The sequence below is a fragment of the Kitasatospora sp. NPDC056273 genome (assembly GCF_042268845.1).
Taxonomy (GTDB): Bacteria; Actinomycetota; Actinomycetes; order Streptomycetales; family Streptomycetaceae; genus Kitasatospora.
Map to the genome: position 1 here is coordinate 55,140 of NZ_JBHJSJ010000006.1, position 40,502 is coordinate 95,641.

Below are 40,502 nucleotides of genomic sequence, written 5' to 3' on the forward strand. Positions count from 1 at the left end.
GTGGAACCGGCCGAGGGCACGGTCGTCCAGCCGGGCCTGCCGGCCCGTCCGGAGCGGCGCACCATCGACCTCACCCTGGAGGAGGACACCGTCACGCTGCCCCGGCTGGACGAGATGGAACGCAAACTGAAGGACCTGGAGCAGCAGTTCGGCTGACCGCTCCCCCGTCGGCGCCCCGGGAGCCCAGGCCCCGGGCCGGCGCTCAGGCCGCCGACGTCCCGCTGAGCTCGAACCACATCCGCTTGCCGGAGCCGCGCGGCTCCACGCCCCAGGAGTCCGCGAGTGCCTCGACCAGCATCAGACCCCGCCCGGAGGAGGCCTGCTCCCCCGGCGTCCGGCGGGTCGGCCAGAGGTCCGACTCGTCCTCCACCTCGACCCGCAGCCGGGCCCGGCCACCGTCCGCCTCCGGCTCCCGGTAGAGCCGGGCGGTGAACATGGCGTCCCGGTCGGTGTGCCGGATGGCGTTGGTGACCAGCTCGGAGGAGAGCAGCTCGGCGGTGTCGATGAACTCGGCCACGCCCCAGCGGCGCAGCGCGTCGCGCAGCTCGGCCCGGACCTCGGCGACCCGCGCCAGGTCGGCCTGGCCGATCCGGCGGCGCAGCTGCTGGGCGGCCAGCCCGCCGGCCGGGCCGTCCCAGCGCAGGAGCAGCAGCGCTATGTCGTCCTCGCGCTCGCTGGAGTCGGCGGCCTGGGAGGCGATCCGCTCGGCCAGCTCCTCCAGCGGGTCGCGGGCGGCCTGCCCGGCGTCCGGCAGCGGGCGGGCGAGCGCCCGGGCGAGCCGGGCGATGCCCTCGTCCAGGTCCATGCCGCGCGCCTCGACCAGGCCGTCGGTGCAGAGCAGCACGGTCTCGCCCGGGTCCAGGCTGAACCGGGTGACCCGGTACTCCTGGTCCGGGTCGATGCCCAGCGGCAGCCCGCCGGCCACCGGCACCACGGCGGCGGTGCCGTCCGCGCGGCGCACCAGCGGGTCGAGGTGACCGGCCCGGACGGCGTAGACCACGCCGTAGTCCACGTTGACCTCGGCGTAGGTGCAGGTCGCGAAGTGGTCGGTGTCCAGGTCGGCGAGGAAGCGGGAGGCGCGGGCCATCACGGCGGCGGGCGGGTGGCCCTCGGCCGCGTAGGCGCGCAGCGCGATCCGCAGCTGGCCCATGATCCCGGCGGCGTGCACGTCGTGGCCCTGGACGTCGCCGATCACCAGGCCGACGTGTCCGCCGGGCAGCGGCACCACGTCGTACCAGTCGCCGCCGATCTGGAGGCCGGAGCCGGCCGCGATGTAGCGCACGGCGGTGGTCACGCCCGGGACGGACGGGACGGTGCGCGGCAGCATCACCCGCTGGAGGCCGGCCGCGAGCTCGTGCTCGGCGTCGTGCAGCCGGGCCCGGGCCAGCGACTGGGCGACCAGCCCGCCCAGGGTGGTCAGCAGGGTGCGCTCGTCGGCGTCCAGCTCGCGCTCGTCGTCGAAGCTGACCACGCAGACGCCGATCGCCCGGCCGCTGGCCACCAGCGGCAGGTACGCCCAGGAGCCCCGGCCGGTGCGGCTGGTCTGCTCCCACACCTCGGGGTAGCCGTCGCGGAAGTCCTCGCGGGTCGAGACGAAGACCGGCGCGCGGTGGCGCAGCGCCTCGGCGGCCGGGTGGCCGGGCGGCAGCACGGTGCGGTCCCAGACCGCCAGCGAGTCGGAGCGGTAGCCGGAGGCGCCGAGGATCTGCGCCCGTCCGGCCTCGAAGGAGGCCAGTACCAGGCCGTCCGGCGGCAGTCCGGGCAGCGGCAGTTCGGTGAACACCCGGGCCACGTCACGCACGGTGACGGCTTCGGAGAGGGCGCGCGCCGCCTCCTTGATGAACCGGGAGCGCTCCTCGCGCAGCAGGGCCATCCGGTCGGCGTGGTCCCGCTTGTGCAGCTCGACGGTGGCGTCCCAGACGAAGCCGACCATCCGGGAGGCCCGGCCGAAGGCGTCGGCGAGCACCCGGCCGCGGAAGCGCACCGCGCGCATGCCGCCGTTCGCCCCGACCGTCCGGTAGTAGGCGCCGCACTGGCCCAGCTCGGACACCGCGCGCTCGACCCGGCGGCGCACCACGGGCGCGTCCTCGGGGTGCAGCATGGCCAGGAAGGAGGCGGCCGTACGGTCGAAGCGGCTCTGCCCCAGGGCGTCCAGGCCGACGATCGCACAGGCCCGCTGGTCGCCCTCCAGGACGTCGCGGCGGATGTCCCAGTCGAAGGAGCCGATGCCATTGGCCGCCATCGCGGGCTCCAGCCAGTCCGGCATGGTGTCCGCGGAGGACGGCGGCAGGCCGCCCGACAGCACGGGCGCCAGCCGGGCGGCGGCGAGGCTCGGGGACGGGCGCACCGCGGAGCCGCGGCGCGAGGACTGGGCGGGCGGCCGGGCCCGGCCCGTCCCGGTGGTGGTGGGGCCGGCGGCGGGCTGCCCGGAGGTGCGCGGCTCCGGGGCGCCCGGCTGCTCGGCGACACGCGGCTCGACGGCTCTCGGCCGGGCGGTGCGCGGCTCCACGGTCCTCGGCTCTACGGCTCGCGGCGCCACCGTCCGCGGCTCGACGACGGGCGCCGCGCCGGGAGGAAGCGCCGGCCCCGGCGACTCGGGCTCAGTGGGCATGCTGCTCCTGCCGCTGCCGTGGCGGACCGCGCCGACCGTCCGGACGGGCCGCGTGGCGTTGTGATGGGTCGTGCTGGATAGGACGGTGCGACGGACGGTCGCCAGTCGAGGTTCGGTCTCCCCGCTGCTTCCCGCACGTGGACACACATTCCCACCATCCTGGCCAATGTTCGGCCGAGCGGCAATGCCAACGGGCCGGAAATCTTCCGTTCCGCCTTCTGTTCTGGGCTTCCTTCGACAGCGAATCAATCGACGGCGAACAATCGTACGTCCTGCCGCCGCCCCGGAACACACAGCCCGGAACGCACGGCCCGGAGCACGCCGCCCGGAGGCGGACTCAGGGCATGGCGAGCTCGAACCAGGTGACCTTGCCGTCGCCGCGCAGCTGCACGCCCCAGGAGTCCGCGAGCGCCTCCACCAGCAGCAGGCCGCGCCCCGAGGTCGCGTACTCGCCCTCCGGATCGCGCCGCCGCCCGGGCAGTCTGCTGGTGCCGTCCTGCACCTCGATGCGCAGCCGGTGGTCCGAGCCGAGCTCCGCGTCGAACACCGCGCCCTTGCCCGTGTGCAGCAGCGCGTTGGTGACCAGCTCGGAGGAGAGCAGCTCGGCGGTGTCGGACAGCTCCGGCACCCCCCAGTGGCTCAGCGCCGAGCGCAACCGCCGCCGCACCGCGCCCACCCCGACGAGATCCGCCGGATCGAGCGTGAGGTGCAGTCTCCGGTGCACGGCACACCCCGGTGCCGGCGCACCCGGCAGGGTCGTCCCGGTGCCGGCGACCGGCGCCTGGACCGGCCCGGACCGGTAGGCGTCGCCGGAACTCGTCCGCTGCCGCGGGAATCGCGACTGACCGTCCATCAACACATGCCCCCGCCCTGAAATCCGGGCCCCCGCCTCCGGATCCCCCGCCGGCCGGGTGGCCCCCTCGTTCTGACCACTCATCCTCATGCCCAGTTGACGGCGTTTGCAACAGTGTGCGTCCGATCACGTGGGGTGAAAGGGGCACGGGGTGGTTCGCGTGATCCAACTGCCCGCGCCGGACAGGTTTGCGAAGCGCAGAGGCTGTTTTCGAAGAAGCCCCCACCCGATCCCGCGCACACCCGGCGCCCGTACCGACCGTGCGCCCGACCACGCGCCCCCCGCCCCGCTCCCGCCGCGCGCCGGGGTCCGGGCACCGGCCCACCCGGTCCTCTTCGCCCCCGTCCCCCGCTCCCGCCCGCTCACCCCCGTCCCCCGCCCGGCGGGCCGAACGCCCGCGGAGCGGCAACGCTGGACAGGGCGGCCCGCTGCGGGTTCAATGACCCCGAGATGTTTGAACGCCGTTCTAACATCGACCCCGACAGCCCCGAGGCCCCGAGCAGACCCCCGTCCCCGGCGACCGCGAGCGAGGAACCGTGCGACTGACCCCCACCGAGCGGGACCGGCTGCTGATCTTCACGGCAGCCGAACTGGCCCGCGCCCGCCGCGCCCGGGGCGTGCGCCTCAACATCCCCGAGGCCACCGCCCTGATCGCGGACACCGTCTGCGAGGCCGCCCGCGACGGCCGCCGCCTGGCCGAGGCCATCGAGGCCGGCCGCTCCGTGCTCACCGCCGACGAGGTGCTGCCCGGCGTACCGGACGTGGTCACCGTCGTCCAGGTCGAGGCGGTCTTCGAGGACGGCACCCGCCTCGCCGTCGTCACCGACCCGTTCAAGGGCGCCGGCTCGCTCGGCGACGACGCCCCCGGCGGCGCGCTGATCGGCGACGGCGCCGGCTACGACCCGGTCGAGGAGACGCTGCTGCTCCCCGTGCACAACACCTCCGGGGTGCCGATCTCGGTCACCTCGCACTTCCACTTCTTCGAGGCCAACCCCCGGCTGGCCTTCGACCGGGCCGCCGCCTACGGCACCCACCTGGCCGTGCCGGCCGGCTCCTCGGTGCGCTTCGACCCGGGCGCCACCGTCGAGGTCGGCCTGGTGCCGATCGGCGGCGAGCGGGTCGCGATCGGCTTCGCGGGGCTCGTGGACGGGCCGCTGGACGCGCCCGGCGCGAAGGAGGCCGCCCTGGCGAAGGCCCGCGCGACCGGCTACCTGACCGGCTTCGACGACGCGGAGGTGCCCTCGTGAGCGCGATCACCCCGCACGACTACATCGCCGTGCACGGCCCGCGCGCCGGGGACCGGGTCCGGCTCGGCGACAGCGGACTGATCGTCCGGGTCGAGTCCGACTCCCAGGCGCCCGGCGACGAGTTCCTGGCCGGCTTCGGCAAGACCGCCCGGGACGGCCTGCACCTCAAGCCCGCCGCCGTCCGCGACACCTGCGACGTGGTGATCAGCAACGTCCTGGTGATCGACGCGGTCCAGGGCGTCCGCAAAACCTCGATCGGCCTGATCGGCGGCCGGATCGCCTCGATCGGGCGGGCCGGCAACCCCGACACCCTCGACGGCGTCGACGTGGTCGTCGGCACCGGCACCACGATCGTCTCCGGCGAGGGCCTGATCGCCACCGCCGGCGCCGTCGACACCCACGTCCACCTGCTCTCGCCGCGGATCATGGAGGCCTCGCTGGCCTCCGGCGTCACCACCATCATCGGCCAGGAGTTCGGCCCGGTCTGGGGCGTCGGCGTCAACTCGCCCTGGGCGCTGCGGCACGCCTTCAACTCCTTCGACGCCTGGCCCGTCAACATCGGCTTCCTGGGCCGCGGTTCGTCCTCCGACGAGGCCCCGCTGATCGAGGCGCTGGCCGAGGGCGGCGCGTCCGGCTTCAAGGTGCACGAGGACATGGGCGCGCACACCCGCGCCCTGGACACCGCGCTGCGGGTCGCCGAGGAGTACGACGTCCAGGTCGCCCTGCACACCGACGGGTTGAACGAGTGCCTCTCCGTCGAGGACACCCTCAAGGTGCTCGACGGCCGGACCATCCACGCCTTCCACATCGAGGGCTGCGGCGGCGGACACGTCCCCAACGTCCTCAAGATGGCGGGCGTGCCGAACGTCATCGGCTCCTCCACCAACCCGACGCTGCCGTTCGGGCGGGACGCGCTCGGCGAGCACTACGACATGATCGTCTCCGCCCACGACCTCAAGCCCGACCTGCCCGGCGACGCCGCGATGGCCCGCGACCGCATCCGGGCCGGCACCATGGGCGCCGAGGACGTGCTGCACGACCTCGGAGTCATCGGCATCACCTCCTCCGACGCCCAGGGCATGGGCCGGGCCGGCGAGACCGTGCGCCGCACCTTCGCCATGGCCGGGAAGATGAAGGCCGAACTCGGCCCGCTCGACGGCGCCGGCTCGTACGGGACGACGGAGAGCGGCGACGACAACGAGCGCGTGCTGCGCTACATCGCCAAGCTCACCATCAACCCGGCCATCGCCCACGGCCTCTCCCACGAGGTCGGCTCCATCGAGATCGGCAAGCTCGCCGACATCGTGCTGTGGCGCCCCGACCACTTCGGCGCCAAGCCGCAACTGGTCCTCAAGGCCGGCTTCCCCGCCTACGGCGTGGTCGGCGACCCCAACGCCTCCACCGACCGCTGCGAACCGCTCGTCCTGGGACCGCAGTTCGGCGCCCACGGCGCGACCGCCGCCGACATCTCGGTGGCCTTCGTCGCCCAGGCCGCCGCCGACGGCGCCTACCTCGACCAGGCCGCCGACGGGCTGCCCACCCGCCGCCGCCGGGTCGGCGTGCGGAACACCCGCGGCATCGGACCGCGCGACATGGTGCGCAACGCCCGCATCGGCCACGTCGAGGTCACGGAGACCGGCCTGGTCTCCCTGGACGGCTCGCCGCTGCGCTCCGAGCCCGCCGACAGCGTCTCCCTCAGCCGCCTCTACTTCCTCTGACCGCTTAGGACTTCACGATGACCACAGCCACGCCCGCCTCCCTCGGCTACCGGATGCCCGCCGAGTGGCACCCGCACGACCGCACCTGGATGGCCTTCCCCACCACCAACCCCACCTTCGACGGCCCCGAGCAGCTGCACGCCGCCCGCCAGGCCTGGGCCGCCGTCGCCGACACCATCGTCCGGTACGAGCCGGTGACGCTGATCGTCAACACCGGCGAGACCGAGCAGGCGCGCACGTACGTCTCCGAGAAGGTCGAGATCGTCGAGCGCCCGCTGAACGACGCGTGGATGCGCGACATCGGCCCCTCCTTCCTGATCGACGGCAAGGGCTCGCTGGCCGCCACCGACTGGATCTTCAACGGCTGGGGCGCCCAGTCCTGGGCCCGCTGGGACAAGGACCAGCACATCGCCGAGCACATCAGCGAACTGACGGACGTCCGGCGCTTCGCCTCCCGGCTGATCAACGAGGGCGGCGGCATCCACGTCGACGGCGAGGGCACGGTGCTCGTCACCGAGACCGTCCAGCTCGGCGAGGGCCGCAACGCGACCTGGACCAAGGAGGAGGTCGAGGCCGAGCTGCACGCCTTCCTCGGCACCACCAAGGCGATCTGGCTGCCGCGCGGACTCACCCGCGACTACGACGAGTTCGGCACCCGCGGGCACATCGACATCGTCGCCTCCTTCGTGCGCCCCGGCGTCGTGGTCGCCCACGTCCAGCCCGACCCCTCGCACCCGGACCACGAGGTCTGCCGCGAACTGGTCGCCGTGCTGCGCGCCTCCACCGACGCCCAGGGCCGGCCGCTGGAGGTCCTCGAACTGCCCGCCCCCACCGTCCTGCTGGACGAGGACGGCGAGCCGGTCGACTACTCCTACATCAACCACTACGTGGCCAACGGCGCCGTCGTCCTGTGCGCCTTCGACGACCCGCGCGACCAGGAGGCCGCCGCGATCCTCGCCGAGGCCTACCCGGGCCGCACCGTCGAACTCGTCGACGCCCGCGAGATCTTCGCCAACGGCGGCGGCATCCACTGCATCACCCAGCAGCAGCCGAAGGCGCTCTGACGCCCCGCCCGGGCGGGGGCCGTACGCCCCCGCCCGGGCCGCCTTCCCGCGTTCCGCGCCGCCTTCCCGCGCTCAGGCCCACCGAGGAGAACCCCACATGGCCGACCCCCGCCCGCGCCGGCCGGCCCGCCCCCGCGAGGAGGTCTTCGCCACCGCCCGGGCCGCGATCGCCGAACACGGGCTCGCCAAGCTCACCATGGCCGGGCTCGGCAAACAGCTCCAGATGAGCGCCGGACACCTGCTCTACTACTTCGGCAGCAAGGACCAGCTGCTGCTGGAGACCCTCCGCTGGAGCGAGGACCAGCTCGGCGCCCGCCGCCGCGAGGCCCTCGCCGACCACACCCTCGACGCCTGGCAGCGCCTCGACGCCTACCTGCGCCTCTACCTGCCGGAGGGCGCGGGCGACCCGCGCTGGATCCTCTGGGTCGAGGTGTGGGGCCGCTCCCCCGCGAGCGCCGAGATCCGCCAGGGCCAGCAGGAGATCGAGGCCCCCTGGCAGGCCGACCTGGTCGCCCTCATCGAGGAGGGCACCGCCACCGGCCGCTTCACCCCCGGCCCCGCCGCCGACCGCGCGGCCCAGATCCGCGCCCTGCTCGACGGCCTCGCCGTCCCCGTCGCCATCGGCCTCCCCGACGCCCACCGCGACACCGCCCTCACCCAGGCCACCGCCGTCACCGGCATCCTCCTGCGCACCTGAGCGGCCCCGCGGCCTGACCGGCTCCGGTTCCGGCCCCGGATCCGGGTCCGGCTTCGGCTTTGGCTTCGGCTCAACCACCGGGTGGAGAACGGCGGGTGGAGAACCGGCCGCCGACCTCCACCCCCGCTCCGAAGCCGGGGCCGCCGAGCCGACCTACCGTCAGAGCATGACCGCGATCCTGCGCCGCACGGCCGCGACCGGTGGCCTGCTGCTCTCCCTCCTGCTCCTGCCCGCGGCCGTCGCCCCGCCGACGGCCGACGCCGACGCCGCGCCCACCGCCCTCCGTTGGGGGCCCTGCCCGGCCCCGACCCCCAACGCCAACGGCACGCCCTTTCCCCGCGACCCGCGCCAGCGGTGCACGACGCTGCGCGTCCCCCGCGACTACCGCCACCCCGGCGCCGGGACCCTCACGCTCACCGTCTCCCGGATCCGCACCGCCGACCCGGCCCACCGCCGCGGCGACCTCGTGGTGGTCCCCGGCGGACCGGGCGGCTCCGGCCTCGACTACCCCGGGGAGGCCACCGCCTTCCTGCCGCCCGACGTCCTGCGCTCCTACGACCTGATCGGCTTCGACGAGCGCGGCGTCGGCAACAGCACCCCCGTGCACTGCGACCTGCCCGCCGAGGAGCGCGCCGCCGAACTCAACTACCCCTTCCCCGCCCCCGACGGCTCGATCACCGCCAACCTCGACCTGGCCCGGCGGATCGCCGACGCCTGCGCCGCCGCGAGCGGCCCGTACCTCGCCGACATCACCACCGCCGACTCCGCCCGGGACCTCGACCGGATCCGGGCCGCCCTCGGCGTCCACCGGATCTCCTACCTGGGCTCCTCCTACGCCACCTACCTCGGCCAGGTCTACGCGAGCCTCTTCCCCACCCGTGCCGAGCACCTGGTGCTGGACAGCACGGTCGCCCCCGGCGGGGAGCAGCAGGCGATCGGCCTGTTCAGCGAGGGCACCGAGGAGGCCTTCCCGGCCCTCGCCCGGTACCTCGCCGCCCGCGACGACACCCTCCACCTGGGCGCCACCCCCGAAGCCGTACGGGCCGCCTACCTGCGGCTCGCCGAGGAGCTCGACCGCGCGCCGTTCGGCCTGCCCGACGGCCGGACCCTCACCGGCAACACCCTTCGGGCCGTCGTCTACGCCTCGCTCACCAAACCTCGCTACTACCCGCTGGCCGCCACGGTGCTGCGGATGGCCGCCACCCGCACCGCCCCGCCGCCGGGAGGCTCCCCCGGCAGCGGCCTCCCGTCGGTCATCCCGGACAACTTCGTCGCCGCCCAGTCCGCGGTGATCTGCGGCGACTCCGCCTGGCCCCGCGACCCCGCCGTCTACGCCGCCCGCACCGCGGCCGACCGGCAGCGCTACCCGCTCACCGCCGGCATGTCCGGCAACGTCTGGCCCTGCGCGTTCTGGCACTACCGCCCCGAGGAACCGCCGGTGCGCCCGAACCCGGACGGGCCGCGGAACATCCTGATGCTCCAGAACCGCTACGACGCCTCGACGCCGTACTCCGGGGCCCGTCAGGTCCGGTCGGCCTTCGGCCACCGGGCGGCGATGGTCACGGTGGACGCCACCGGGCACGGCGTCGACTTCACCGACCCCCGGATCCGCGACCCGCTCACCGCCTTCCTCCTCGACGGCCGGCTGCCGGCCTGACCGGCCCGGGACCGCACCCCGCCGCTCCGCATCCCGCCGCCGCCCTCCCCGGTCACTCGGTCCAGACGGCGGCGGCGGTGCGGTCGTCGGCGTAGCCCTTGGCGCGGACCTGGACCTGGCGGAGGAAGTCGACGGTGCCCGGGGGGTGCGGGTGGGTCCAGTGGGTGGAGAGGAAGTGGGCGACGGCCGGCTCGTCGGCGATGGGGCGGGCGAGACCGGGGGTGCAGAGCAGGAGGATGTCGCCCGGCGTCACGGGGACGAGCCGGAAGCGGAACGGGCGCGGACCGGGCACCGGGGCCTCGGGGACCGGCGGCTGGCCGTCCGGGTGGTGCAGCAGGCGGGCCGCGTAGGCGTCGATCCAGTGGCCGGAGCGCAGCAGGTAGAGCCCGCCCGGGCCGACGCCGAAGGCCGCCCGGTAGCCGGCCTCCGGGTCCAGCGACACCAGCAGGCAGTGCAGCAGCGCCGGGGACGGCGCGTCCTCCTCCTCCCGGGGCACCAGGGCGCGCAGCGGGGCGGCGGCACCGGTGGCCAGGCGCTGGAGACCGTAGCGGAGCCGGTCGCGGGCGCCGGCGCGCAGGTCGGCGGCCAGCCCGGCCCGGCTGCGCCCGATCGCGGCCGCGAGCTGGTGGCACGCCTCCCCGGTGGCGGCCGCGACCGCCTCGGCGGTGAGCGCCTCCTCCTCGGCGCCGCCCGTACGGTCGAAGCCGCCGAGGACGGCGAGCAGCAGGCCGTCGGGGCCCTCGCCGAACCGGGTGACCAGCAGGGCGTCGCGGCGCGGCTCGCCCCGGTAGCGCGCGGAGTCACCCCGGACGGAGGCGGCGCGCAGCACGGACGGCCCGTACTGGGCGCCGTCCAGCACGGTGTCCGGTACGAGCGCGCGCAGTGCGCCCGGGTCCGCCTCGGGTACGGCCGTCGGCTCGGGTCCGTAGGTCGGCGGGCGTTCGCCGACGTGCGGGACGGCGGCGCCGCCGTCGGCAAGCGGTGCGCGGATGGCCAGGCGGGGATCGGGGACGGGCGCGGGGGCTTCCGGCTCCTCCGCCGTCTCCGGCTCGGCCGGCGCCTCGGCAGCGGGCTCGGGCTCAGGCTCCGGCTCGGGCTCCGGCTCGGGGGCGGGCGGCGGGGTGGGCTTCTCCAGCGAGACCGGGTCCGGGACCGGTACGGCCTCCGGCTCAGGTACCGGCTCGGGCTCAGGTACCGGCTCCGGCTGTACCTCCGGCTCCGGCGCGGGCTCCGGCGCGTCCTCGGCGAAGGCGGGGGCCGGGACGTGGTGGGTCTCGGAGGAGGTCCGCTGTCGCCCGATCCCCTCCGCCCCGCCGATCACGCCGACCGCGGTGTCGAACCAGTCGTCGATGCTGTCCCGGTTGTCCGCGCCCTCCGAACCGTCAGGCTCCGCGGGAGCCCCGACCTCGACCTCAGGCTCAGCCGCCGCAACCGCCACCTCCGGCTCCGGATCCGGCCGCACCTCCGGCTCCGCCGACCGCTGCTGCCCGATGAGCCCGACCGCCGTGTCGAACCAGTCGTCCACGCTGCCGTCCCCCGGGTCGGCGTGCGGGGTGTCCGGGAGGGTGCCCGCCGGACCGTCGTAGACGGCGTCCCACCAGCCGTCGTCCGGCCGGTGCGGCTGTGCCGGTGCACCCTGCTTGCTCATCTGGCGGCTCCTGGTCGTTCCGTGGTCGCGCCGCCCCCGGGCGGGCCGGGCTGACGACATTGTTCTCCACCCGCGAGGACCCTGTCCGGGTTTCGGCGACAACCGGTCACCCACCGGAAAGTCCCGGCCACCGCGCTCACCTGCCGGTTCGCGAGCCCGGTCCCGGGCGCGTCATCCGTTCGTCCGCTTCCGTTCCGTCCGTGCTTGCCGGATGTGTCCGGAGCAGGGTGTTTCCTGGTCATCCGGGCGTACGGGCCGCCGAAAATGGGGGCCGGTGGGGGGCATCGCATCACTCGTTCGGCTGATTAAATGTGCGCATGACCGCGTCGGCCCCCAGTTCGCCCCGACCGGGGAGGGCCGCATCCGCGGGCCGCCCGGCAGGTGGGCTGTTGGTCCTGCTGCTCGTCGCGCTGCTGACGCTGCTGCCGTGCGCGGGCCAGGCGAAGGCGGTGGACGGCTCCGGCCATCCGACGGCGGCCGCGGCCCCGGCCGGCTCCGTCACGGTGGTCAGCGTGGTCAGCGTCCAGGTCGCCACCGGGCACGCCTCCTACACCGGCCGTGCCGCGAAGGTCGCCAAGTCCGCGAACCCCTCGGACCACCACCGGACGGCCGAGGAGCAGGGGCACTGGATCCTCTGCACCGCCGACGGCCAGCCGCCGCGCAACAACGGCTGCTCCAGCCACCCGTACTGCCCGCAGGACGCCCAGCTGCCGAACCCGCCGCCGCAGCCGCAGCCCGCCGTGTCACCGCTGACCCCGACCGCGCCCGACGCGCAGCCCCGGGTGGTGCCCGCCGGCCTGCTGGACGGCGCGCACCCGGTTCCCGACCTGCACGAACTCCAGGTCCACCGGTCCTGAGCGGAACCCACCGCCGGCGCAGCCGCCGACGGATCCGTCCCTCCTCTCACTCCACCTGACCGCCGCCACCGACCGGTGCGGCGGGGACAAGGACGACCACCATGGGTTCCTCCTCCAAGCAGTCCAACAAGCCCGGCGGCAAGCAGGACGGCCTCGACCGCCGTGCCCGGATCGCCGAGCTGCGCGCCGCCGAGCAGCGCCGCGACCGCCGCAACAAGATCGTCGCCTCGGTGGTGGCCGGTGTGCTGGTGGTCGGTGCGATCGCCACCGGCACCTGGGTCGTCATGGACCAGAACCAGAAGAAGAAGGACAAGCAGGCCGCCGCCAACGCGGACATCCCGGGCGTGAAGACCTTCGGCGAGCTGAGCCGCACCCACGTCAAGGACAAGGTCACCTACCCGATGACCCCGCCGGTCGGCGGCGACCACAACGCCATCTGGGCGGACTGCATGGCCCACGTCTACGACCAGCCGCTCGAGAACGAGCGCGCCGTCCACTCGCTGGAGCACGGCGCGGTCTGGGTGACGTACAACGGCAAGGCCACCCCGGACGACATCAAGACCCTCTCCGACAAGGTCAAGAAGACCCCGTACTCGATGATGAGCCCGTACCCGGACGAGCAGGGCACCATCACCCTGAACGCCTGGAGCACCCAGCTGACCGTGGACAGCGCCAGCGACCCGCGGGTGGAGGAGTTCTTCACCAAGTACGTCCAGGGCAAGCAGACCCAGGAGCCGGGCGCCTCCTGCACCATGGGGCAGATGTGACCGCCGACGCGGACCGCCCGGATCGCCCGGACGACCTGGACGGTACGGAGGACGGCGCGGCCCCGCGCCGCCGTCGCCTGTGGTGGCCGGCCGCGCTGGCCGCCGCCGTGGCGCTGGCGCTCGGGGTGCCGGCCCTGGTGGCGAGCGGGACCTCGGCGTCCGGCTCCTCCACGCTGTCCGTCCCGGCGGACGACTCCCCCGAGGCCGGGTTCGCCCGCGACATGGCGACCCACCACCAGCAGGCGGTGGACCTGTCGTTCGTCGTCCGGGACCGCACCGCCGACGAGCCGACCCGCACCCTTGCCTTCGACATCATCAACACCCAGGCCAACCAGCGCGGGATGATGATGGGCTGGCTGGACCAGTGGGGGCTGTCCCAGCACTCGACCGCCACGCCGATGGCGTGGATGAAGATGGGCCACGACTACCAGGCCCACGACGGTTCGCTGATGCCCGGCATGGCCACCAACACCCAGATCGCGAAGCTGCGCACGCTCAGCGGGCGGGACGCCGAGGTGTTCTACCTCCAGCTGATGATCGAGCACCACAAGGGCGGCGTCGAGATGGCCCAGGGCTATGTCGACAAGGCCCGGAACGACACCGAGAAGCGGCTGGCGCAGTCGATGGTGGTCGCCCAGACCTCCGAGCTCCAGCTGATGACCGACATGCTCAAGGAGCGCGGCGCCGAACCCGGCGTGCCCGCCTCCTGAGCGGTCGCCCCGCTCGGCCTGTCCGGTCTCTTCCACCTGTTCCGCCTGTTCCGCCTGTTCCGCGTTCCGCGCGTTCCCCGGACGGCCGGGGCGCCGGCGGGGACGGTCCCGTACCGTCCCGGCCGCGCCCCGGCCGTCCGCCGTTCTTCCCCGCCCCCTTCAGAACCCCCTTCGGAGCACCCCCGCATGACCCCCGACGCCCCCTGGCTGATCGCCGGACTCGGCAACCCCGGCCCCTGGTTCCGGCTCACCCGCCACAACGCGGGCTTCCTCGCCGTGGACCGGCTCGCCGAACGGCACGGCGCCCGCTTCCGCCGGAGCGGGCTCGCCGGCCTGACCGCCGAGATCGGCATCGACGGCCACCGGGTGCTGCTGGCCAAGCCGCTGTGGTGGTCCATCAACCTGTCCGGACGCCCGGTGGCCGCGCTGCTGCGCCGCCACGGCGTCCCGGTCGAACGGCTGGTGGTCGTGCAGGACGACCTGGACTTCCCCTTCGGCTCCGCCCGCCTCAAGCGCGGCGGCGGCCCCGGCGGCCACAACGGCGTGCGCTCGGTGGGCGAGGTGCTCGGCACCCGGGACTTCGTCCGGCTGCGCTTCGGCATCGGCCGCCCCCCGAAGGGCCGGAGCGTCGGGGACTTCGTGCTGAAGAAGTTCTCGGAGGAGGAACTGGCCGCCATGCCCGGCGAGTTGGACCGCTGCGCGGACGCCCTGGAGACCCTGGTCCGGCGCGGCCTCAACCGCGCCCAGGACACCCTGAACGCCCGTACGGACGCCTAGGGTCCGGTCCTTCGGGTGCGGACGGGCCGGGTGAGCAGCGCGGCGGCGGCCGCGACGGCGGCGAGGGCGAGCAGCACCGTCCGCCCACCGGACGCGGCGCCCGCCAGGTGGACACCGAGGACGGACAGCGCCATGCCGAGCGCCGTACCGAGGCTGCGGGCCATGTTGACCATGCCGCCGCCGACCGCCGAGCACTGGGCCGGGATCGCCCGCATCACCAGGGCGTTGTTGGCGGGCAGCAGCAGGCCCAGCCCGTAACCGGCGACCAGCAGCGGGAACGCCACCGCGTCCGAGGCCGGCAGCAGGGCGAACAGCAGCAGTCCGACGGCCGTGAGCAGCGCGCCGAAGCGGCACCTGGTCACGTCCGACCAGCCCCGGGGCAGCCACCCGCCGCCGACCGTCGCGGCGAAGGCGAACGCGGCGGGCAGCAGGGTGACCACCAGGCCCGCGTGGGCCGTCGACACGCCCGCGCCGGTGAGCAGCACCGGGCCCAGCACCAGCGGGCAGAACAGCAGCAGGTAGCCGATCAGCGCCACCACCAGGCCGGAGCGCACGCCCGGGGTGTTGACCAGCCCGGGCGCCAGGATCGGCCGGGCGGCCCGCCGCTCCTGGCGCACCAGCGCCAGGGCCAGGACGGCGGAGGCGAGCAGCAGAGCGGCCACCGCCCAGCCGGGCAGGGGCAGTCCGGAGGCGGTGGACAGGGCGAGCAGCAGCGTGGTGGTCGCCCCGGTGAGCAGCAGCAGGCCGGGCAGGTCGAAGCGGGCGGCCTCGCGGGGGGCGGTCCGGTGGGTGGCTGTCCGGTGGGTGCCGGTCCGGCCCTCGCGGGGGCCCGGTACGGCGGCCGGGGCATCGGTCGGGGCACCGGCCGTCCGGGTGCGGGGCAGCAGGTACCAGCCGGCCAGGATGCCGAACACCGCGATCGGCACGTTGACCCAGAAAACCCAGCGCCACGAGGCGTGTTCGACCAGCATCCCGCCGAGGATGGGCCCGAGCGCCAGGCCGAGGCCCTGGGCGGAGGCCTGGATGCCGAGCGCGCGCCGCATCGCGTGCCCGGGGACGCCGCGCGCGACCAGGGCGACGCTGTTGGCCTGCATCATCGCGGCCCCGACCGCCTGGACGGCGCGGAGGCCGACCAGGACCCAGAGGCCGCCGGCGAATCCGGCGCCCAGCGAGGAGAGGCCGAAGACCGCGAAGCCGCCGATGTACATCGTCTTGCGGCCGACCAGGTCGGAGAGCCAGCCGATCGGGGCGAGCAGGGCGACCAGGACCAGCAGGTAGGCCAGGGCGACCCACTCGACGGCGGCGAAGCCCGCGCCGAAGTGGCGGCCGAGGGCGGGGAAGACCAGGGCGATGACGCTGGCGTCGAGCTGGCCGAGGAAGGCTCCGAGACAGACCGTGCCGACGGCGAGCCAGTGGGCGTGGCGCCAGCCGGCTATGCCACGCGGCCGGGGCCGCTCGGTGAGCAGCCTCGTGGCAAGGGCAGTGGCATTCATGACACGAATATATCGGATACAGATATGTTCTTTCTACGAGCAGCTCGCTCTGCGACAGGAGACGTCCCACGGTACGGACGGTGCCGGAGGGACCCCCGCCGCGAGGCCCGCAACAGAGCCGCAACACAGTGCGGCCCCGAGGCCCGAACCGGCCGCCGAACCGCCCCGTACCAGGCGATACGCTGTCCGCCATGCCGTCGTCACCACACGTTCCCGACCCCGCCACCGGAAGTCCCGACCCGGCGGTCGAGCACGCCCGGCGGCTGACCGACACCGTCACCCGGCTGCGCCGCGCGCTGCGCAGCAGCATCCGCACCGACTACCCGTGGGAGTCCCTGCCGATGGCGCAGGTCGAACTCCTCCAGACCCTGGCCGCCGCACCGCTGCGGGTCGGCGAACTGGCCGCGCGACAGCGGCTCGCGCCCAACACCGTCAGCGGACTGGTCGGCAAGCTGCTCGACGCCGGCTTCGTCGACCGCCAGGCCGACCCCGGCGACCGCCGCACCGCCCGGATCGCCCTCACCCCGGCCGGGCGCCGACAGCTGGACGACTGGCAGCACGCCCACGAACGCCGGATCGCCGCCGCGCTCGGCACCCTCGACCCGGCCGACCGCACGGCGGTCGTCGACGCGCTGCCCGCGCTGGAACAGCTCGCCCGCGCCCTCGCCCAGCCGGGCACCGGGCCCGAGCAGGGGCCCGCCGCCGGCTAGGAAGCCACCGACGGGAAACCGGCCTGCGGGAAACCGCCCTGCGGGAAGCCGGCCGGCCGGAAATCACTGGTCGCCGGGGCCCGTCCGGCGCTACCGTCCCCGGCATGACCACCGCGGACGTACGCATCGAGCCCTGGACGGACGACGACCTCGCACTGCTGCGCCGGGTCAACACACCGGAGATGAAGAAGCACGTCGGCGGGCCGGAGAGCGAGGAGCGGCTGCTCGTACGGCACCGGCGCTACCTGGACTTCGTCCCGTCCGGGCTCGGCTGCATGTACCGGATCGTGCTGCTGCCCGAGGGCGAGGCGGTCGGAACGGTCGGCTACGGCACCCGGACCTGGGAGGGCCGGACCGTCCACGAGATGGGGTGGAACGTGCTGCCCGGCTTCCAGAGCCGGGGCATCGCGGTTGCCGCCACCCGCGCGGCGGTCGCGGCCGCCCGCCGCGAGGCCGCGCACCCCCACCTCCACGCCTTCCCCTCGGTGGACAACCCCGCCTCCAACGCGGTCTGCGCGAAGGCGGGGTTCACACTGCTCGGCGAGACGGACTTCGAGTTCCCGCCCGGGCGGTTCATGCGGAGCAACAACTGGCGGGTGGACCTTCGGAGTTGATCGCTCGCGGTCGGCGTTCGAGGTTGCCGTGGGCCTCGGCGGTCAGAACAGGGTGCCGCCCTCCAGGTCCAGCAGCCAGCGCTTGCGGTCCACGCCGGCGGCGAAGCCGGTGAGCGCGCCGCCGGCGCCGAGCACCCGGTGGCAGGGCCGGACGATCAGCAGCGGGTTGGCGCCCACCGCGCCGCCGACCGCGCGGACCATGCGCGGCTCCTGCCCGGCCAGCTCGGCGAGTTCGCCGTAGGTGACGGTGGTGCCGTACGGGATCTCGTCCAGCGCGGCCCAGATCCTGCGGCGGAACTCGGTGCCCTCGGGCGCGAGCGGGAGGTCGAAGCCGGTGCGCTTGCCGGCGAAGTAGTCGGTCAGCTGGGCGACCGGCTCGGCGAGCGCCTCGGGGTCGCGCACCCAGTCGTCGGCGGGCTCGGCCAGCGCGTACTTCTGGCCGGGCACGGTGACGGTGGCCAGCGCGGCCGGTCCGCCGTCCTCCGGCAGCACCCCGCTGAGCAGCAGCCGGCCGAAGGGGCTCTCCATGGTGGTGTAGACGGTGGTGCTCATGCTCGTCCGATCTCCGTTCCGGTGCTGGTGCTACTGGTGTCGCTGGTACTGATGCTGGTGCTCATGTCGGTATCGGTCCCGGTGCCTGCGGGGCCGGTGGTCGCGGGGCCGGCCCACAGCCGGTGGACGGCGTAGGAGCGCCACGGGGCCCAGGACTCGGCGGCGCGGGCGGCGGACTTCGGATCCCCGGCGGCGCCGAGGCGGAGCAGGCCGTGCTTGACGCCCACGTCGCTCGGGAGGAAGACATCGGGGTCGGCCAGGGCCCGCATCCGCAGGTAGCCGACCGTCCAGGGGCCGATGCCGGGCAGGTCCAGCAGGCCGGCCGCGGCCTCCTCGCGGTCGACCCCGCTGTCGAGCCGGACCGTGCCCTCGGCCAGCGCGCCGCACAGGCCGATGAGCGCGCGACGGCGGGCGGCGGGCATCGCGAAGTCCTCCGGATCGGCGGCGGCCAGGGCCGCCGCGGTCGGGAAGAGCAGGCGCAGACCGCCGCTGGGCTCGGGCAGCGCGGTGCCGTACTTCTCCGCGAGCCGTCCCGCCAGGGTACGGGCGGCGACGACGGTGATCTGCTGGCCGAGGACGGCGCGGACGGCGAGCTCGTGCGGGTCCACGTGACCGGGCGAGCGCAGCCCGGGGCGCTCGCGGACCAGCGGGCCGAGCAACGGGTCGGCGCCGAGCTGCTCGTCGACCGCGAGCGGGTCGGCGTCCAGGTCGAAGAGGATGCGCAGGCGCTGGACGGCGGTCGGCAGGTCGCGCAGGTCGGCGAGGAGCAGGCGGCAGTCCAGCCAGCCCCGGGTGGGCGGCTCGCCCGGCGCCAGGCCCTCGACCTCGGCGATGCCGTGGCCGTACGGGAGCGCGAGGGTGCGACGGTACACGCGCACGCCGGGGCGCGCGCCGGGGACGACCTCCTCCACGCCGGGGACGGCGCGCAGGGCGAGGAAGTCGATCAGGTGCTCGCTGTCCAGCGCACCGCGGTAGGCCAGGCGCAGGGTGAGACCGCCGGCCGGAGTCGCGATGCGGCGACCGGCGGCGACCTCGGCGCGCAGGCCGCTGGGGGTGCGGTCGTAGACCTCGCGCACGGTGTCGTTGAACTGGCGGACGGAGGCGAAGCCGGCCGCGAACGCGATGTCGGTGACGGGCAGTTCGGTGGTCTGGAGGAGCAGGCGGGCGGTCTGCGCGCGACGGGCGCGGGCCAGCGCGATCGGGCCGGCGCCCAGCTCGGCGGTCAGCTGGCGCTGCAGCTGGCGGGAGCTGTAGCCGAGGCGGTCGGCCAGGCCAGCGACGCCCTCGCGGTCCACCACACCGTCGCCGATCAGGCGCATCGCCCGGCCGACCAGGTCGGCGCGCTGGTTCCACTCGGGCGAGCCCGGCACGGAGTCGGGGCGGCAGCGGCGGCAGGCGCGGAAGCCCGCCCCCTGGGCGGCCGCGGCGCTGGGGTAGAAGACGCAGTTGACCCGCTTGGGGGTCACGGCGGGGCAGCTCGGACGGCAGTAGATGCCGGTGGAGGTGACCGCCGTGAAGAAGACCCCGTCGAAGCGGGAGTCGCGGCTGTCCACGGCTCGGTACCGGATGTCGTCGTCGATCACGTTGTCCAGTTTGCGGCACTGGGCGGGGGGTGACTGGCGGGAATCGGACATCACCGTTGATCGTCGCCGTTCCCTGCTTCGGGGGGCCCTCCCCCTCCCCCCGCCCCCACCCTCCCCACCACCCACCCACCACCTCACCCCATGGCCCATCGGCCCATCGGCCCAGCGGCCCAGCGGCCCATGGCGCCTTGGCCCGGAGGGCTGCCCGGCCGCCCATTCGCCGGCCCGCGCCCGAGACCACCCGCACGGCACCCCTGCACGCCCCGGGCCTGGGCCTGGGCACCTGACACCTGAGCTCCGGGCGCCAGGCACCGGGCGTCAGCGGCCGGACACCGGGCAGCAGGAGCCTGGGCACCGGGCACCGGGCGTCAGCGGCCGGACACCGGGCGCCGAGAGCCCCGGGCCCGAAATTCGCGGGCCCGCCAGCCGTCCCGCCGTTACCCTCGCGGCATGAGCGAGCAGCACTCCTACACCGGTCCGGACGACCCGCGCGTCGTCGCCCTGCCTCCGGCCGAGTTCGCGTTCCCCGGCCCGCTGCGGGACCAGCTGGTCGCGGCGATCCTCGACGGCGCCAAGACCAGCACCACCGGCCTGGTCGCCGACTACGACCACGAGGGCGAGCCCCTGCCGCTGCCCGGTGAGCTCTCCGCGGTCCTCGCCTCGGACGGCCGCAGGGTCGCCGTGATCGAGACCACGGACGTCCGGGTGGTCCCGCTCGCGGAGGTCGACCTCCAGCACGCCCTGGACGAGGGCGAGGGGTGCACCAGCGTGGCCGAGTGGCGTGCGGTGCACGAGCGGTTCTGGCGCAGTCCGGAGATGCTCGACGCCCTCGACGACCCGGGTTTCACCGTGGACGACAGCACTCCGGTGGTCCTGCAGAGCTTCCGCCTGGCGGCCGACCTCCGCTGAACCGGGTGGGCCCGGCGGAGGCCGGCGGCCGGCCGGTGCCGGGGTTCAGCGCTTCACCGGACCTCCCGCGGCTCGCATCGACTTGTTGATCGTCTTCCACTTCTTCAGCCGCGCCTTGGCCACCCGGGCGTCCGACCGCGAGGCGATCCACTCGTTCTCGCGCTGGAGCTTGAGGTAGCTGTCCATCCGGCGCTGCGGCAGGGTGCCGTCGGCCAGCGCCGCCCGCACCGCGCAGCCGGGCTCGGTGTGGTGGCCGCAGTCGTGGAAGCGGCAGTCCTCGGCCAGCTCGGCTATGTCGGCGAAGGCCAGGTCCACGCCCTCGCCACCGTAGAGGCCGACTTCGCGCAGCCCGGGGGTGTCGATCAGCACGCCCCCGCCGGGCAGCGGGATCAGCTCGCGGGTGGTCGTGGTGTGGCGGCCCTTCTGGTCGACCTCGCGGGCCTCCTGGACGGTCATCACCACGGAGCCGGCCAGGGCGTTGGTGAGCGTGGACTTGCCGACACCGGACTGGCCGATCACCGCGGTGGTGCCGGGGGTGCAGGCGCGGAGCACGTCCATGCCCTCGCCGGTCTCGGCGCTCACCACGACCACCGTGACCCCGGGGGCGACCGCCTCGACGTCGGCCCGGATGAAGTCGGCGTCGTCGACGAGGTCGGCCTTGGTGAGGACGACCAGCGGATCGGCGCCGGACTCCCAGGCCAGGGCGAGGAAGCGCTCGATCCGGCCGAGGTCGGGATCGGTCGCGAGGGAGGAGGCGATCAGCACGGTGTCGACGTTGGCGGCCAGCACCTGGCCGTCGGAGCGCTTGCCGGCCACCTTGCGGATGATCGCGGTGGAGCGCGGCAGCAGCGCGGCGACGGAGGCCATCGGCTGGGCGTACAGGTCGACGGCCGCCCAGTCGCCCGTGCACGGGCAGTTGATCATGTCGGCGTCGCCCACCGGCCGGGTGTCGAACCGGACGGTGCGCGGCTCGCCCGTCTCCGGGTCGGCGATGACGGCATCGCACTGGCCGCGGTCGACCCGGACGATCCGCGCCGGGAGCAGCCCGGCCTCGCCGAACGGGGTGAACAGCTCCGCGAGCTCGGCCGTCCAGCCGTAGCCGGTCAGCCCGGAGGCGTCAGCGGAGGTCGAGGAAGAGGAGGAAGAAGAAGAGAACGACGGAACGGAGGCAGCGTTGAACAACGCAGTGGCCCTTCGGGAGGAGATGTCCCGGCGGGCTACGGCTGGCGCGAAGGGCTCAGCCGGCGGCCGGGAAAAGGAGGTGAACGCGAGTGCTGCCCTGGGCAGCTATCGGGGCGACAACGACCACGGGGTTCACCTCCTGCTCTCTACTCCTCGGGCGGCCCAATGGCCCCCGAACCGGATGTGTCACACGCTAGCGGAGCGGGGGATCCCGGCCAACCTATTTTTGACCTGCGGAAATGCGGGAAAGAGGCCGTCGGGAAGGCATCGAAGGGCCACAATTGGCCCGCCGCAAAGAGCCGCTCGGCCACCCCTGCCAGACCCGGCCACCCGGCTGCCCGGCCACCCCGCCACCAGACACCCGCCCCCGCCGCGCCCTACCCCCCGTACCGGTGCTTGAGGTTCGGGTCGTCCAGCCACCACGGCCGCATCCCGGTCTCCTCTTCCTCCGGCTGCCCCGTCTCCCGCGCCCGCTCGGCCGCCGCCGCGAAGCGGGCGTCCAGCTCGGCGTCCACCGCCTCGGTCTCCTCCCGCCCCTGCACCACCATCCGCCGCACCAGCGCGGCCAGGAACGGCAGCCCGACCAGGTCCCCCAGCACCCAGAACGCGTTGCCGCCCCAGGTCTGGTCCTGCGCCAGGCTCGGCCCCCACGGCCGCCCGAGCGCCAGGTAGTAGTGCTCGGCGACCAGGTGCCCGCCGTAGATCAGCACGATCCCGAGCCCCGCGTCGAAGATCACCTCGGCGAAGGTGATGAACAGCCCGACCAGGTGCGGGTACTCGTGCCCGACCGGGTCGAGCTGCAGGCGCGGCCAGAAGTACGCGAGGCCGAGCAGCACCAGCGCCAGGTGCAGCACCACGTTCCCGAGCCCGCTGGACACCGACCACTCGTACCAGGGCGTGAAGTAGAGCAGCCACGGCGGCGCCATCAGCAGCGCGGTGGAGACCGCCGGGAACATCAGCACCTTGGACGGCCGGCTGCGCAGCGCCCGCAGGACGCGCTCCCGCCGGGCCGCCGGCGCCGCCTCGACCAGCAGCGAGACCGGCGCGCCGAGCGCCAGCAGCAGCGGGACGACCATCAGCAGCAGCACGACCTGCACGGCCCGGTCGGTGAAGAGGATCCGGTCGTACACGCCGAGGCCGGAGCAGGTGCACCAGATCCACAGCAGCAGCCCGCCGAGGAACGCGACGGTACGGGTGGGCTGCCAGCGCCCGCCGGCGGACCCGGCCCCGCCCCCGACCCCGGAACCAGCCCCACCCCCGCTCCCGGCCCCGCCGGCCCGGTTGACGCGGCGCACCGCCGCCAGGTACCAGGCGCCGAGCAGCACCGACAGCGCGAGCACCAGCGGCTCGGCCGTCCAGGAGGTCGCCAGGTCGGACCACTGCCACGGCGGCGGGCCACTGTAGGCGAGCACCGAGGCGGGGCCGCCCACCGGACCGCCCGCCGGGCCGCCCATCAGGCCACCCGCCGGAGCACCCATCGCGCCGTCCAGCACCGCGCCCATCCGCCCGCTCACCTCGCTCGTCCCGGTGGTCCCCGCCTGTCGCGAATCCCATCGGTCGGGAACCCATCGGCTGGGAACCCGCCGATCGGGAACCCCGACACCGGAGCACCCCGGCGCCCGGCCATGATGTCCCTCGGCCGCGCCCCCGCCGCACCCGGGGCCCGCCTCTATACCCGGGCCTGAACAAAGCTTTACCAAGCCCCAACAAAGCTTTGCCCAGGCAAAGTTCTGCCCTCCGTCCCCTCTTTTCCGCAACCGCGGGCGAAGACACAAACGTCTGGCAGGATGCCCCGTCGGCGAGACCCGCCACGTGGCCGACAAGGGGATGACAAGGGTGCGAACCACTGCACGCGGCGACGGCCGCCGGCTGGCGGCGCGCCACCGCAACATCGAACTGGGCCTTCTGGCCCTCGCGGTGGCCGTCTGTCTGGCGGGACACATCGACGCCGACCTGGCGCTCACCGGCAGGATGCCGCCCGGGCTGCTGGTGCACGGCCTGTCGCTGGGCGCGCTGGCCGGGGCGGCCCACCTGGCGGTGCGGCGGTTCGCGCCGTACGCCGATCCGCTGATCCTGCCGCTGGGCGTCTTCCTGACCGGCTTCGGGCTGGTGCTGCTGGACCGGCTGGACTTCAGCTACAAGGCCGCGCACGCCGCCAAGGGCGACTACCAGAAGCTCCCGGCGGCACCCTCCCAGCTGATGTGGGTGTTCATCTCGGTGGCGGCGGCGCTCGCGCTGATCGTCTTCGTCAAGCACCACCGCTTCTTCCAGCGCTACGTCTACCTGCTGATGGCGGGTGCGCTGATCCTGCTGGCCGCGCCGGTGCTCTCCCCCGGCGACAGCTTCGGCGCCAAGCGCTGGATCCGGCTGTTCGGGCTCTCCTTCGAGCCGGACGAGTTCGTGAAGGTCGCGATCACGATCTTCTTCGCGGGGTACCTGATGGCCTCCCGGGACGCGCTGGCGCTGGCCGGGCGGAAGGTCTGGGGGCTGACCCTGCCGCGCGGCCGGCACGCCGGCCCGGTGCTGGCGATCTGGGTGGTCAGCCTGCTGGTGCTGATCTTCGAGCGCGACCTGGGCACCTCGCTGATCTTCTTCGGCGTCTTCATCGTCATGCTGTACGTGGCGACCGAGCGCACCAGCTGGGTGGTGCTCGGCCTGCTGATGGCGGTCGGCGGTGCGGCGGTGGTCGGGACGGTGGAGCCCCATGTGCACGGCCGCGTCGAGGCCTGGCTGCACCCGCTCGACTACTACAAGCCGGTGCACGACATGGCGATCTCCGAGCAGCCCGCCGAGGCGCTGTTCAGCCTGGGCACCGGGGGCATGACCGGGACCGGCCTGGGCTCGGGACGGCCCTGGCTGATCGGCTTCGCCGGGCGCAGCGACTTCATCTTCACCACCATCGGCGAGGAGCTGGGCCTGGCCGGGGTGACGGCGATCCTGCTGGTCTACGTGCTGCTGGTCCAGCGCGGCCTGCGCACCGCGATCGGCCTGACCGACCCGTTCGGCAAGCTGCTGGCCACCGGTCTGTCGGCGGCGCTGGCGCTCCAGGTGTTCGTGGTGGTCGGCGGGGTGAGCGGGCTGGTCCCGCTGACCGGCAAGGCGTTGCCGTTCCTGGCCGCCGGCGGTTCGTCGCTGCTGGCGAACTGGCTGATGGTGGCGCTGCTGATCAAGCTGAGCGACTCCTCCGGGCGCACCGCCCTGGACCCGGCCCAGCCCTCCCCCGAGCCGCTCCCGGCCCAGGCCCGCCCGGCCGAGCCGTCCGTACGGGCCGAACCGTCCGCGCCCGGCCCGTACGGCCCCACCGGCCCCGACACCCCGCACGACCCGTCAGCCCAGCGCCCGACGGACCCGACCCCGGCGGGACCGCTCTCCTCCACCCCCGGCGCCGCCGACCCCTCCGCCCCGACCGAGCTGCGCCCCGCGTACGGCCACCCGCCGAACCCGTCCGCCCCCTGACCCACCGCCCGACCTACCGCCGACCCACGACGCACCCGCGGCGCACCCCACGCCCCGACGCACCAGGGCCTCCCCCGCACCCGCGGGAGAGGCCCTGCCGTCACCGTCCGTCCGCCCCGCCTACCGCTGTTCCCACGGCGGCCGGGGCGGCCTCGGCGGGTACCCCGGCACCTGCTGCCCAGGCGGCACCGGCCCCAGCCCCGGCCCGGACGGCGCCCCCGGCCCCGAACCCGGCCCAGGCCCAGGCCCAGGTCCAGGCCCAGCGCCCGACCCCGGCTGCCCTGCCCCCGCCCCCGCCCCGCCCGCCTGCGGCGGCCCGGCCGGCCGGTCGCTGTCCGGCGGCGGCGGCCCGGGCCGGTGGTGCGGCCCGCCGCGGGCGGTGAGCCGGCCGCGCACGTTGTCGGCGGCCAGCACGTCGGCCCACCGCTCCGGGTACTCGGAGGGCACGTCCTCGCCCTCGTCCTCGCCCCACTCCTCCTCGACGCCCTCGGCGAGCCCGAGTTCGCGGGCGCGCCGGGCCCGTTCGGCGGCCCGCCGGGCGGCGACCTCGCGGACCACGGCGGCGGCGGCCTCCTCGTGGGCGCGCTCGTTCTCGGCGCGCGCGTCGGCGGTCTCCAGGGTGGGCCAGCGGCGGTCTATCGCGGCGTTCATCGCGGCGCCGATGAGCACCGCGAGCGCCACCACGAAGATCCACAGCAGGACGGCCACCGGCGCCGCCAGCGAGCCGTACACCGAGGGGCCCTCGACCGAGCTGACCAGGTAGACCCGCAGGCCGACGCTGCAGAAGACCAGCACCACCAGGGCGACCAGGGCGCCGGGGATGTCCTCGCGCCACGGGGTCGAGACCGGGACGGCCAGGTGGTAGAGGGTGGTCAGCGAGACGGTCAGCAGCACGATGGCGACCGGCCAGTAGAGCGCGCCGACCAGCCCGGACACCCCCGGTACGGCATTCTCCAGCAGTCCCGGACCGACCATCAGCAGCGGCAGCACCAGCGAGCCGATCACCAGGGCGCCGAAGTAGAGGCTGAGCGACATCAGCCGGGTCTTGACGATGCCCCGCTTGCCGTCGAGCCCGTACATGACGGTGATGGTGTCGATGAAGATGTAGAGGGCCCTGGAGCCGGACCACAGGGACAGCAGGAAGCCGATCGAGACGAGGTCGGGCCGGGTGCGGTCGAACACCCCGTCCAGCAGCGGGACCACGACCTCGTTGACGGAGGAGTCCGACAGCACCGTCCCGGAGGCCGAGAGGATGCTCTTCTTGAGCCCGGCGATGGTGCCCGCGCCGACGAACTCGTCGAGGTAGCCGAGGGTGCCGGCCAGCCCGAGCAGCAGCGGCGGGATCGACAGCAGGGTGAAGAAGGCCGCCTCCGCGGCGAGCCCGGTGACCCGGTACTCGACGCAGGTGTTGGTGGTGTCCCTGATCAGTTCCCACGCCGTGCGGCGCCAGGTGGCCTGTTTGGCCGCGCGCCGGGAGCCCTTGCCCCGCCGCCGGGAGGGCCGCTCGGCGTTCGCTCTGCTCGTATCGCCTGCTGCTTGCACAGGGCCAACCGTATCGGGCCGGGGCCCGGCGGTTGATCTCCCCGGGGGTACGGGCGCGTGGCCGGGCGGGGTGGGGGCGCGTCGCCGGACGTCCGGGCGGGGAGCGGCGGGAACATCCGGATGTCCCACATGACGAAACCTCAGAGTCCAGTATCTGGATGTTAGTGGACCGCGAGTCCCGCGCCGTGCGAATCTCTTGCCATGCCTAGCGCCGGAACCACCCTAGTAGGTCGACTCCACGTCGATCTCCTTCGCGTGTCCAGCGCCATCTGTCCGGTGACCTGAGCCCCCCGTCTCCGCCGCACCACCGCACCCGGCGCCGACCTTCCCGCCATCCCCGCCGCAGCGGATGCGCAGGCGCCCGCCCGGTCCCGGCCACCGCCCTCAAGACCTTGAAATCCGCAGGTCAGAGCGGTACCGCACGGCCGGACACGCCCCGCGACCCATTCGGCAGCAGCGCCATCCGCCCAGAAGGACTTCACCATGGCCACCTCCCCCGAGACCGTCGAGCCCACGGCCGACCGCGCCGCCGAGCGGCGCCCCGCAGCGGCCCGCAAGGTGACCCGCCACCGCGGCGAGGGCCAGTGGGGCATGGGCCACTACACCCCGCTGAACGCCAACGAGCAGTTCAAGAAGGACGACGACGGTCTCAATGTGCGGACACGTATTGAGACGATCTACGCGCACCGGGGCTTCGACTCCATCGACCCCGCCGACCTGCGCGGCCGGATGCGCTGGTGGGGGCTCTACACCCAGCGCAAGGAGGGCATCGACGGCGGCAAGACCGCGATCCTGGACCCGCACGAGCTGGACGCCGAGTTCTTCATGCTCCGGGTCCGCATCGACGGCGGCCGGCTGACCGTCCCCCAGCTGCGGGCGGTCGCCGAGGTCTCCGAGCAGTACGCGCGCGGCACCGCCGACCTGACCGACCGCCAGAACATCCAGTACCACTGGATCCGGATCGAGGACGTCCCGGCGATCTGGCAGAAGCTGGAGGCCGTCGGCCTGTCCACCACCGAGGCCTGCGGCGACACCCCGCGCGTCATCCTCGGCTCCCCGGTGGCCGGCATCGCCGAGGACGAGATCATCGACGGCACGCCCGCCATCGAGGAGATCCAGCGCCGCTTCATCGGCAACCCGGACTTCTCCAACCTGCCGCGCAAGTTCAAGAGCGCGGTCTCCGGCTCCCCGCTGCTGGACGTCGCGCACGAGATCAACGACGTCTCCTTCGTCGGCGTGGTCCACCCCGAGCACGGGCCCGGCTTCGACCTGTGGGTCGGCGGCGGCCTGTCCACCAACCCCAAGCTGGGCGTGCGGCTGGGCGCGTGGGTCCCGCTGGACGAGGTCGCGGACGTCTACGGCGGCGTCATCGGCATCTTCCGCGACTACGGCTACCGGCGCCTGCGCAACCGCGCCCGGCTGAAGTTCCTGGTCGCCGACTGGGGCGTGGAGAAGTTCCGCCGGGTCCTGGAGGAGGAGTACCTCGAGCGCCCGCTGCTCGACGGCCCCGCCCCGGCCGAGCCCGCCGCCCGCTGGCGCGACCACGTCGGCGTCCACCGGCAGAAGGACGGCCGCTACTACATCGGCTTCGCCCCGCGCGTCGGCCGGGTCGACGGCAAGCTGCTCGGCCGGATCGCCGACCTCGCCGCCGCCCACGGCAGCGACCGGGTGCGCACCACCGCCGAGCAGAAGATGATCGTCCTCGACATCGCCGAGGAGCACGTCGACTCCGTGGTGGCCGGCCTGGAGGCGCTCGACCTGCGAGTCACCCCCTCGCCGTTCCGCCGCGGCACCATGGCCTGCACCGGCATCGAGTACTGCAAGCTCGCCATCGTCGAGACCAAGGAGCGCGGCCGCACGCTCATCGACGAGCTGGAGCAGCGCCTGCCGGAGTTCGCCGAGCCGCTGACCATCAACATCAACGGCTGCCCGAACGCCTGCGCCCGCATCCAGGTCGCCGACATCGGCCTCAAGGGCCAGCTGGTCACCGACGAGCACGGCGAGCAGGTCGAGGGCTACCAGGTCCACCTCGGCGGCGCACTCGGCCTGGAGGCCGGCTTCGGCCGCAAGGTCCGCGGCCTCAAGGTCACCAGCGCGGGCCTGCCCGACTACGTCGAGCGCGTGCTGACCCGCTACCAGGCCGACCGCACCGAGGGCGAGCGCTTCGCCCAGTGGGCGGCCCGGGCGACCGAGGAGCAGCTCTCGTGAGTGAGCGCGCTGCCCCTTTCTTCTGCCCCTACTGCGGGGACGAGGACCTGCGCCCCTCCGAGGCCGGGCACGGCGCCTGGGAGTGCCACGGGTGCCGCCGCGCCTTCCAGCTGAAGTTCCTCGGCCTGCTGTCACCGACCAACCACGGGGGTACGTCACATGAGCAGCACCGCGACTGACCACGAGGCGATAGCCGTCCGGGCCGGCCGCGAGCTGGAGGAGGCCACCGCGCAGGAGGTCCTGCGGTGGGCCGCGGACACCTTCGGCGCGCGGTTCTGCGTCACCTCCTCGATGGAGGACGCGGTGGTGGCCCACCTGGCGTCCTCGGTGTTCCCGGGGGTGGACGTGGTGTTCCTGGACACCGGCTACCACTTCCCGGAGACCCTCGGGACGCGCGACGCGGTGGCCGCGACCATGCCGGTCAACGTCATCACGCTCACCCCGCTGCGGACGGTGGCCGAGCAGGACGCCGAGCACGGGCCGGCCCTGCACGACCGCGACCCGGACCTGTGCTGCTCGCTGCGCAAGGTCGAGCCGCTCAACCGGGGCCTGGCCGGCTACGACGCCTGGGCGACCGGGCTGCGCCGCGACGAGTCGCCGACCCGGGCGAACACCCCCGTGGTGTCCTGGGACCCGAAGCGCCGCAAGGTCAAGATCGCCCCGATCGCCCGCTGGACCCAGGAGGACGTGGACGCCTACGTCGCCGCCCACGGCGTGCTGCTCAACCCGCTGCTGTGGGAGGGCTACGCCTCGATCGGCTGCTCCCCGTTGTCCTGCACCCGCAAGCCGGGCGAGGGTGAGGACGCCCGGGCCGGCCGCTGGTCCGGCTCCGGCAAGACCGAGTGCGGCATCCACCTCTGATTCGATCCGTTCTGATCGTCCGTCCATCCTCGTGTAAGGAAAGAACCGTGACAGCTGACACCCTGGCCGCCGACGGAGCCGCAGAGGCGGCCCGCACGGCCGCCCCGTGCGAGCGCGGCGCCACCGTGTGGCTGACCGGGCTGCCGAGCGCGGGCAAGACCACCCTGGCCTTCGCCCTCGCCGAGCGGCTGCGCGCCGAGGGCCACAAGGTCGAGGTCCTGGACGGCGACGAGATCCGCGAGTTCCTCTCCAAGGGCCTCGGCTTCTCCCGCGAGGACCGGCACACCAACGTCACCCGGATCGGCTTCGTCGCCGAGAAGCTGGCGGCCAACGGCGTCAAGGTGCTCGCCCCGGTGATCGCCCCGTTCGCGGACTCCCGCGCCGCGGTGCGCGAGCGGCACGCGGCGGCCGGCACCGAGTTCCTGGAGATCCACGTCGCCACCCCGGTCGAGCTGTGCGCCGAACGGGACGTCAAGGGCCTGTACGCCAAGCAGGCGGCCGGCGAGATCTCCGGCCTGACCGGCGTGGACGACCCGTACGAGGCCCCGGAGCGGCCGGAGCTGCGCCTCCAGACCCGGGGCCGCGCGGTCGCCGAGTCCGCCGCCGAGCTGCACGCCTTCCTGACCGAGAGGGGTCTGGCATGACCACCGAGACCGACAGCCCGGTCCGCACCGCCGGCGACCCCAACCAGAATTCAGGGGGGCCCTTCGCGCTGTCCCACCTGGACGCGCTGGAGGCCGAGTCGGTGCACATCTTCCGCGAGGTCGCGGGGGAGTTCGAACGCCCGGTGATCCTGTTCTCCGGCGGCAAGGACTCCATCGTCATGCTGCACCTGGCGCTCAAGGCCTTCGCGCCCGCCGCCGTCCCCTTCTCGCTGCTGCACGTCGACACCGGGCACAACTTCCCCGAGGTCATCGACTACCGCGACCGCGTCGCCGCGCGGCACGGCCTGCGCCTGCACGTCGCCCACGTCCAGGACTTCATCGACCGCGGCGTCCTGCGCGAGCGCCCCGACGGCACCCGCAACCCGCTGCAGACCGTGCCGCTGCTGGACGCCATCGAGGCGAACCGCTTCGACGCGGTGTTCGGCGGCGGGCGCCGCGACGAGGAGAAGGCCCGCGCCAAGGAGCGCGTCTTCTCGCTGCGCGACGAGTTCGGCGCCTGGGACCCGCGCCGCCAGCGCCCCGAGCTGTGGTCGCTCTACAACGGCCGCCACGCGGTGGGCGAGCACGTGCGGGTCTTCCCGCTGTCCAACTGGACCGAGCTCGACGTGTGGCAGTACATCGAGCGCGAGGGCATCGAGCTGCCGGAGATCTACTACGCCCACGAGCGGGACGTCTTCGCCCGCAGCGGCATGTGGCTGACCGCCGGCGACTGGGGCGGCCCCAAGGAGCACGAGCCGGTCGAGCGGCGGCTGATCCGCTACCGCACCGTCGGCGACATGTCCTGCACCGGCGCCGTCGACTCCGACGCCACCACCATCGAGGCCGTCATCGCCGAGATCGCCGCCTCGCGCCTCACCGAGCGCGGTGCGACGCGGGCCGACGACAAGCTCTCCGAGGCCGCGATGGAAGACCGCAAGCGCGAGGGATACTTCTAATGAGCACCGCCACCAACGCCACCTCGCTGCTGCGCTTCGCCACCGCCGGCTCCGTCGACGACGGCAAGTCCACCCTCGTCGGCCGGCTGCTGCACGACTCCAAGTCGGTGCTCGCCGACCAGCTGGAGGCCGTCGAGCACGCCTCCCGCAGCCGCGGCCAGGAGGCGCCCGACCTCGCCCTGCTCACCGACGGCCTGCGCGCGGAGCGCGAACAGGGCATCACCATCGACGTGGCCTACCGCTACTTCGCCACGCCCCGCCGGCGGTTCATCCTCGCCGACACCCCCGGGCACGTGCAGTACACCCGCAACATGGTCACCGGCGCCTCCACGGCCGAACTCGCCGTCGTCCTCGTCGACGCCCGCAACGGCGTCGTCGAGCAGACCCGCCGGCACGCCGCCGTCGCCGCCCTGCTGCGCGTGCCGCACGTCGTCCTCGCCGTCAACAAGATGGACCTGGTCGACTACGCCGAGCCCGTGTTCGCCGCCATCGCCGCCGAGTTCACCGCCTACGCCGCCTCGCTCGGCGTCAAGGACGTGCTGGCGGTCCCGATCTCCGCCCTCGCCGGGGACAACGTCGTCGAGCCGTCCGCGCACATGGACTGGTACGGCGGCCCGACCCTGCTGGAGCACCTGGAGACGGTGCCGGTCGGCAGCGACCCGGGTGCCGAGCCGGCCCGCTTCCCGGTCCAGTACGTCATCCGCCCGCAGACCGAGGAGCACCCCGACTACCGCGGCTACGCGGGCCAGTTGGCGTCCGGCGTGCTGCGCGTCGGCGACACCGTCACGGTCCTGCCGTCCGGCCACACCACCACCGTCGCCGGGATCGACGCCCTCGGCCGCCAGGCCGACGCCGCCTGGGCCCCGCAGTCGGTGACCGTCCGCCTCGCCGACGACCTGGACGTCTCCCGCGGCGACCTCATCGCCGCCGGGCCCGTGCCCGTCCCCACCAAGGACATCGAGGCCACCGTCAGCCACCTCAGCGAACGGCCGCTGCGCGCCGGCGACAAGGTCCTCCTCAAGCACACCACCCGCACCGTGCGGGCGCTGGTCAAGGACGTCGCCTACCGGATCGACATCGACACTTTGGAACAGCGCCCCGCCCCCGACGGGCTGAACGTCAACGACATCGGCCGGGTCGTCCTGCGCACCGCCGAGCCGCTGGCCCTGGACGGCTACTCCGACAACCGCCGCACCGGGTCGTTCCTGCTCATCGACCCGGCCGACGGCACCACCCTCACCGCCGGCATGGCGGGCGAGGCCTTCGCCACCGTACCCACCACCGGCACACCCGACGAGGAGGACTGGGTCTGATGCCCAGCGAGGCGTTCTCGGGCATGGACAAGGAAGGCGGCCGCATCGGCAGCGGCGTCCTCGGCAGCGGCCAGGGCGGCCTGACCCGATGTGCGGGCCGACGGGGCTGAGAACGCCCTGTCACCGGGCTGTCTCCCCCCACAGCCGCCCGGCTTGCCCCCGGCACACCGCTGCCGCGCGCACCACCTTCCAACCGTCCGTCCGAGACCGCCTCCTGACGGTCCGTCCGCGAACAGGACTCTCGCCATGGCACCGAACCCGGCCCTCCCGCATACCCGCACCCGCCCCGACGCCGGGCGGATCAGACGCTCCGCGGCCGCCGCCGCGGCCGGCCTGACCGTGGCGGCCCTGCTGTCGTCCTGCAGCTACGGCTCCAAGGCGGACGACAAGTCCTCCGACGCCAAGGCCAACGCCGCTGCCACCGCCGGGAGTTCCGGCGCGAAGCTGTCCGCGGACACGGTGAAGATCGGCTACTTCGCCAACCTCACCCACGGCACCCCGCTGGTCGGCCTCCAGGAGGGCTTCTTCCAGAAGGAGCTCGGCGCCACCCAGGTCAAGACCCAGGTCTTCAACGCCGGCCCGGCCGAGATCGAGGCGCTGAACGCCGGCTCCATCGACATCGGCTGGATCGGCCCCTCCCCCGCGATCAACGGCTACACCAAGTCCGACGGCAAGTCCCTGAAGATCATCGGCGGTTCGGCCTCCGGCGGCGTCAAGCTGGTCGCCAACCCGGAGAAGATCGCCACCCTGGACGACCTCAAGGGCAAGAAGATCGCCACCCCGCAGCTCGGCAACACCCAGGACGTCGCCCTGCTCAACTACCTGGCGGGCAAGGGCTACAAGGTCGACGCGGCCACCGGCGCCGGCGACGTCTCGGTCGTGCGCACCGACAACAAGGTCACCCCCGACGCGTACAAGTCCGGCTCCATCGACGCCGCCTGGGTGCCCGAGCCCACCGCCTCCAAGCTGGTCACGCTCGGCGCGAAGGTGCTGCTCAACGAGAAGGACGTCTGGCCCGACAAGAAGTTCGTGATCACCAACATCATCGTCTCGCAGAAGTTCCTCACGGAGCACCCGGACGTGGTGGAGGCCGTGCTGCGCGGCTCGGTGAAGACCAACGCCTTCATCAAGGACAACTCCGACAAGGCCAAGGCCGACGCCAACGAGGCGATCAAGAAGGAGGCCGGCAACTCCCTGGAGCCCGCCATCCTCGACCCGGCCTGGGCCGACATCGACTTCCTGGACGACCCGCTGGCGAACACCCTCCAGGCCGAGGCCGACCACGCCGTCACCGCCGGGCTCCTCAAGAAGCCCAACCTGAACGGCATCTACGACCTCACCCTGCTGAACAAGGTCCTCTCCGCGGAGGGCCGGCCCGCCGTCGCGGACGCCGGACTCGGCGCCAAGTAGCGCCCGCAGCAAGGCCGTTCGTCACGACTCCGCGGTCCGGCCCCCGCCCGCCCGGTCGATCCCCGATCGATGCCCACCGGGACGGGCGGGGCCCGGGCCACGGCCCCGACCTCGCCAGACCACTCATCCAGGAGGTGCCCGGATGACCCCGGCACTGACCACCTCGGCGGACGCCCCCGGCGCCGACGCCCACGGCGGTGCGCCCGCCGTCCGGATCTCGCACGTGCACAAGTCCTTCGGCCGCCCCGGCGCCCAGACCCACGTCCTGGACGACATCACCCTCGACGTCGCCCCCGGCGAGTTCGTCACCCTGCTCGGCGCCTCCGGCTGCGGCAAGTCCACCCTGCTCAACCTCGTCGCCGGCCTCGACCGGCCCACCGCCGGCGGCATCGAGGTGCCCGGCGGCCGCCCCGCGCTGATGTTCCAGGAGCACGCGCTCTTCCCCTGGCTCACCGCCGGCAGGAACATCGAACTCGCCCTCAAGCTGGCCGGCGTCGCCCGCCCCGAGCGCCGCGCCGAAGCCGAGCGGCTGCTCGAACTCGTCCGCCTGGACGGCGCGTACGGCAAGCGCGTCCACGAGCTGTCCGGCGGCATGCGCCAGCGCGTCGCCATGGCCCGCGCCCTCGCCCAGGGCAGCAAGGTCCTGCTCATGGACGAGCCCTTCGCCGCCCTCGACGCCATCACCCGCGACGTCCTCCACGACGAGATCACCCGGATCTGGGCCGAACGGCAGCTGACCGTCCTGTTCGTCACCCACAACGTCCGCGAGGCCGTCCGCCTCGCCCAGCGGGTCGTGCTGCTCTCCTCCCGCCCCGGCCGGGTCGCCCGCGAATGGCACATCGACCTGCCCCAGCCGCGCCGCATCGAGTCCGCCGGCGTCGCCGACCTGTCCATCGAGATCACCGAAGAACTGCGTGGGGAGATCCGTCGCCATGGCCAGCACTGACACCACCCCCGTCCTGGACAAGAACGACAGGAACGACAAGCACGACCGGAACGACAGGACCGCCGACACCGCGGGCGTCGGCGCCGGCCTGGACGCCCTCGACGCCGTCACCGCACAGCGCGGCTCCCTCGGCGAGGCCCTGCGCAGCAAGGCCCTGCCGCCGCTGATCGGCGTGCTCGTCGTGCTCGCGCTCTGGCAGGGCGCGTACAGCCTGGAACTCACCTCCTCCTACAAGCTGCCCAGCCCCGCCGACGTGTGGCGCTCCGCCCAGGACCTCTGGTACCAGGGCACGCTGTTCTCGATCATCTGGACCAGCGTCTGGCGCGGCCTGTCCGGCTTCCTCCTCGCCGTGGTGATCGGCACCCCGATCGGCCTCGTCGTCGCCCGCATCAGACCGGTGCGCACCGCCATCGGGCCCGTCCTGCAGGGCCTGCAGTCGCTGCCCTCGGTCGCCTGGGTGCCCGCCGCCGTCATCTGGCTCGGCATCAACGACTCGATGATGTACGCCGTCATCCTGCTCGGCGCCGTCCCCTCCATCGCCAACGGCCTGGTCGCCGGCATCGACCAGGTCCCGCCGCTGTTCCTGCGGGCCGGACGCACCCTCGGCGCCACCGGCCTCACCGGCGCCCGGCACGTCCTCATCCCCGCCGCCCTCCCCGGCTACCTCGCCGGCCTCAAGCAGGGCTGGGCCTTCTCCTGGCGCTCCCTGATGGCCGCCGAACTCGTCGCCTCCTCCCCCGACCTGGGCCGCGGCCTCGGCCGCTTCCTGGAGGACCAGCGCGAGTTCTCCGACATGTCCGGCGTCCTGCTCGGCATCATCCTCATCCTCTTCGTCGGCATCGCCATCGAACTCCTCGTCTTCACCCCCGTCGAACGCCGGGTGCTGCGCAACCGCGGCCTGCTGGCCACCGGCAAGTGAGGCAGCGCTGATGCCCGCCCTCCTCCTGATCGCCCACGGCAGCCGCGACCCGCGCCACGCCGCGACGGTGGCCGCGCTCGTGGAGGAGGTGCGGGCCCAGCGGCCCGGCACCGAGGTCGCCACCGCCTACCTGGACCACTGCGCGCCGCGGATCCCCCAGGTGGTCGGACGGCTCGCGGACGCGGTGGCGGTGCCGCTGCTGCTCAACCGGGCCTTCCACGCCAAGCACGACATCCCGGCCGCCCTGCGCGCCGCCGGCTCCCGGCTGCCGGTCGCCGACGTGCTCGGCCCCTCCCCCCTGCTGCTCGCCGCCCTGGACCGCCGCCTCGCCGAGGCCGGCCTCTCGGTCGGCTCACCCGCCGCCCGGGCCCGTACCGGCGTCGTCCTGGCCGCCGCCGGCTCCTCCGACCCGGCCGCCGACGCCGCGACCCGCGCGGTCGCCGCCGAGTGGCGCCGTACCCGCGGCTGGGCCGCCGTCGAGGTCGCCTACGCCTCCGCCGCCGGCCCCCGCGTCCCCGACGCCCTCGCCGCCCTGCGCACCGCCGGCGCCGAACGCACCGCCGTCGCCCCCTACCTGCTCGCCCCCGGCCTCCTCCCCGACCGCATCGCGGCCGCCGCCGAGGACGCGGACGCGGACCTCGTGGCCGACGTCCTCGGCCCGTCCCCCGAACTCGCGGCCCTCCTCCTCCACCGCTACGACCAGGCCCGCCACACCGCGGACACCACCCCGGCCCTCACCGCCTGACCCTCACGACGCCCGACGGTGCTGGTACTCCGCCACCGCCGCGGTGATCACACTGAGCGGCACCGGCTCGTCCACGTCCGCGATGGCGGCCTCGATCCACTCCCTCATGATCGCCGTCGGCTTCAGCCCCCGCTCCCGCGCCCGGCGCCGGACCTCGTCCATCACCGGCTTGGGCAGCCGCAGCGAGGTGGTGATCATCACCGACTCGGCCGCCACCGGCTCGCCCGGCTCGGCGCTCATGATCTCGTCCTCGGTCAGCTCGTGCGTCTCGTAGTACTCGGCGATCGCCTCGGGATCCGCGGCGCTGTCGGCCATGCGTCACCTCCACCTCGTCCGGCACACGAGCAGCAGCGTGTTGCAAACGCGATGCACGACTCAAGCCGCCGTCACTCGGGCGAGTGACGGCGGCCAGGAGCACCGGCAGCGCGTACGGACGGGCCGTACGCCCTGGCCGACGCGGGCGTCAGGCCGGGAGGTTCCACTTCTGGTTGGCGGCGCCGTTGCAGTCCCAGATGCCGAGCTGGTTGCCGTTGTCGGTGGAGAAGCCGAGGTCGTCCAGGCAGCGGCCGGACTGCGGGTTGAGGAGCGAGCCGTCGGGGCGGGCCTGCCACTGCTGGGCGCCGCTGCCGTTGCAGTCGTAGATCTGGACCTTGGTGCCGTTGCCGGTGTTGCCGCCGGAGACGTCCATGCACTTGCCGAGGGCGCGGATCGTGCCGTCGACGCCGATCCGCCACTTCTGCGCGACGGAGCCGTTGCAGTCGTAGATCTGGACGGCGGTGCCGTTGCCGACGTTGGCGCCCTTCACGTCGACGCACTTGCTCGCGTAGCCGGAGATCTGGCCGGTCGGGCCGGCCGGCGGGACGGCGCCGAGGACGACGCGCGGGAACTGGACGCTGTCGCCGATGCCGCAGGACGCGGACATGGTGCCGTCGCCGATCGCGATGCCGCCGATGGCGGGGCGGGAGAACTGCACGGTGTGGTTGGAGTTCCAGTAGAGGCAGTTGGCGGTCACGGTCCAGGTCTGCATCGGGTCGAGGCCGGTACAGCTGCCGACGGCGTTCCAGGCGGAGGCCCAGGCGCCGCAGGCCGGGGCGGCCTGGGCGGAGGTGGCCGGGGCGGCCAGGGCGGCGGCCCCGGCGAGCAGGGCGGTGGTCAGCAGGGCGGAGGTTCGGCGCATGGGACGGTCGTCCTTCCGAGTGGGGGGATCACGTGGACTCACCATCCGCGCTTCCGTGGTGACGGGGCGTCGGATGTGTGGGCCGCGTCAGAGACTCGGGGGTGCGCGGTCGGCCGTCAACCGGCAGGGCACCGGCAGCTGCCGGGTGCGCCGGGGCTGAGCTGGGCGGTCGGTCCGGGCGGCAGTTTCGCCGGGGCACGGCACGGCGCCGGTCCCGGAAAAGCCGGAGGCCCCGCACGCCCCCTGCTGCGAGGGGGTGTGCGGGGCCCGTACGGCGTGGCCGGGACGGCCGTCAGTCGGCCTTGCGGCGCTGGCGGCCGGTGCCGTAGTTGGAGCCGGACTTGGTGCCGCTGCCGGGCTTGGCGCGGCCCGAGGAGCGGCCGATGAAGCCGGCCGCCTGCGGGCGCTCGCCCTGGGCGGCGCCGCCGATGCGCTGCTTGGGGCGGGGGCGGCGCGGGTTGCCGTTCATGTCGACGTCGGCGGGCAGCGCGGAGCGCTTGCCGGGCCGGCGGCGGGGGGTTCCGGACTTGGCCCCGGCGGGCTTGTCTGCGCCGCCCTTGGCCCCGGCGGCCTGGTCGGCGGTGACCGGTACGGCCAGCGTCACGGCCACGCCGCTGGGGGTGCGGGCGCCGGTGATCCGGGTGAGGTCGGCGTCGCCCGGGCGGATCTTGGTGACGGTCGGGCGGATGCCGGCCGTCGTCATCAGCCGGTTGACCTCGCGGCGCTGCTCGGGCAGCACCAGGGTGACGACCGTCCCGGACTCGCCGGCCCGGGCGGTGCGGCCGCCGCGGTGCAGGTAGTCCTTGTGGTCGACCGGCGGGTCGACGTTGACGACGAGGTCCAGGCCGTCGATGTGGATGCCGCGGGCGGCGACGTTGGTCGCGATGAGCGCGGTGACGTGGCCGTCCCGGAACTGGTCCAGGACCCGGTTGCGCTGCGGCTGGGACTTGCCGCCGTGCAGCGCGGCGGCCTTCACGCCGTTGGCGAGCAGCTGCTTGGCGAGCCGGTCGGCGCCGTGCTTGGTGTGCACGAACATGATCACGCGGCCGTCGCGGGAGGCGATGTGCGCGGTGGCGGAGGCCTTGTCGGCCTGCTCCAGCTGGAGGACGTGGTGGTCCATGGTGGTGACCGCGCCGGCCGAGGGGTCGACCGAGTGGGTCACCGGGTCGGTCAGGAAGCGCTTGACCAGCCGGTCGACGTTGCGGTCCAGGGTGGCGGAGAACAGCATCCGCTGCCCGCCCTCGGCGACCTGCTCCAGCAGCTTGCTGACCTGCGGCAGGAAGCCCATGTCGGCCATCTGGTCGGCCTCGTCGAGGACGGTGATCGCGACGTCGGAGAGGTTGACGTCGCCGCGCCCGATCAGGTCGTCCAGTCGGCCCGGGGTGGCCACCAGGACCTCGGTGCCGCGGCGCACCGCGTTGGCCTGCTTGTTGATCGACATGCCGCCGACGACGGTGGTGATCCGCAGGTTGACGGCGGTCGCGTACGGGGTGAGCGCCTCGGTAACCTGCTGGGCCAGCTCGCGGGTCGGCACCAGGACGAGCGCCAGTGGGTACCGGGCGTCGGCGCGGCGCCCGGCGGTGCGGGCGAGCAGCGGGAGGCCGAAGGCCAGGGTCTTGCCGGAGCCGGTGCGGCCGCGGCCGAGGACGTCGCGCCCGGCGATCGAGTCGGGCAGCGTGGCGGCCTGGATCGGGAAGGGCTCGGTGACGCCCTGGCGGCCGAGCGCGGAGAGGATCGCCTTGGGCATCTCCAGCTCGGCGAAGGACGCCGCCGGGGGCCGGGCCGGGGTGCCCTGGACCACGGTGAAGTCGGTGGCCTCGGGGGCGGCGGCGGGGCGGGCCTGCTTGGGGGCGCCGCTGCGGCCGCGCGGCTTGCGCGGGCGGTCGCCGCCGGCGGTGCGGCGGGCCTGGTCGGTGGTGCGGGGGCCGCGGTCGCGCGGCGAGCGGGCAGGGGTGGTCACGGATTCTCCGTCCGTCGGTCTACAGCCCGGGCTGCGGGCTGGAGTCGGCCGTCGGATGCATGGAGTGCGCCGCCCCGGCCGTACGGCGGCATGAGCGGGGGCCCGCACCGTGCGGTGCGGGCCCCCGCTTCGCGATGATCGCGAGTCAGCGTGGAGGCTGACGTCAGCCGATGATCTGGATGTTCTCGGCCTGCGGGCCCTTCTGGCCCTGGGTGACGTCGAACTCGACCTTCTGGCCCTCGAACAGCTCACGGAAGCCCTGGGCAACGATGTTCGAGTAGTGGGCGAACACGTCGGCGCCGCCACCATCCTGCTCGATGAAGCCGAAGCCCTTCTCGCTGTTGAACCACTTCACGGTGCCGGTAGCCATAACCGTCTCCTCTAAATCCTGGGGGCATCAGGGATCCACACCTCGTGGATCCCCGTGGTAGCCGCGATCCCCATCCGGAGACTGAAACACCGGACAAAACAAATGCGCCTGTCGGTTGGTACCAGCAGGCGCACACCACGTTCATGGGAACCAAAACTGCAACTGCTTCGACTGTAGCACGGTGGCACGGGGGTTGACCGGGGATTTTCCCGCCCAGGAGATCACGTTTGGTGGCCTCGGAAACGGGGCAGCGGCGCCCCCCCCGAGGCGGGGGGCCCCGGGGGGGTACCCCCCCCGGAGGGGCCGGGGGGGGGCGGTGAGGTTTTAAACAAAGAGGCGGCCCGCC

The 40,502-nt window shown here is 74.0% G+C and carries 38 protein-coding genes (1 of these 38 only partly in view); 25 read left to right on the plus strand and 13 right to left on the minus strand.

Annotated features, from left to right (window positions below):
• Window positions 1-156, plus strand: partial view of a DUF2637 domain-containing protein gene (locus ACFCY1_RS07635; protein WP_375873906.1) — the 3' end only. 984 nt of this gene lie to the left of the window's left edge; only the last 156 of its 1,140 coding nucleotides appear in the window; the start codon falls outside the window, past its left edge; its stop codon occupies window positions 154-156.
• Window positions 157-202: 46 nt separating this feature from the next.
• Here ACFCY1_RS07635 and ACFCY1_RS07640 read toward each other — a convergent pair whose 3' ends face one another.
• Window positions 203-2,611: a SpoIIE family protein phosphatase gene (locus ACFCY1_RS07640; RefSeq protein ID WP_079271782.1), complete on the minus strand. Its 2,409-nt coding sequence runs from the start codon at window positions 2,609-2,611 to the stop codon at window positions 203-205.
• Window positions 2,612-2,948: 337 nt separating this feature from the next.
• Entirely contained in the window at window positions 2,949-3,335 is a 387-nt protein-coding gene (locus ACFCY1_RS07645) for an ATP-binding protein (protein WP_049658213.1), read from the minus strand.
• 665 nt (window positions 3,336-4,000) lie between these two features.
• On the opposite strand from ACFCY1_RS07645, the gene ACFCY1_RS07650 reads away from it, so the two are divergent.
• The 5 genes from ACFCY1_RS07650 to ACFCY1_RS07670 all read left to right on the plus strand — a co-directional run bounded on the left by ACFCY1_RS07650 (window position 4,001) and on the right by ACFCY1_RS07670 (window position 9,847).
• A complete protein-coding gene (locus ACFCY1_RS07650; RefSeq protein ID WP_049658208.1) occupies window positions 4,001-4,711 on the plus strand; it encodes an urease subunit gamma in 711 nt (236 codons plus the stop codon).
• A complete protein-coding gene (locus ACFCY1_RS07655; protein WP_375873907.1) occupies window positions 4,708-6,429 on the plus strand; it encodes an urease subunit alpha in 1,722 nt (573 codons plus the stop codon). Before ACFCY1_RS07650 ends, ACFCY1_RS07655 begins: the two co-directional genes overlap by 4 nt.
• 17 nt (window positions 6,430-6,446) lie before the next feature.
• On the plus strand, window positions 6,447-7,493 hold the full coding sequence (locus ACFCY1_RS07660; protein WP_117487341.1) for an agmatine/peptidylarginine deiminase: 1,047 nt from the start codon (window positions 6,447-6,449) through the stop codon (window positions 7,491-7,493).
• Window positions 7,494-7,590: 97 nt separating this feature from the next.
• Window positions 7,591-8,190, plus strand: coding sequence for a TetR/AcrR family transcriptional regulator (locus ACFCY1_RS07665; protein WP_375873908.1), 600 nt, complete (start codon window positions 7,591-7,593; stop codon window positions 8,188-8,190).
• Window positions 8,191-8,356: 166 nt separating this feature from the next.
• On the plus strand, window positions 8,357-9,847 hold the full coding sequence (locus ACFCY1_RS07670; protein ID WP_375873909.1) for an alpha/beta hydrolase: 1,491 nt from the start codon (window positions 8,357-8,359) through the stop codon (window positions 9,845-9,847).
• 52 nt (window positions 9,848-9,899) lie between these two features.
• On the opposite strand, the gene ACFCY1_RS07675 is transcribed toward ACFCY1_RS07670, so the two are convergent.
• On the minus strand, window positions 9,900-11,495 hold the full coding sequence (locus ACFCY1_RS07675; protein ID WP_375873910.1) for a hypothetical protein: 1,596 nt from the start codon (window positions 11,493-11,495) through the stop codon (window positions 9,900-9,902).
• Between the two features lie 389 nt (window positions 11,496-11,884).
• On the opposite strand from ACFCY1_RS07675, the gene ACFCY1_RS07680 reads away from it, so the two are divergent.
• The 4 genes from ACFCY1_RS07680 to pth all read left to right on the plus strand — a co-directional run bounded on the left by ACFCY1_RS07680 (window position 11,885) and on the right by pth (window position 14,606).
• Window positions 11,885-12,352, plus strand: a complete 468-nt coding sequence (locus tag ACFCY1_RS07680) for a hypothetical protein (RefSeq protein ID WP_074001015.1) — start codon at window positions 11,885-11,887, stop codon at window positions 12,350-12,352.
• 101 nt (window positions 12,353-12,453) lie between these two features.
• On the plus strand, window positions 12,454-13,119 hold the full coding sequence (locus ACFCY1_RS07685; RefSeq protein WP_049656099.1) for a DUF3105 domain-containing protein: 666 nt from the start codon (window positions 12,454-12,456) through the stop codon (window positions 13,117-13,119).
• Window positions 13,120-13,154: 35 nt separating this feature from the next.
• Entirely contained in the window at window positions 13,155-13,829 is a 675-nt protein-coding gene (locus ACFCY1_RS07690) for a DUF305 domain-containing protein (RefSeq protein WP_375874006.1), read from the plus strand.
• A 186-nt stretch (window positions 13,830-14,015) separates the two neighbouring features.
• The gene (gene pth, locus ACFCY1_RS07695) at window positions 14,016-14,606 is read left to right on the plus strand and encodes an aminoacyl-tRNA hydrolase (RefSeq protein ID WP_375873911.1); all 591 of its coding nucleotides are present in this window, start codon (window positions 14,016-14,018) and stop codon (window positions 14,604-14,606) included.
• Here pth and ACFCY1_RS07700 read toward each other — a convergent pair.
• Window positions 14,603-16,099 (minus strand): MFS transporter, encoded by a 1,497-nt coding sequence (locus tag ACFCY1_RS07700; RefSeq protein ID WP_375873912.1) that lies wholly within the window; start codon window positions 16,097-16,099, stop codon window positions 14,603-14,605. The genes pth and ACFCY1_RS07700 overlap by 4 nt on opposite strands.
• Window positions 16,100-16,290: 191 nt before the next feature.
• Here ACFCY1_RS07700 and ACFCY1_RS07705 point away from each other — a divergent pair, with 191 nt between their 5' ends.
• Entirely contained in the window at window positions 16,291-16,809 is a 519-nt protein-coding gene (locus ACFCY1_RS07705) for a MarR family winged helix-turn-helix transcriptional regulator (RefSeq protein WP_049656105.1), read from the plus strand.
• 104 nt (window positions 16,810-16,913) lie between these two features.
• Window positions 16,914-17,423 (plus strand): GNAT family N-acetyltransferase, encoded by a 510-nt coding sequence (locus tag ACFCY1_RS07710; protein WP_375873913.1) that lies wholly within the window; start codon window positions 16,914-16,916, stop codon window positions 17,421-17,423.
• A gap of 42 nt (window positions 17,424-17,465) precedes the next feature.
• Here the strand turns inward: ACFCY1_RS07710 and ACFCY1_RS07715 are convergent, their stop codons facing one another.
• Together ACFCY1_RS07715 and ACFCY1_RS07720 are read right to left on the minus strand one after the other, a co-directional pair.
• Window positions 17,466-17,975 carry a methylated-DNA--[protein]-cysteine S-methyltransferase gene (locus ACFCY1_RS07715; protein WP_049656108.1) on the minus strand — a complete coding sequence of 170 codons (510 nt, stop codon included), beginning with the start codon at window positions 17,973-17,975 and terminating at the stop codon, window positions 17,466-17,468.
• Window positions 17,972-19,609, minus strand: coding sequence for a DNA-3-methyladenine glycosylase 2 family protein (locus tag ACFCY1_RS07720; protein ID WP_375873914.1), 1,638 nt, complete (start codon window positions 19,607-19,609; stop codon window positions 17,972-17,974). The genes ACFCY1_RS07715 and ACFCY1_RS07720 overlap by 4 nt, the downstream gene beginning before the upstream one ends.
• A 399-nt stretch (window positions 19,610-20,008) precedes the next feature.
• Here ACFCY1_RS07720 and ACFCY1_RS07725 point away from each other — a divergent pair, with 399 nt between their 5' ends.
• On the plus strand, window positions 20,009-20,467 hold the full coding sequence (locus ACFCY1_RS07725; protein ID WP_375873915.1) for an ASCH domain-containing protein: 459 nt from the start codon (window positions 20,009-20,011) through the stop codon (window positions 20,465-20,467).
• A gap of 45 nt (window positions 20,468-20,512) precedes the next feature.
• Here the strand turns inward: ACFCY1_RS07725 and rsgA are convergent, their stop codons facing one another.
• Together rsgA and ACFCY1_RS07735 are read right to left on the minus strand one after the other, a co-directional pair.
• Entirely contained in the window at window positions 20,513-21,649 is a 1,137-nt protein-coding gene (rsgA, locus tag ACFCY1_RS07730) for a ribosome small subunit-dependent GTPase A (protein WP_375873916.1), read from the minus strand.
• 377 nt (window positions 21,650-22,026) lie between these two features.
• Window positions 22,027-23,163 (minus strand): cytochrome c oxidase assembly protein, encoded by a 1,137-nt coding sequence (locus tag ACFCY1_RS07735; RefSeq protein ID WP_375873917.1) that lies wholly within the window; start codon window positions 23,161-23,163, stop codon window positions 22,027-22,029.
• Between the two features lie 313 nt (window positions 23,164-23,476).
• Between ACFCY1_RS07735 and ACFCY1_RS07740 the strand changes: the two genes are divergently transcribed.
• Window positions 23,477-25,105, plus strand: coding sequence for an FtsW/RodA/SpoVE family cell cycle protein (locus ACFCY1_RS07740; protein WP_375873918.1), 1,629 nt, complete (start codon window positions 23,477-23,479; stop codon window positions 25,103-25,105).
• 120 nt (window positions 25,106-25,225) lie between these two features.
• Here the strand turns inward: ACFCY1_RS07740 and ACFCY1_RS07745 are convergent, their stop codons facing one another.
• The gene (locus tag ACFCY1_RS07745) at window positions 25,226-26,647 is read right to left on the minus strand and encodes a YihY/virulence factor BrkB family protein (RefSeq protein WP_375873919.1); all 1,422 of its coding nucleotides are present in this window, start codon (window positions 26,645-26,647) and stop codon (window positions 25,226-25,228) included.
• Window positions 26,648-26,848: 201 nt separating this feature from the next.
• On the opposite strand from ACFCY1_RS07745, the gene ACFCY1_RS07750 reads away from it, so the two are divergent.
• The 11 genes from ACFCY1_RS07750 to ACFCY1_RS07800 all read left to right on the plus strand — a co-directional run bounded on the left by ACFCY1_RS07750 (window position 26,849) and on the right by ACFCY1_RS07800 (window position 36,649).
• Window positions 26,849-26,932, plus strand: coding sequence for a putative leader peptide (locus tag ACFCY1_RS07750; protein WP_310593185.1), 84 nt, complete (start codon window positions 26,849-26,851; stop codon window positions 26,930-26,932).
• A gap of 198 nt (window positions 26,933-27,130) precedes the next feature.
• Window positions 27,131-28,855, plus strand: coding sequence for a nitrite/sulfite reductase (locus ACFCY1_RS07755; RefSeq protein ID WP_049655045.1), 1,725 nt, complete (start codon window positions 27,131-27,133; stop codon window positions 28,853-28,855).
• Entirely contained in the window at window positions 28,852-29,034 is a 183-nt protein-coding gene (locus tag ACFCY1_RS07760) for a hypothetical protein (protein ID WP_030060859.1), read from the plus strand. Before ACFCY1_RS07755 ends, ACFCY1_RS07760 begins: the two co-directional genes overlap by 4 nt.
• On the plus strand, window positions 29,015-29,716 hold the full coding sequence (locus ACFCY1_RS07765; protein ID WP_375873920.1) for a phosphoadenylyl-sulfate reductase: 702 nt from the start codon (window positions 29,015-29,017) through the stop codon (window positions 29,714-29,716). The genes ACFCY1_RS07760 and ACFCY1_RS07765 overlap by 20 nt, the downstream gene beginning before the upstream one ends.
• 62 nt (window positions 29,717-29,778) lie before the next feature.
• A complete protein-coding gene (cysC, locus tag ACFCY1_RS07770; RefSeq protein WP_049655048.1) occupies window positions 29,779-30,360 on the plus strand; it encodes an adenylyl-sulfate kinase in 582 nt (193 codons plus the stop codon).
• A complete protein-coding gene (gene cysD / locus ACFCY1_RS07775) occupies window positions 30,357-31,316 on the plus strand; it encodes a sulfate adenylyltransferase subunit CysD (protein WP_375873921.1) in 960 nt (319 codons plus the stop codon). Before cysC ends, cysD begins: the two co-directional genes overlap by 4 nt.
• Window positions 31,316-32,629: a sulfate adenylyltransferase subunit 1 gene (locus ACFCY1_RS07780; RefSeq protein WP_074001004.1), complete on the plus strand. Its 1,314-nt coding sequence runs from the start codon at window positions 31,316-31,318 to the stop codon at window positions 32,627-32,629. Before cysD ends, ACFCY1_RS07780 begins: the two co-directional genes overlap by 1 nt.
• A 246-nt stretch (window positions 32,630-32,875) precedes the next feature.
• On the plus strand, window positions 32,876-34,039 hold the full coding sequence (locus ACFCY1_RS07785; RefSeq protein ID WP_375873922.1) for an aliphatic sulfonate ABC transporter substrate-binding protein: 1,164 nt from the start codon (window positions 32,876-32,878) through the stop codon (window positions 34,037-34,039).
• 142 nt (window positions 34,040-34,181) lie between these two features.
• On the plus strand, window positions 34,182-34,985 hold the full coding sequence (locus ACFCY1_RS07790; RefSeq protein WP_049655033.1) for an ABC transporter ATP-binding protein: 804 nt from the start codon (window positions 34,182-34,184) through the stop codon (window positions 34,983-34,985).
• On the plus strand, window positions 34,972-35,904 hold the full coding sequence (locus tag ACFCY1_RS07795) for an ABC transporter permease (RefSeq protein WP_074001002.1): 933 nt from the start codon (window positions 34,972-34,974) through the stop codon (window positions 35,902-35,904). Before ACFCY1_RS07790 ends, ACFCY1_RS07795 begins: the two co-directional genes overlap by 14 nt.
• 10 nt (window positions 35,905-35,914) lie before the next feature.
• On the plus strand, window positions 35,915-36,649 hold the full coding sequence (locus ACFCY1_RS07800; protein ID WP_375873923.1) for a sirohydrochlorin chelatase: 735 nt from the start codon (window positions 35,915-35,917) through the stop codon (window positions 36,647-36,649).
• A gap of 3 nt (window positions 36,650-36,652) precedes the next feature.
• On the opposite strand, the gene ACFCY1_RS07805 is transcribed toward ACFCY1_RS07800, so the two are convergent.
• The 4 genes from ACFCY1_RS07805 to ACFCY1_RS07820 form a co-directional block, all read right to left on the minus strand.
• Window positions 36,653-36,964, minus strand: coding sequence for a hypothetical protein (locus ACFCY1_RS07805; protein ID WP_117487358.1), 312 nt, complete (start codon window positions 36,962-36,964; stop codon window positions 36,653-36,655).
• A gap of 148 nt (window positions 36,965-37,112) precedes the next feature.
• A complete protein-coding gene (locus ACFCY1_RS07810; RefSeq protein ID WP_053112563.1) occupies window positions 37,113-37,826 on the minus strand; it encodes a ricin-type beta-trefoil lectin domain protein in 714 nt (237 codons plus the stop codon).
• Between the two features lie 292 nt (window positions 37,827-38,118).
• Window positions 38,119-39,786 carry a DEAD/DEAH box helicase gene (locus ACFCY1_RS07815; RefSeq protein WP_074001000.1) on the minus strand — a complete coding sequence of 556 codons (1,668 nt, stop codon included), beginning with the start codon at window positions 39,784-39,786 and terminating at the stop codon, window positions 38,119-38,121.
• 163 nt (window positions 39,787-39,949) lie between these two features.
• A complete protein-coding gene (locus ACFCY1_RS07820; RefSeq protein WP_049657493.1) occupies window positions 39,950-40,156 on the minus strand; it encodes a cold-shock protein in 207 nt (68 codons plus the stop codon).
• Window positions 40,157-40,502: the final 346 nt, after the last annotated feature.

What these genes read in the sequence shown, in the direction of transcription:
- ACFCY1_RS07640 (WP_079271782.1), bottom strand. Translation starts at nt 2,611, where the DNA reads ATGCCCACTGAGCCCGAGTCGCCGGGGCCGGCGCTTCCTCCCGGCGCG.
- ACFCY1_RS07660 (WP_117487341.1), top strand. Translation starts at nt 6,447, where the DNA reads ATGACCACAGCCACGCCCGCCTCCCTCGGCTACCGGATGCCCGCCGAG.
- ACFCY1_RS07665 (WP_375873908.1), top strand. Translation starts at nt 7,591, where the DNA reads ATGGCCGACCCCCGCCCGCGCCGGCCGGCCCGCCCCCGCGAGGAGGTC.
- ACFCY1_RS07670 (WP_375873909.1), top strand. Translation starts at nt 8,357, where the DNA reads ATGACCGCGATCCTGCGCCGCACGGCCGCGACCGGTGGCCTGCTGCTC.
- ACFCY1_RS07675 (WP_375873910.1), bottom strand. Translation starts at nt 11,495, where the DNA reads ATGAGCAAGCAGGGTGCACCGGCACAGCCGCACCGGCCGGACGACGGC.
- ACFCY1_RS07685 (WP_049656099.1), top strand. Translation starts at nt 12,454, where the DNA reads ATGGGTTCCTCCTCCAAGCAGTCCAACAAGCCCGGCGGCAAGCAGGAC.
- pth (WP_375873911.1), top strand. Translation starts at nt 14,016, where the DNA reads ATGACCCCCGACGCCCCCTGGCTGATCGCCGGACTCGGCAACCCCGGC.
- ACFCY1_RS07700 (WP_375873912.1), bottom strand. Translation starts at nt 16,099, where the DNA reads ATGAATGCCACTGCCCTTGCCACGAGGCTGCTCACCGAGCGGCCCCGG.
- ACFCY1_RS07705 (WP_049656105.1), top strand. Translation starts at nt 16,291, where the DNA reads ATGCCGTCGTCACCACACGTTCCCGACCCCGCCACCGGAAGTCCCGAC.
- ACFCY1_RS07710 (WP_375873913.1), top strand. Translation starts at nt 16,914, where the DNA reads ATGACCACCGCGGACGTACGCATCGAGCCCTGGACGGACGACGACCTC.
- ACFCY1_RS07715 (WP_049656108.1), bottom strand. Translation starts at nt 17,975, where the DNA reads ATGAGCACCACCGTCTACACCACCATGGAGAGCCCCTTCGGCCGGCTG.
- ACFCY1_RS07720 (WP_375873914.1), bottom strand. Translation starts at nt 19,609, where the DNA reads ATGTCCGATTCCCGCCAGTCACCCCCCGCCCAGTGCCGCAAACTGGAC.
- ACFCY1_RS07725 (WP_375873915.1), top strand. Translation starts at nt 20,009, where the DNA reads ATGAGCGAGCAGCACTCCTACACCGGTCCGGACGACCCGCGCGTCGTC.
- ACFCY1_RS07740 (WP_375873918.1), top strand. Translation starts at nt 23,477, where the DNA reads ATGACAAGGGTGCGAACCACTGCACGCGGCGACGGCCGCCGGCTGGCG.
- ACFCY1_RS07750 (WP_310593185.1), top strand. Translation starts at nt 26,849, where the DNA reads ATGCCTAGCGCCGGAACCACCCTAGTAGGTCGACTCCACGTCGATCTC.
- ACFCY1_RS07755 (WP_049655045.1), top strand. Translation starts at nt 27,131, where the DNA reads ATGGCCACCTCCCCCGAGACCGTCGAGCCCACGGCCGACCGCGCCGCC.
- ACFCY1_RS07765 (WP_375873920.1), top strand. Translation starts at nt 29,015, where the DNA reads ATGAGCAGCACCGCGACTGACCACGAGGCGATAGCCGTCCGGGCCGGC.
- cysD (WP_375873921.1), top strand. Translation starts at nt 30,357, where the DNA reads ATGACCACCGAGACCGACAGCCCGGTCCGCACCGCCGGCGACCCCAAC.
- ACFCY1_RS07780 (WP_074001004.1), top strand. Translation starts at nt 31,316, where the DNA reads ATGAGCACCGCCACCAACGCCACCTCGCTGCTGCGCTTCGCCACCGCC.
- ACFCY1_RS07785 (WP_375873922.1), top strand. Translation starts at nt 32,876, where the DNA reads ATGGCACCGAACCCGGCCCTCCCGCATACCCGCACCCGCCCCGACGCC.
- ACFCY1_RS07790 (WP_049655033.1), top strand. Translation starts at nt 34,182, where the DNA reads ATGACCCCGGCACTGACCACCTCGGCGGACGCCCCCGGCGCCGACGCC.
- ACFCY1_RS07795 (WP_074001002.1), top strand. Translation starts at nt 34,972, where the DNA reads ATGGCCAGCACTGACACCACCCCCGTCCTGGACAAGAACGACAGGAAC.
- ACFCY1_RS07800 (WP_375873923.1), top strand. Translation starts at nt 35,915, where the DNA reads ATGCCCGCCCTCCTCCTGATCGCCCACGGCAGCCGCGACCCGCGCCAC.
- ACFCY1_RS07805 (WP_117487358.1), bottom strand. Translation starts at nt 36,964, where the DNA reads ATGGCCGACAGCGCCGCGGATCCCGAGGCGATCGCCGAGTACTACGAG.
- ACFCY1_RS07810 (WP_053112563.1), bottom strand. Translation starts at nt 37,826, where the DNA reads ATGCGCCGAACCTCCGCCCTGCTGACCACCGCCCTGCTCGCCGGGGCC.
- ACFCY1_RS07820 (WP_049657493.1), bottom strand. Translation starts at nt 40,156, where the DNA reads ATGGCTACCGGCACCGTGAAGTGGTTCAACAGCGAGAAGGGCTTCGGC.